The organism is Terrimonas sp., assembly GCF_003075435.1.
In the GTDB taxonomy this organism is placed as follows: domain Bacteria; phylum Bacteroidota; class Bacteroidia; order Chitinophagales; family Chitinophagaceae; genus Agriterribacter.
The window spans coordinates 57672-115342 of record NZ_QCZJ01000016.1; the positions used below are offsets into that span (position 1 = coordinate 57672).

Annotated in this window: 57 protein-coding genes, 1 tRNA gene and 1 pseudogene (2 of these 59 cut by a window edge); 20 read left to right on the forward strand and 39 right to left on the reverse strand. The window is 39.8% G+C overall.

The genetic code is table 11. The features are described from left to right. The 3 genes in view from DC498_RS16745 to DC498_RS16755 are tightly spaced (at most 9 nt apart) and all read left to right on the forward strand, a layout consistent with a single transcriptional unit that may run on beyond the window. A protein-coding gene (locus DC498_RS16745) for a cystathionine gamma-synthase (RefSeq protein ID WP_116875335.1) crosses the window boundary here: on the forward strand, positions 1 to 838 show its 3' portion. It extends 302 nt beyond the left edge of the window; only the last 838 of its 1140 coding nucleotides appear in the window; its start codon lies beyond the left edge, outside the window; the stop codon is at positions 836 to 838. A gap of 9 nt (positions 839 to 847) precedes the next feature. Continuing rightward, positions 848 to 1618 carry a TIGR02757 family protein gene (locus tag DC498_RS16750; protein ID WP_116875406.1) on the forward strand — a complete coding sequence of 257 codons (771 nt, stop codon included), beginning with the start codon at positions 848 to 850 and terminating at the stop codon, positions 1616 to 1618. 5 nt (positions 1619 to 1623) lie between these two features. Next, positions 1624 to 1941 (forward strand): hypothetical protein, encoded by a 318-nt coding sequence (locus DC498_RS16755; protein WP_116875336.1) that lies wholly within the window; start codon positions 1624 to 1626, stop codon positions 1939 to 1941. 71 nt (positions 1942 to 2012) lie between these two features. On the opposite strand, the gene DC498_RS16760 is transcribed toward DC498_RS16755, so the two are convergent. Genes DC498_RS16760 through DC498_RS16770 form a run of 3 tightly spaced genes read right to left on the reverse strand, consistent with a single transcriptional unit; the run spans position 2013 to position 4484 of the window. Further along, positions 2013 to 2309 carry an eCIS core domain-containing protein gene (locus DC498_RS16760; RefSeq protein ID WP_116875337.1) on the reverse strand — a complete coding sequence of 99 codons (297 nt, stop codon included), beginning with the start codon at positions 2307 to 2309 and terminating at the stop codon, positions 2013 to 2015. Between the two features lie 3 nt (positions 2310 to 2312). Then, entirely contained in the window at positions 2313 to 2783 is a 471-nt protein-coding gene (gene bcp / locus DC498_RS16765) for a thioredoxin-dependent thiol peroxidase (RefSeq protein WP_116875338.1), read from the reverse strand. Between the two features lie 3 nt (positions 2784 to 2786). Continuing rightward, entirely contained in the window at positions 2787 to 4484 is a 1698-nt protein-coding gene (locus tag DC498_RS16770) for a M23 family metallopeptidase (RefSeq protein ID WP_165813872.1), read from the reverse strand. 567 nt (positions 4485 to 5051) lie between these two features. On the opposite strand from DC498_RS16770, the gene DC498_RS16775 reads away from it, so the two are divergent. Beyond that, positions 5052 to 5249 carry a hypothetical protein gene (locus DC498_RS16775; RefSeq protein WP_116875340.1) on the forward strand — a complete coding sequence of 66 codons (198 nt, stop codon included), beginning with the start codon at positions 5052 to 5054 and terminating at the stop codon, positions 5247 to 5249. A 96-nt stretch (positions 5250 to 5345) separates the two neighbouring features. Here the strand turns inward: DC498_RS16775 and DC498_RS16780 are convergent, their stop codons facing one another. Both DC498_RS16780 and DC498_RS16785 read right to left on the reverse strand, forming a co-directional pair. After that, positions 5346 to 5780 carry a hypothetical protein gene (locus DC498_RS16780; RefSeq protein ID WP_116875341.1) on the reverse strand — a complete coding sequence of 145 codons (435 nt, stop codon included), beginning with the start codon at positions 5778 to 5780 and terminating at the stop codon, positions 5346 to 5348. Positions 5781 to 5830: 50 nt separating this feature from the next. After that, positions 5831 to 6538, reverse strand: a complete 708-nt coding sequence (locus DC498_RS16785; RefSeq protein WP_116875342.1) for a Crp/Fnr family transcriptional regulator — start codon at positions 6536 to 6538, stop codon at positions 5831 to 5833. Between the two features lie 109 nt (positions 6539 to 6647). Between DC498_RS16785 and DC498_RS16790 the strand changes: the two genes are divergently transcribed. Next, on the forward strand, positions 6648 to 8534 hold the full coding sequence (locus tag DC498_RS16790; RefSeq protein ID WP_116875343.1) for a chloride channel protein: 1887 nt from the start codon (positions 6648 to 6650) through the stop codon (positions 8532 to 8534). Between the two features lie 114 nt (positions 8535 to 8648). Here DC498_RS16790 and DC498_RS26430 read toward each other — a convergent pair whose 3' ends face one another. The 4 genes from DC498_RS26430 to DC498_RS16800 form a co-directional block, all read right to left on the reverse strand. Further along, positions 8649 to 8786: a hypothetical protein gene (locus tag DC498_RS26430; RefSeq protein ID WP_206197657.1), complete on the reverse strand. Its 138-nt coding sequence runs from the start codon at positions 8784 to 8786 to the stop codon at positions 8649 to 8651. Beyond that, positions 8787 to 9128, reverse strand: a complete 342-nt coding sequence (locus DC498_RS26435; protein ID WP_206197664.1) for a hypothetical protein — start codon at positions 9126 to 9128, stop codon at positions 8787 to 8789. Beyond that, a complete protein-coding gene (locus DC498_RS26440) occupies positions 9053 to 9436 on the reverse strand; it encodes an AlbA family DNA-binding domain-containing protein (protein ID WP_206197658.1) in 384 nt (127 codons plus the stop codon). The genes DC498_RS26435 and DC498_RS26440 overlap by 76 nt, the downstream gene beginning before the upstream one ends. A 299-nt stretch (positions 9437 to 9735) precedes the next feature. After that, positions 9736 to 10617 carry a class I SAM-dependent methyltransferase gene (locus DC498_RS16800; protein WP_206197659.1) on the reverse strand — a complete coding sequence of 294 codons (882 nt, stop codon included), beginning with the start codon at positions 10615 to 10617 and terminating at the stop codon, positions 9736 to 9738. Between the two features lie 168 nt (positions 10618 to 10785). On the opposite strand from DC498_RS16800, the gene DC498_RS16805 reads away from it, so the two are divergent. The 5 genes from DC498_RS16805 to DC498_RS16825 all read left to right on the forward strand — a co-directional run bounded on the left by DC498_RS16805 (position 10786) and on the right by DC498_RS16825 (position 13063). Continuing rightward, positions 10786 to 11127: a winged helix-turn-helix transcriptional regulator gene (locus DC498_RS16805; RefSeq protein ID WP_206197660.1), complete on the forward strand. Its 342-nt coding sequence runs from the start codon at positions 10786 to 10788 to the stop codon at positions 11125 to 11127. Positions 11128 to 11244: 117 nt separating this feature from the next. After that, positions 11245 to 11730 carry a YdeI/OmpD-associated family protein gene (locus DC498_RS16810; RefSeq protein ID WP_116875345.1) on the forward strand — a complete coding sequence of 162 codons (486 nt, stop codon included), beginning with the start codon at positions 11245 to 11247 and terminating at the stop codon, positions 11728 to 11730. A gap of 87 nt (positions 11731 to 11817) precedes the next feature. After that, complete coding sequence (locus DC498_RS16815; protein WP_206197661.1) at positions 11818 to 11976, forward strand: hypothetical protein; 159 nt, start codon at positions 11818 to 11820, stop codon at positions 11974 to 11976. A 77-nt stretch (positions 11977 to 12053) separates the two neighbouring features. Next, positions 12054 to 12539 carry a hypothetical protein gene (locus tag DC498_RS16820; RefSeq protein WP_116875346.1) on the forward strand — a complete coding sequence of 162 codons (486 nt, stop codon included), beginning with the start codon at positions 12054 to 12056 and terminating at the stop codon, positions 12537 to 12539. Between the two features lie 68 nt (positions 12540 to 12607). Further along, positions 12608 to 13063 (forward strand): Panacea domain-containing protein, encoded by a 456-nt coding sequence (locus tag DC498_RS16825; RefSeq protein ID WP_165813873.1) that lies wholly within the window; start codon positions 12608 to 12610, stop codon positions 13061 to 13063. Between the two features lie 222 nt (positions 13064 to 13285). Here DC498_RS16825 and DC498_RS16830 read toward each other — a convergent pair whose 3' ends face one another. Beyond that, positions 13286 to 14272 (reverse strand): hypothetical protein, encoded by a 987-nt coding sequence (locus DC498_RS16830; protein ID WP_116875348.1) that lies wholly within the window; start codon positions 14270 to 14272, stop codon positions 13286 to 13288. Between the two features lie 397 nt (positions 14273 to 14669). On the opposite strand from DC498_RS16830, the gene DC498_RS16835 reads away from it, so the two are divergent. Beyond that, positions 14670 to 17714 carry an HsdM family class I SAM-dependent methyltransferase gene (locus tag DC498_RS16835; RefSeq protein ID WP_240628038.1) on the forward strand — a complete coding sequence of 1015 codons (3045 nt, stop codon included), beginning with the start codon at positions 14670 to 14672 and terminating at the stop codon, positions 17712 to 17714. Positions 17715 to 17716: 2 nt separating this feature from the next. Further along, on the forward strand, positions 17717 to 18322 hold the full coding sequence (locus DC498_RS16840) for a hypothetical protein (protein ID WP_116875350.1): 606 nt from the start codon (positions 17717 to 17719) through the stop codon (positions 18320 to 18322). A 53-nt stretch (positions 18323 to 18375) separates the two neighbouring features. Here DC498_RS16840 and DC498_RS16845 read toward each other — a convergent pair whose 3' ends face one another. From DC498_RS16845 to DC498_RS16890, 10 genes are all read right to left on the reverse strand, one after another. Next, complete coding sequence (locus DC498_RS16845) at positions 18376 to 19683, reverse strand: IS110 family transposase (RefSeq protein ID WP_116875351.1); 1308 nt, start codon at positions 19681 to 19683, stop codon at positions 18376 to 18378. 466 nt (positions 19684 to 20149) lie between these two features. Beyond that, positions 20150 to 20848, reverse strand: a complete 699-nt coding sequence (locus DC498_RS16850; protein WP_116875352.1) for a hypothetical protein — start codon at positions 20846 to 20848, stop codon at positions 20150 to 20152. Between the two features lie 213 nt (positions 20849 to 21061). Next, the gene (locus tag DC498_RS16855; protein ID WP_133176879.1) at positions 21062 to 22255 is read right to left on the reverse strand and encodes a hypothetical protein; all 1194 of its coding nucleotides are present in this window, start codon (positions 22253 to 22255) and stop codon (positions 21062 to 21064) included. 156 nt (positions 22256 to 22411) lie between these two features. After that, a complete protein-coding gene (locus tag DC498_RS16860) occupies positions 22412 to 25564 on the reverse strand; it encodes a type I restriction endonuclease subunit R (RefSeq protein WP_116875354.1) in 3153 nt (1050 codons plus the stop codon). A gap of 9 nt (positions 25565 to 25573) precedes the next feature. After that, complete coding sequence (gene darG, locus DC498_RS16865) at positions 25574 to 26605, reverse strand: type II toxin-antitoxin system antitoxin DNA ADP-ribosyl glycohydrolase DarG (protein ID WP_116875355.1); 1032 nt, start codon at positions 26603 to 26605, stop codon at positions 25574 to 25576. Positions 26606 to 26608: 3 nt separating this feature from the next. Continuing rightward, the gene (darT, locus tag DC498_RS16870; protein WP_116875356.1) at positions 26609 to 27235 is read right to left on the reverse strand and encodes a type II toxin-antitoxin system toxin DNA ADP-ribosyl transferase DarT; all 627 of its coding nucleotides are present in this window, start codon (positions 27233 to 27235) and stop codon (positions 26609 to 26611) included. After that, entirely contained in the window at positions 27235 to 28398 is a 1164-nt protein-coding gene (locus tag DC498_RS16875) for a restriction endonuclease subunit S (protein WP_116875357.1), read from the reverse strand. Before DC498_RS16875 ends, darT begins: the two co-directional genes overlap by 1 nt. Further along, a complete protein-coding gene (locus DC498_RS16880) occupies positions 28395 to 30065 on the reverse strand; it encodes a PDDEXK nuclease domain-containing protein (protein WP_116875358.1) in 1671 nt (556 codons plus the stop codon). Before DC498_RS16880 ends, DC498_RS16875 begins: the two co-directional genes overlap by 4 nt. Beyond that, positions 30055 to 31584 carry a type I restriction-modification system subunit M gene (locus DC498_RS16885; RefSeq protein WP_116875359.1) on the reverse strand — a complete coding sequence of 510 codons (1530 nt, stop codon included), beginning with the start codon at positions 31582 to 31584 and terminating at the stop codon, positions 30055 to 30057. Before DC498_RS16885 ends, DC498_RS16880 begins: the two co-directional genes overlap by 11 nt. Positions 31585 to 31622: 38 nt before the next feature. After that, positions 31623 to 31832: a helix-turn-helix domain-containing protein gene (locus DC498_RS16890; RefSeq protein WP_116875360.1), complete on the reverse strand. Its 210-nt coding sequence runs from the start codon at positions 31830 to 31832 to the stop codon at positions 31623 to 31625. A gap of 415 nt (positions 31833 to 32247) precedes the next feature. Here DC498_RS16890 and DC498_RS16895 point away from each other — a divergent pair, with 415 nt between their 5' ends. Further along, positions 32248 to 32706, forward strand: coding sequence for a hypothetical protein (locus DC498_RS16895; protein ID WP_116875361.1), 459 nt, complete (start codon positions 32248 to 32250; stop codon positions 32704 to 32706). Between the two features lie 122 nt (positions 32707 to 32828). Here the strand turns inward: DC498_RS16895 and DC498_RS26810 are convergent. The 7 genes and pseudogenes from DC498_RS26810 to DC498_RS16930 form a co-directional block, all read right to left on the reverse strand. Next, a pseudogene (locus tag DC498_RS26810) lies at positions 32829 to 33104 on the reverse strand (GIY-YIG nuclease family protein); the annotation flags it as partial. 16 nt (positions 33105 to 33120) lie between these two features. After that, positions 33121 to 33192: transfer RNA gene (locus tag DC498_RS16905), tRNA-Arg, on the reverse strand. Between the two features lie 97 nt (positions 33193 to 33289). Beyond that, positions 33290 to 33865, reverse strand: coding sequence for a MarC family protein (locus DC498_RS16910; protein WP_116875362.1), 576 nt, complete (start codon positions 33863 to 33865; stop codon positions 33290 to 33292). 220 nt (positions 33866 to 34085) lie between these two features. Beyond that, entirely contained in the window at positions 34086 to 34484 is a 399-nt protein-coding gene (locus tag DC498_RS16915) for a DoxX family protein (protein WP_133176880.1), read from the reverse strand. A 100-nt stretch (positions 34485 to 34584) separates the two neighbouring features. After that, the gene (locus DC498_RS16920) at positions 34585 to 35358 is read right to left on the reverse strand and encodes a ThuA domain-containing protein (RefSeq protein ID WP_116875364.1); all 774 of its coding nucleotides are present in this window, start codon (positions 35356 to 35358) and stop codon (positions 34585 to 34587) included. A gap of 12 nt (positions 35359 to 35370) precedes the next feature. Beyond that, positions 35371 to 36969, reverse strand: a complete 1599-nt coding sequence (locus tag DC498_RS16925) for an ATP-dependent DNA ligase (RefSeq protein ID WP_116875365.1) — start codon at positions 36967 to 36969, stop codon at positions 35371 to 35373. Positions 36970 to 36974: 5 nt separating this feature from the next. After that, on the reverse strand, positions 36975 to 38024 hold the full coding sequence (locus tag DC498_RS16930) for a ligase-associated DNA damage response exonuclease (RefSeq protein WP_116875366.1): 1050 nt from the start codon (positions 38022 to 38024) through the stop codon (positions 36975 to 36977). Between the two features lie 118 nt (positions 38025 to 38142). Between DC498_RS16930 and DC498_RS16935 the strand changes: the two genes are divergently transcribed. Further along, entirely contained in the window at positions 38143 to 38568 is a 426-nt protein-coding gene (locus tag DC498_RS16935; protein ID WP_116875367.1) for a VOC family protein, read from the forward strand. 4 nt (positions 38569 to 38572) lie between these two features. Here the strand turns inward: DC498_RS16935 and DC498_RS16940 are convergent, their stop codons facing one another. Further along, on the reverse strand, positions 38573 to 38821 hold the full coding sequence (locus DC498_RS16940) for a hypothetical protein (protein ID WP_133176881.1): 249 nt from the start codon (positions 38819 to 38821) through the stop codon (positions 38573 to 38575). A gap of 295 nt (positions 38822 to 39116) precedes the next feature. Between DC498_RS16940 and DC498_RS16945 the strand changes: the two genes are divergently transcribed. Continuing rightward, the gene (locus tag DC498_RS16945) at positions 39117 to 40226 is read left to right on the forward strand and encodes a glycosyltransferase (RefSeq protein WP_116875369.1); all 1110 of its coding nucleotides are present in this window, start codon (positions 39117 to 39119) and stop codon (positions 40224 to 40226) included. 138 nt (positions 40227 to 40364) lie between these two features. Here the strand turns inward: DC498_RS16945 and kdsB are convergent, their stop codons facing one another. From kdsB to dnaN, 4 genes are all read right to left on the reverse strand, one after another. Further along, positions 40365 to 41081 carry a 3-deoxy-manno-octulosonate cytidylyltransferase gene (gene kdsB / locus DC498_RS16950; RefSeq protein ID WP_116875370.1) on the reverse strand — a complete coding sequence of 239 codons (717 nt, stop codon included), beginning with the start codon at positions 41079 to 41081 and terminating at the stop codon, positions 40365 to 40367. Positions 41082 to 41109: 28 nt separating this feature from the next. Then, positions 41110 to 41928 carry a sterol desaturase family protein gene (locus tag DC498_RS16955; protein WP_116875371.1) on the reverse strand — a complete coding sequence of 273 codons (819 nt, stop codon included), beginning with the start codon at positions 41926 to 41928 and terminating at the stop codon, positions 41110 to 41112. Between the two features lie 372 nt (positions 41929 to 42300). Continuing rightward, on the reverse strand, positions 42301 to 42522 hold the full coding sequence (locus tag DC498_RS16960) for a putative signal transducing protein (RefSeq protein WP_116875372.1): 222 nt from the start codon (positions 42520 to 42522) through the stop codon (positions 42301 to 42303). Between the two features lie 7 nt (positions 42523 to 42529). Then, positions 42530 to 43645: a DNA polymerase III subunit beta gene (gene dnaN / locus DC498_RS16965; protein ID WP_116875373.1), complete on the reverse strand. Its 1116-nt coding sequence runs from the start codon at positions 43643 to 43645 to the stop codon at positions 42530 to 42532. 151 nt (positions 43646 to 43796) lie between these two features. On the opposite strand from dnaN, the gene DC498_RS16970 reads away from it, so the two are divergent. The 3 genes from DC498_RS16970 to DC498_RS16980 all read left to right on the forward strand — a co-directional run bounded on the left by DC498_RS16970 (position 43797) and on the right by DC498_RS16980 (position 46206). Continuing rightward, complete coding sequence (locus DC498_RS16970) at positions 43797 to 44276, forward strand: regulatory protein RecX (protein WP_116875374.1); 480 nt, start codon at positions 43797 to 43799, stop codon at positions 44274 to 44276. A 165-nt stretch (positions 44277 to 44441) separates the two neighbouring features. Continuing rightward, positions 44442 to 44957 carry a hypothetical protein gene (locus DC498_RS16975; protein WP_116875375.1) on the forward strand — a complete coding sequence of 172 codons (516 nt, stop codon included), beginning with the start codon at positions 44442 to 44444 and terminating at the stop codon, positions 44955 to 44957. Positions 44958 to 44967: 10 nt separating this feature from the next. After that, positions 44968 to 46206 (forward strand): hypothetical protein, encoded by a 1239-nt coding sequence (locus DC498_RS16980; RefSeq protein ID WP_116875376.1) that lies wholly within the window; start codon positions 44968 to 44970, stop codon positions 46204 to 46206. Positions 46207 to 46263: 57 nt separating this feature from the next. Here DC498_RS16980 and DC498_RS16985 read toward each other — a convergent pair whose 3' ends face one another. From DC498_RS16985 to DC498_RS17000, 4 genes are all read right to left on the reverse strand, one after another. Continuing rightward, the gene (locus DC498_RS16985; RefSeq protein ID WP_116875377.1) at positions 46264 to 46725 is read right to left on the reverse strand and encodes a hypothetical protein; all 462 of its coding nucleotides are present in this window, start codon (positions 46723 to 46725) and stop codon (positions 46264 to 46266) included. 28 nt (positions 46726 to 46753) lie between these two features. After that, positions 46754 to 47194, reverse strand: coding sequence for a hypothetical protein (locus DC498_RS16990; RefSeq protein WP_116875378.1), 441 nt, complete (start codon positions 47192 to 47194; stop codon positions 46754 to 46756). 149 nt (positions 47195 to 47343) lie between these two features. Beyond that, entirely contained in the window at positions 47344 to 48654 is a 1311-nt protein-coding gene (locus tag DC498_RS16995; RefSeq protein WP_116875379.1) for a hypothetical protein, read from the reverse strand. A gap of 159 nt (positions 48655 to 48813) precedes the next feature. Continuing rightward, on the reverse strand, positions 48814 to 49068 hold the full coding sequence (locus DC498_RS17000; RefSeq protein WP_116875380.1) for a hypothetical protein: 255 nt from the start codon (positions 49066 to 49068) through the stop codon (positions 48814 to 48816). A gap of 157 nt (positions 49069 to 49225) precedes the next feature. Between DC498_RS17000 and DC498_RS17005 the strand changes: the two genes are divergently transcribed. Beyond that, positions 49226 to 50473 (forward strand): PQQ-dependent sugar dehydrogenase, encoded by a 1248-nt coding sequence (locus DC498_RS17005; RefSeq protein WP_116875381.1) that lies wholly within the window; start codon positions 49226 to 49228, stop codon positions 50471 to 50473. A gap of 199 nt (positions 50474 to 50672) precedes the next feature. Beyond that, positions 50673 to 53783 (forward strand): DUF5107 domain-containing protein, encoded by a 3111-nt coding sequence (locus DC498_RS17015; protein ID WP_116875383.1) that lies wholly within the window; start codon positions 50673 to 50675, stop codon positions 53781 to 53783. A gap of 56 nt (positions 53784 to 53839) precedes the next feature. On the opposite strand, the gene DC498_RS17020 is transcribed toward DC498_RS17015, so the two are convergent. The 3 genes from DC498_RS17020 to rsfS form a co-directional block, all read right to left on the reverse strand. Beyond that, positions 53840 to 55363, reverse strand: a complete 1524-nt coding sequence (locus DC498_RS17020; protein ID WP_116875384.1) for a M61 family metallopeptidase — start codon at positions 55361 to 55363, stop codon at positions 53840 to 53842. A gap of 119 nt (positions 55364 to 55482) precedes the next feature. Beyond that, positions 55483 to 57555 carry an ATP-dependent zinc metalloprotease FtsH gene (gene ftsH / locus DC498_RS17025; RefSeq protein ID WP_116875385.1) on the reverse strand — a complete coding sequence of 691 codons (2073 nt, stop codon included), beginning with the start codon at positions 57553 to 57555 and terminating at the stop codon, positions 55483 to 55485. Between the two features lie 80 nt (positions 57556 to 57635). Beyond that, on the reverse strand, positions 57636 to 57671 hold the end of the coding sequence (rsfS, locus tag DC498_RS17030) for a ribosome silencing factor (protein WP_116875386.1). The gene runs 366 nt beyond the window's last position; only the last 36 of its 402 coding nucleotides appear in the window; its start codon lies off the right edge, out of view — the gene reads right to left on this strand; its stop codon occupies positions 57636 to 57638.

The window sequence follows — 57671 nt, forward strand, 5'->3', positions numbered from 1 at the left end:
GTATCGTTTAATGAAACGCATTTGGGAAGGGTATGGACTGAAATTTACGTTCATTGATATGAGTAATGCTGAAAATATAGCTGCTCACATTACGCCTGCCACAAAAATGATCTGGGTTGAAACGCCCACCAATCCTTTAATAAGAATTATAGATATAAAAGCCTGTGCGGCTATAGCTAAAAAAGCTGGTGCGTTGCTTGTTGTTGACAATACTTTTGCGTCTCCCTATTTACAGAATCCACTTGACCTTGGCGCTGATATTGTGATGCATTCTGCAACAAAATATATTGGCGGGCACAGCGATGTGGTTCATGGCTGCCTTATCACCAGTAATAAGGAAATTGCTGACCAGTTATATTTTCTGCAAAATGCCTGTGGTGCGGTTCCCGGCCCACAGGATTGTTTTTTATTACTGCGTGGATTGAAAACCCTGCATGTACGTATGCAAAGGCATTGCGAAAATGGCGAAAAGATCGCGAACTTTTTACGGCAGCATCCAAAGGTGGCTAAAGTGCATTGGTGCGGATTTGCTGATCATCCTAACCACCAGGTAGCTAACGCACAAATGCGGGGCTTTGGCGGCATGATCAGTTTTGAGCTGAAAGACAATACTGTTGCCGCGGCTGAAAAAGTATTATCCTCAACAAAAATCTTCGCCTGTGCGGAATCCTTAGGCGGTGTGGAATCATTGATCGGTCACCCGGCAAGCATGACGCATGCTTCTATTCCAAGGGAAGAAAGAATTGCTAACGGGCTGGTTGATTCATTGATCAGGCTGAGTGTTGGCATTGAAGATGCTGATGATCTGATGGAGGATCTTAACCAGGCCATTGGTTAATATATGAAGATGAATGATGAGCTAAAGGCATTTCTCGACCGCAAAGCACAGGAATACAATACGCCTGCCTTTATAAAGGATGATCCCATAAGCATACCGCATAAGTTTACAAAAAAGCAGGATATAGAAATTGCAGCATTCTTTGCCGCTATACTGGCCTGGGGAAACCGTACGATCATCATTAATAAAAGTAGTGAGCTGATGCGGCTAATGGGCAACGCGCCGCATGAATTCTGCCTGAATTACTCCGATAATGATTTGAAAAGATTGCTTGACTTTAAACACCGCACGTTTAACGCTACCGATATTTTATATTTTATTGATTTTTTTCATCATCATTATTCACAATCCAGCTCATTGGAAACGGCGTTTACGCAAGGATTAAAAGGAAAAGACCTTACCGTGGAAAATGCATTGCGGCAATTTTATACGTACTTTTTTTCACTGGAAGATGCGCCGCAGAGAACAAGAAAACATATTGCCACGCCCGACAGAAAATCTACCTGCAAACGCCTGAATATGTTTTTGAGATGGATGGTTCGTAAGGATAACGCCGGCGTGGATTTTGGCTTATGGAAAAAAATAACTCCTGCCCAACTGATCTGCCCTGTTGACGTGCATGTTGCCCGTGTGGCAAAAAGACTGAACCTGGTAACCCGTACGCAAACAGATTGGCTGACAGCGCTTGAATTAACAAACAACCTGAAACTATTGGATCCGGGCGACCCTGTTAAATATGATTTCGCATTATTTGGTTTGGGAGTGATGGAAAAATTTTAACGATTATGGAGAAAGAGCTGATACAATCTTTGCAGCAGGTGCTGTCATTACAGCTGGCAGATACTTTAACTAAAGAAAAGCTGAAGCATATTATTGCCGAAAGGGTGAATGATTTGATCCAGCATGATTTTGCGCAACTTACCCAACTATTATACCGCATAGACATTAATGAAGCCCGCCTGAAAAAATTATTGAATGAAGCAGGAGAAAAAGATGCTGCCGGGATCATTGCTGAATTAATTATTGAAAGACAGGTGGAGAAATTGGAGAGCAGGGAGCAATTTAAACAGGATAATGATATTAGTGAGGAGGACAAGTGGTAGTTTACTTATATGCTCTCGGAATAAATGTCTTAAAAAATAATAATCCCCGGACTGCTTTATTCACTTTGTTCTTATCTCCGCTCTGCCTGCCTTGCCTCCACCTCATACTTGTTGTTATAGTATCCTTTGCGCAGTGTTTCAATAAAATATTTAAAAACAAAAGGCAGGAAACCATGCCTGCGGAATTGTTCTACATGTTCCAGCTCATGTTTCACCCATCTTTCATCACACAGAAACTCAAGCTTTGAGGCATTATGCAGGTAAATGGTTTTACCCAGCGTAAAAGCAACATTATCCACACCAAGCACCCAGGCGGCAATGCGGGCCTTCAGCGATCTCTCTTTTATTCGGATATCTTTTACGTCCATCGGCTATTTCAGTTCATTCCATGCTTTAATGATCTCTTCAGCATGTTGCTTATTTTTAGGGCGGAGAAAAATTTTACGGATCACGCCTTTTTCGTCAATTACAAACGTAGTTCTGTGCAGTCCCATATATTTTCTGCCATATAATTGTTTTTCGCCCCACACGCCGTATTTGTCAATTATCTTATGCAAAGGGTCTGCTATAAGTGTAAACGGCAGACTATACTTTGTTTCGAACTTTTTATGCTTTGCTGCTTCATCAGGGCTTACGCCTATTATTACAAACCCGTTTTGCTTTAATAACGCATAGTTATCTCTCAGGTTACAGGCCTGTATAGTACAGGTCGGCGTATCATCTTCAGGATAAAAATACAGAACTGCTTTCCGTCCTTTATAATCCGATAATGATACTTTTTTATCATCCTGGTCTTTACCGGTAAATGCCGGCGCCTTATCTCCTTCCTTTAATGTTATCATAATCTATCTCGTAAAATTAAATATCCTCGTGGTTATATTCCCGGCTTCATCTGCCACGCTGATTTTTATATTATGTGTGCCGGGCGTACAATATTCATCAAAAACATAAATAAAATTCCGGTTTTTGTCGTTGGTAAACCGCAACCATTTACCATCCAGTTCAGCTCTGAAATTTTTAAACTCATCCAGGTTGTCTTTAACGGTAAATACCATTTTGGTAGCTTTCGAGAGGTTTGCGCTGTCTTTAAAACCAACAGGCATTATTTCAGGCGGGGTTTCATCCAGCACCAGCTGAAAACTGCCAAAGTCGCGAAACCTTGCCATTGCCCAGTCGCCCTGCCATTCCACTTTTCTTATATCCTTTTTTGTGCCTGCAAAACGCTGCATAACGAGCCGGCTTTTCTGATCGGGTGTTAATACCGTTGTTGGCTTTATCCGCACAACTAACGCTTCCTGCAAAGGTATATAGGTAGCGCCGATAGTATGAATAGCGGATACCACAACCGGGTTGACAGCCGGCGAGCGTTTATACTGTATATGCACTGAATCGTATAATCCTTTTTCACCAATATAAAAATCTCCGTCTTCACTCCCTTCGCCTACATTCAGCATTAAAGGATAAAACATTTGCCCGCTCATGGTTGTTGCCATGGTTTTTACTGGTGTATATTTTACCGCAAAACTTACTGAAGCGCTGTTGCCATCTGCATCTTTGGTTACAATGCGTATATTATGCGTTTGTCCGTCAGTCAGGTTTATAATACCGCTGCCTTTGCCATGTGTGTAAATACTGTTGGTATAACCCATCAGCTCACTCAGGTGCTGCAGGTACGGTCCGTTATTAGCTTTTGTCTTATAATCAATATGCGCATTCAGATAGCGTGTATAATCATAGCTGATATTGCTCATGGTAAACCGCATGCTTTCCACTTCATTATCATACAAAATACCCTCGTATATGCCATTGAGGTTAGGAGAACCTGTTTGTGTATCATAGCTTGTAACCGCAAAGCTGATCTTATCTGATTTTACATTGATTACTGCCGGTTGTGTTATATAGCCGTTAGCCGCTTTCTTAACCGGTATAATGATCGGGCTTTGCTCGTAAGTGCTTTTATTACGATCATATATGGCAATGCGCTGTATAGTGGGCGGAACATTATCAGGTATTTTTAATCCAAACAGCATTGGATTAAGATTGGTTTCTGAAAGCGTATTGCGGATTTCGAAGTGAAGATGTGGGCCCATTGAGCCGCCGGTATTTCCGCTATAGGCTATAAACTGTCCCTTTTTTACAGGAAACAATCCTGTAGGAATATCTAAAAACACCTGCCATGACTCAAGCTTATATTGCTGGTCTTTTATATACTTTTCCAATTCAGGATAAAAATCATTCAGGTGAGCATATAAGGTAGTATAACCGTTAATGTGATTGATATAGATAGCGCGACCATAACCCCAGGGCTCAATCTTTACTTTAGCTATATAACCATCTGCCGCCGCATGTACAGGAAGATTTTCTACACGATTGGTTTTAAAATCCAAACCCATATGATAATGGTTAGGCCGCAGCTCACCAAAGTTACCTGCAAGGCTTGCCGGAATGTTCAACGGATTCTGAAAATATGATTTTGGATATACAGAAGTTGTTTGTGCCGATATATTAACCACGAATAACAACAAAGGAAAAACTAATCTCATCAAATTAAGGGTTCTATGATTATTACAGGTAACAAAACTACCCATGATTGATTTAAGAATGAAATGTTTTTGGATACGCTATCTGCTATCAGCCTTCAGGTATCAGCACAGCAGCGAAAGATTTAAGCCGTAGATAAATAATATTAAGTTTGCTGTTAATGCCAAAGGCTCAAAGCTGATGACTGATAGCTGATTGCTAACAGCTCCATTATTATTTCATTAAAAAGTTGGTAAATAACGCTTATTCCCAAAGTCTGGCACTCTGTTTGAGAAATAGCAGTTGTCTGTCAGGAAGTTCTCACGGTTTATTTGCCCGCTGAATATTACTTGATTTTTTGTTTCGACTATCCTCCAGGATTTTTTCCGATAATCATTGAGAAGCCAAAACATTAAAACCTACCCGGAAAGTGGTATTGTTTTCCGGATACAGGGTTAACGTTTGATAATAATCTTTGAAAGGCAATAAATAACAGGCAAAAGCTCACAATTTTTTAAACTATTGTACAGCGTTTTTCGTCTATATATTGTCTACTTATATATTGTTGAACCCCTCTAAATTGAAAAGTTATGAAAGGAATGAAAAGAAAAATTGCACTGGCTGCAACGATCATGGCAGGAACTTTAATCGGCGCATTTCGTGGTGAAGTAGCAAAACAGAGGTATATTGCAAAAGTGAAGAGTCGCTATGAAAATCATAAGCAGGTTCAACAACAGGAGGAAATATTACTTGATGAGTTTGAACTGTCTGCTTTCCACAGCAGTTAGATAAGTAGCATAATGATATGATTAAGGCCATCAGTTATGATGGCCTTTTTTTATTGATCACATAGAGGCATTCGCTGCAGCTATTTTGAATAATATCTATAATATATTCTCTTCAAATTTTTTGTTGTGAAACAAAACAGGCACTGCTATAGAGGCGCTGACACCCATGATCAGTATAATGCCCAGCAGTAAACCGCGGAACGCTATGGTAACATCATGATTGGAACTACGTACCACACTTTCTGCTTTCCAGCTTAAAAACGCGGTAAGCAGTGCCAGTGCGACTATATATATCACTTCCCCTGCCCCCTTCCATAAGCGCATTATATAAAATAGTATTCCCAATAACAGGAAAATGATATTTACACCAAAAATTATTGATCCTACATTTATAATATCCGTAGGTTCAAGCCCGGTTTCATCGCGGTAAACACCATTGTATATGAGGCATATTACCGAAGTAATAATACCGGCAAATAATGCTGTCATAAAAGCCCTTGTAAAAGGGGTTTGCATACTTTCGTTTTCCATACTTTTATATTTAAGTTAATAATCTGTTCCGGATGTTTTAATATTCCCTGTTATTGTACCTGTGTGAGCTCAGCCAGCTTTTTCTCCTTCAACACAAATATTTTTTTTCCTGAGATCTTTATGAGCTTATCCTGGATAAACTCCTGCATTGTTCTGAAAAGCGTTTCATAGGTAGTGCCTGTAAAGGCTGCTATATCCTGCCTGCTTAACGCTATATCTATATTTCCTTCTTTACTTTTTCCAAACTGGCTTTGCAATGCAAGCAATGTATCTGCCACCCTTGCCTTAACATTCATATGCACCAGGTTGCTCATCTTTTTTTCCGCGTTCTGCAATTCATTCGCATAACATTGCATAAGCTGATAGGTAAGCGAATGATTGATCTGCAGCAGCGATTCAAAAAAGGCAAGCTCAACATAACAAATAACAACAGGCTCTATTGCCGTGGCGCTCACAGTGTATTTTTTTTCATCGCCCAATCCCCTGTAGCCAAGCATATCTCCCGCCTTACCAAAACGAATGATCAATTCTTTTTGATTTCCCCATCTCCTGTGAACCTTTACAATTCCACTGTATATAAAATACATTCCGTTTGCCTCTTCCCCCTCATTAAAAATGGTTGCGCCTTTTTTATACCGGAGATTTTTGCGGTTAGCGCCGATCAAAGATTGCCATCCCGGCAAACTATTGCTGCATAAGAAGCAATGGCTTAAATCACAGTTGGTTTTGGATGATGTATTGTTCTTCAATAAGCGCATAAAATATTATATAAACAACAAAAATAGAAAAATAATCTCATTTTAATCGTCAAAAACATGATATAAATCATACTTTTGCTGGCTTTTTTGCAAAACCCAATTTAATTGTATGTTGAAGACGAGCCTGAAAAGTGGTATTCCTGTATCTGTTTCATTAGCCGAAAGTTTGCAGCCGGAATCTGCCAACCCGATAGTTCCTGATGGAAAAAAAAGAGTTTTCCGGATTGCGTGTTATGCCGTTGCAATAGCCGCGTGTGTAAGCGTTATTGCAAAGCTTTTAATAATACTTATTGATTTTGTTACACAGTTATTCTTTTACGGAAGATTTTCCATAGCTGCTGTAAGCCCTGCCGATAATATGCTTGGGCTATGGGTTATACTAATTCCTGCTGTTGGCGGTATTTTGGTTGGATTAATGGCCTATTATGGTTCAGGGGCAATCAGGGGTCATGGCATTCCGGAGGCAATGGAGCAAATACTCACCAATCAAAGTAAGATAAAGCCTGCGATCACTTATTTAAAACCATTATCATCAGCCATTACCATCGGCACAGGAGGACCTTTTGGCGCTGAGGGACCTATTATAGCAACAGGCGGCGCGCTGGGCTCTACGCTGGGGCAGATCCTGAACATCACCCATAATGAACGTAAGATATTATTAAGTTGTGGTGCAACGGCAGGTATGTCCGCTATTTTTGGTAGTCCTGTTGCAGCCATTTTCCTCGCTATTGAGTTACTGCTATTTGAATTTTCCCCACGTTCTATTATACCGGTTGCCCTGGCCTGCATTACAGGAGCTGCGGGGCATCATTTACTGTTTGGATCTTCGCCTGTTTTTGCAATACACGGTAACATAAACCCTCCGGGCAATACAGCTTTGCTTTGTTATAGTTTGATTGGGCTTATTGTAGGCGTTTTGTCTGCCGGCGTTACCAGGGCTGTTTATTATATAGAAGATCTGTTCAGCAAACTATCCGTACACTGGATGTGGTGGCCTGCCATTGGCGGGCTGGCTGTTGGCGTTACCGGTTATTTTTTCCCGGATACGCTTGGCGTGGGATATAACAATATTATCAACGTGCTGAACAGTGCGCTTACATTGCGTGCTGTTGCTTTACTGTTTGTATTCAAATTCATTTCCTGGTCGGTAGCCCTGGGAAGCGGCACTTCCGGCGGTACGCTGGCGCCATTGCTTACCATTGGCGGCGCAGCCGGTTTTTTGCTGGGCAGCTGGGTAGCATCTGCTTTTCCCTCTGCAGAAATATCCGTATCGCTCGCAGCGCTTGCCGGTATGTCTGCCATGTTTGCCGGCGCCTCAAGAGCGCTTCTTACGTCTATTATTTTTGCGCTCGAAACAACAGGAACTTCGGCTGCTTTACCTGCTTTGCTGGCAGCATGTACGGCTGCTTACCTGGTTTCTTTTTTCCTGATGGAAAATACAATTATGACCGAAAAAATCGCACGCCGGGGCATTAAAACACCAGATTCATTTGAGCCCGACCTGCTCCAGGAACTTACCGTAAATGATGTAGCGGGAGAGCAGGGGTTTGTAATCAACCAGGATGTTTCTGTAAAGGAGGCAAGGGAATGGATAAAGCAGCATCCTGAAGATAAGAGCAACCATTTTATTATTACCGATGGAGATAATGCCTTTGCCGGGATCATCAGTTCTTCTAACCTTTTTGGAATGCAGCATGATGAAGCTGTGCCGATAAGCTCCCTGATACGGAGATCACCGGTTGCCGTACACATGTCGGGCACGTTAAAAACCGCGCTTGAGCTGATGATACGGGAAAATGTAGATGTGCTTCCTGTTATTTCAGAAAATGGTGATATCGCCGGCATATTATCGCACCAGCATATTGTTGATGCTTATAAAACTGATTTAACACGGTCGCAGCAGCAAAAGCAGGTAATATCAGTAAGGCGAAGAGCGCTTAGAATGCTGGTAAGGGGCCAGCAATTGATCACGACAATTAAAAAGCAGAAAGATTAGTATTCTTCTTACACCGATAGAAGCAGTAAATACCCGTTTAAAGGATGTAAGAGAACTGGGTGGTACGAAGGCTTATACGCTGATCACCCTGCAGGTAAAATTTATCCGCAGGTGTCAGCTCACAAAATCCATCAATAATTCATACGCTTCAATAAGGTTGGTTTGAATATATAACCGGTCATCATAACGATCTGTATTGTTTATTCTTACCAGTGCATCAATTTTATAGTGGGGTATAATCTGTTGAATCACTTAATCCTTCAGTAGTAAAGCAGCAGCGAGCGTAAAACCCTCCTGTTCACTCAGGTAATCTTTTTTCCAAAGTCCGGAAATTTCCATCATCTGTTCGTCGTTTAAAGCAAGCCAGGGGTGAGCCGGGTTATTGCTGCGGATAAGGTTGCGGACTTTAGGAAAAAGCGCCTGCTTAAAATCCTCCATTCGCAAAGCAGGATAAATAATGCCTTCCGTATAATGATTGCGCTTACGGTTGGCCATTTCTGCAATCCGGTGCGCCTGCTCTACTTTAAAGTCACCATCATTACTGCGATCGTAAATGATCTTCCTGGTTTTATGTACCTGTGAGCTGGCCGGCACCTGGATATGAATAACCTTTTTGCCGGTAATATCATATACCTGTGGAAAAAGAATAAATGGCGGATCCAGTTTTGCGGGTTATTGGAAAGGTTTACCAGATCGGTTACCATCTTTGATACTGCATTATCATCAATTCCTCGAACATTTCCATTATCCTCCACACCCAAAAGAATATCACCACCATCCCGGTTGAGCATGGCACAGATGGTTTCAAAAAGATTACCGGGTAAAGCAGTGCCCGCCTCCTTGAACTCAAGGTGAATGTTTTCTTTTTGTTTTAACAGGCGTTTTATTCGTTCTGGATTCATCACTCAATAGTTTTCATAAATCACACCAACCTAAATGTCTTTTTCGCACCATACGCTAATTTGAAAATATTATAGCAATATCCGTCAAATTACCAATACTTGCACCAGTTAGAAGTTTTTTAGCCGGAATGAATATAAAAAGTCGGAAGTAGAACCGCAGGAAGTTTTGTTAATATAAATAGCACAAGCCAGACGCTTGCACATGGAGGGAGAATATTGGTACCTATTACAAAATACTAAGAATAGCATAGTAGTGGCGCACGATGTATCGAATATCAATTGTATAGTGAACTACCTGGCTAATCCTTCCTGCATTCCACAAAGAAAAAGGTAAATGCTGGTACATGGGATGATGCGCTCCCTGGTTCTGCTATTTCAACATACGATCTCAGCCCGTAAGCTTCAAATTCTCCCTCTACAGCCGCTGCATCATAGAAAAATAATTGCCCGCCTTTTCCGATCTCAAAAGTATCCTTTGCCACCTCTCTGCCCTTGCCATAGTTGTGTGATTTTTTAGCAATCACAGAAAAAATCATCGTTCCACCTGGCTTTAACTGATTGTAACAATCAGCAACCATCTTTTTCCTTTGTTCGCCGTTTAACAGGTACAGCAGCCCATAGCAAAAGATGCCTTCATAAAGATTTTCGTCAAAGGGCATATCAGTAACAGATCCGTGAATGATGCGCACTTCAGCGTTAAAATGTTGTTCAGCAATTTTTATGGCTGTTTCTGAAATTTCAATGCCTGTTATGCGCATGCCGCTATTCAAAAAAACGGAGGCATTTCTTCCATAACCAAAACCAGGTATTAAAACATCCCTCACTCCACCCTGCAGAAATATATGGTTGGCTCGCTTTGCCGAATTCGTCGGGGCTGCCCCCCACATCATTTGATTATTCACGAAACCTGACTCCCAGAAATCATGCATATGCTGAACTGATTCCTCCAAAGCATCGCATACCCTGTCTGGAATCAGTTTGCAAAAAAAACCGGCGCCTTCCAGTAATGCAGTGATCTTTTCCGTTGGAACGTTTAAATTTTCAATTCGAAGGATTTTTTCCCGATCCGTCAAATCAAAATTTATCCTGGAGCCCGCCAGGTTGATCAGCAATAAATTTGTCACAAGGTCTGCCTCCTGTTGATCCCGCACATTCGTTTTAAAGATTTCCACTCGTTCCATGTATAGTCTTTTGAAGTATGTAAGATTGATTCAATAAACATCTAAGCGCTGCAAAACTAGTTATCTTTATATCCGTGAATGCCACACTTACCTAACGGAAAGTGATGTAAGTTTTGTTAAGCGTAAACAACAAATATGGTCAAGGAAGAAAGAGACTGTTCAAAAGCAATGCGATGTATCAAAGACGCACTGGAAGCTGTCGAAGGCAAATGGAAGCTGTTGATTATTTACGCACTCTGTGGCGGCGCCAAAAGGTTTAAAGAATTATCCCGGGATGTCGTGGGAATTTCTGACAAAATACTTACAAGCGAGTTAAAGCATTTGCAGGAAAATAAACTCATCAAAAGAACCAGGACCGATGAATCCACCATAACCATACAATACGAATTAACAGCGCATGGTCGCTCATTAAATAAAGTACTGTTCGAACTTTGGAACTGGGGTAGTGCGCATCGCGGGGAAGTGATCGGTAAATCAATCGGGATAAACCAAGCAACCGATGTGGAATGACTACAAATATTATCTCATCCCGAAAAATCCTTCACAATAAGAAAGCTGCCGATGTTGTTTTGCAAGGTTTTTTAAACCGCTGATATTTTTCCGTGTAAGGGCTTTTAAAAAAGATTCATGAAATTGCTTGTTGACAAAGATTTGAAAATTGAAAAACAAATGCACAAAGGCGGTTGGCATTATGTGATCATTCCGGGTATCCCGCGTGAATACAGAGGACATCAGGGTTTGATCCGCGTGAAAGGATCGATTGACAACTATAAAATTCAGCAATTCAATTTACTGCCAGTCAAAACAGGCGAGATGATGTTGGTGCTGAATGCTACCGCACGAAAGGCGATCAATAAAAAGTCAGGGGATCTTGTTCGTGTGAAATTGTCTGTTGACAAATCAAAAGTTGATATACCGGAGGAAATCCTGGATTCTTTATTACAATCTGAGCCGGCGTATACTTTTTTTCAATCCCTCACCGAGAGTAACAAAAAGTATTATATAGACTGGGTACTTTCTGCCAGGGGTGTTGAAACAAAAGTAACCAGGATCGTGAAGATGATGCAAATGCTGGAACGCAGGCAGAAATTCTGGGATTGGCCATCGACCTGAGTGACTGTTTATTCAGGAGGCAATTTATTGAGTCCTAAAGCCCCTCAAATCACCTTCATCATTATAATTCCGATGACAATAAAGGCAATGGGCAAACTTTATGGAGGCGCTGATATGTGGGTGTTTGGGAAGCAGGTAAAAGGAAAAGAGATTTATATTAAAATAACGATGGGAATAGCAGGGGCTCAGGTAATATGTATTTCATTTCATATTGCAGAGCATCCTATAAATTATCCCTGCAAGTAGAAAGGCAATGATTTCGGACTTGATGCTTAACTGGGCTAGTTAAGTATTTTTTGAATCATCCCTTAAATTGTAAAACAATGAAAAGTCCATTTACAGGGGGCGAAGCAACGCTCCAAAAAGAAATGCGAACAATGGATTTCCGCAAGGAAACATTCCAAGTTATGTTCCAGTATTATTTGTGCAAAGACACTGGTGAGCAGTTTACAGATGATGAACTGGATGAAGTAAATACCAACCAGGTTTATAATCAATATCGTGCAAAATATGGCATTCCATTTCCTGACGAAATGATAGCAATAAGGGAACAATATGGACTACCTGCAAATAAAATGGCAGAAATATTAGGACTTGGAGTAAATATATATCGTAATTATGAAGCTGGCGAAGTTCCCAGTGTTTCTAATGGAAGACTCATTCAAATGGTGAAAGACCCAAAAGAATTCAGGCAATTAATTGATTACAGTAAAAATGAATTTAGTACTGAAGAACTGGAGAAGATAAGCAAGAAAATTAATCATGCTTTGCACGGATGGGATGATCTGAGCATTTGTATGAAACCTTAATGCTTGGAGAGAAAAGACCAAGCCTTTTAAATGGTTACAAAGTTCCGAGTATTGAAAAGGTAAATAATATGGTTTTATACTTTGCCGAAAAAGTAAAGCCTTTTAAAACCAAATTGAATAAGCTTTTATTTTATGCAGATTTTCTGCATTTCAGGAAAACCTGTTTTTCAATAAGCGGGTTAACTTACCAGGCAATACAAAAGGGACCTGTGCCAAAGAATTATGATTGGCTATTTGATAACACCATGGAAAAGAAATTAGTTAAAATATTGCTGCATGATTATGGCAATTATATGGGAGAGCAATTTGTACCGGCTGAAGGAAGTGTATTTGATGAAGAATTATTTACAGCATCCGAGCTGAAGGCTATGCAAATAGTTGCAAATGCTTTTAATAATGATACAGTAAACGGGATAGTGAATAAAAGTCATGAAGAAGATGCATGGGCTGATAATATTGATTGCTTCAATACAATCAGCTATGATTATGGATTTGGATTAAAATATCCGGCAAACGGGAATTGAAATCAAAGAAAAGATGCATAATATAGAGCTGCCCAAGTAAATCTAACAGCATAGAACTTGTTTTATTGTCTCTATCAGTCGGTGTTTCCCACCCACAGAATAAACAATCAGGTGGACGTTACAGTACTCTCATTTACATTTTATTTACCACGGAAAATTGTGCTGGTATGTTAAGACACATACCAGTAGGGGAAAAAGTTGGGAGCTATATATAAGTCAGTTTTATATCTTACCAAACAATCCAACCATTTCTCCATTGGTCAATTTTTTTTCATCTCCGGTTTGGCTGTTATACAGTGTACATTCAAATTGCATCTTCACTTCAATATAATACCTGCCTATAACGTCATATGAATCTGTTACGCTAATTATCTTGAAAGTGCTTCCCGTTTGATCTCCTGTACCAGAATTTGTAGTCCAGAATTGGCCATCAGGATCTGTCCAGCCAATAACAATACCATTTTGCAGTCCGAGTCCTTTGGGTGCATAAGTCAGGTCACCAATGGGAAAGAATGCTTTAAATTGTGCATCTGAAGCAGACAGATAATTAGACATTATACCTTTCTCTATATAAAACCCTGTTGTTCCTGCAGGGGCCGGATCTCCATCATAATCAATGGAAGCACTGAAATTCACCTCATCAGTTCCTCCCAACCCGGAGCCTGGAATAAACCCGTTATCATAAGTAGCATACTGCGCATAAGAAATCCCTCCAATAACAGCTTTATAATAATAATCACCGGTTGTTGTACTACTACCATCGGTAACTGTTACAGAAACACTACAGGTTGCACTCCCTGCTTTTAGTGGTATCTGGCTAACTCCAACTGTGGTGGGTGTGCCTGAACCTATTAGAGTGATCACTTGTATACCAGTAGTGGAAAACGCTCCCGCACCAGCAAAGGAAATACCATTGGTTGCGGTCGTGCTCATAATCCATTTACCTTTTTTGGTTACATTAACCGATAGAGTAATCTTCGCAGCGCTTAGTGGTACATCTTTTTGTAAAATACCCTGTGTAGTTGCGTCTGAACAATTATTACCTGAAGGCACAAACGAAAATGTAGCAAGTGAGTCAGGTGGAATAATATTGTCAGGGTCAGTAGGTGTTTCAAAAGAAAGTTCTTTCTGGCAGGATGCCAATAATATTATAGCGGCAAACACGACAATCCTGTATAAAGGAATCCTCAGTTCAAATAGGGAAATCATTCTATCAACAATTTGATTATAGACTTTACTAAAGGCATAAAGATATTACTTATTCACTTACCCTGGAGCTATGCCACAAAGCAAAGGCGTTAACTCTTTTACCAATGGCTGGGGGTTATCCCCGCAAACGCAACATGGTTTTTTGAGGATGATAACACCCACTCTACTATTTGGAAAGTCCCGGCATTTCATTCCAGGGTTTGTTTAACAAAGCTCTTCCTATTTTCTTGCCACCTCGCCATAGCAATGCTTGCAGTCGGCAATCCATCAAAGAAAATTTTATATTCCCAAAATACTAATTATTTTAGCAGTACAAATTTTCTTTCAAATCAATTAGTTTTGTTTAACAGGTATTTTTAAGTATCAAAAATATATAATACATAATATTTTGGTAGAAGTGAGTTTAATAGATTCATTAAGATTTGACAGGGCGATCTCTGTAAAATCTAAAAGCAAGGAGCTTTTGGAGAGCGAATCTATCATTATAACCGAAATAAATAAGAAGGGATTTAATATTGATTCGGTTTACTTCAACACAGATGAAGCTGGCAACAGTTTTCCCGCCGTATTTTTGAAAAAGGTAAAATATTTTGACGAAGAAACATTACAGGCAATTGCTGACATTCATCGAAAAATCTGGAATTACAAAAAAGTTCTCTTTTTATATGTTTATTCCGAAACGGAAATCCGCATTTACAATTGCTCTGAAAAGCCGCTCGTTAAAGCCAAAGAGAATTTTGATTATGCCAAAGAACTTCAAAGTGTTGAAATAAAAACTTACCAGCTTTCAGATAAAAAAGAGCTTGAAGAACTTAATACCCTCTTTTCAAGAATTGCAATCGATTCGGGAGTGGTGTGGACGTTGAAAGAAGCCCAGTTTATCAGGGATAAAATTAACTTGCAACGCAGGGTTGATAAATATCTTGTGGCAAGTTTGGTAAATACGGCCAATCAACTTGAACAGCAAGGGCTAAAAATTGACTTCATTCATAAAATCATCCTCCGTTCATTATTCCTGCTGTACCTTGAAGACAGGGGTGCTACGGACAAAAAATTATATTCCAAATTCAAAAAAGGGGCAACTTCTTATTTTGATATTTTAGATGACGTAAACGCCACATATCAATTATACGAACAACTTGAAGAAGATTTTAATGGGAATGTTTTTACTATAGAAAAAAATGAAAAAATATCTGCCGGGCAACTTCAGCTTATAAAGAAATGTTTTACCAGTGGCTATGACAATATATCACAGGTAAGCCTGTTTGAAAATTGGCGTTTGTTTGATTTCAGTATTATTCAGATTGAACTGCTGAGTGAGATTTACGAAAACTTTTTATTCAAAACCGACCCTGATTCAAAGAAGAAAACAGGAACATATTATACGCCACCCGCATTGGTAGAGTTTATCCTGAATGAAAAACTGCCAACTAATAAGGCTGAAAAAAACTATAGCGTCAGGATTTTAGACCCAAGTTGTGGTTCAGGTATTTTCCTGGTGGAAAGTTTTAAGCGATTGGTAAAACGTTACGAAAACCACCACCAAAAAAAGCTCACCGATTTTAGTAAACTAAAAAAATTATTAACCGACAACATTTTCGGAATAGAATTACACCCGCAAGCTATAAAAGTAGCTGCGTTTAGCTTGTATTTGGCGCTGGTGGATAATTTGGACCCCAAAACCTTATGGCAAAAGAAGAAATTGCCGAACCTCATCAATAACCCGAATGACTTATTATTAAAAGAGCAAGGGAAAAATCTTTTTTGCCGGGATACGATAGCTCAAAACAAAGAAATTGAAGATATTGAGTTTGATTTAGTGGTCGGCAATCCGCCCTTCGGTACTAATGATTTATCAACATCGGTTCGTAACTATTGCGATAAGCATGGCTTTGCCAAAGAAATGGTTTTACCCTTTTTGCACAAAGCCACAACATTTGCCCCCAATGGTGAAATAGCGTTAATATTTAACACCAAGGTTTTAACTAATACTGAAGATGTTTATCAGAATTTCAGAAAATGGTTGTTTACTAAATGCTATGTAGAAAAAGTTTTTAACTTCTCCATTCTTCGAAAAACAAAGAAAAATTTCGGAGGGCAGCTATTTGATGATGCAACCGGACCAATAAGCATTGTATTTTATCAGAAAGATCTTCCCCAAAAACCAGGCGATACAATTGCCTACTATGCGCCGAAAACTTATATCAAATCCAATGTAATTGAGGGATTGAGTATTGACTTCACTGACTTAAAATATTTACCAAGAGAAGAATGCCAGAAACCAGATACCAAAATTTGGAAAATTGCTATGTGGGGGAATCATTCTGATTATGATCTGTACAAGCATATAAGCCAAAAGTTTAATACCCTATCGGAAGTTTTTGAAAAAAATCCCCAGAAATGGGTTAAAGGTACAGGCTTATTAAAGGCAAGTACTAAGAATCTTGAAAATAACAACACCCAAAGAACGAATGCTAAAATCATAGACACGAAAAAAATTGTTCGTTATTATACCAATGTTTCAGCCTTATACACTACAGATAAATTGTTTAATCCAAAAGAGTTTAAAAAGTTTACCCCGCCTTTTTTATTGGTAAAAGAAGGGCAACAAGATTGGATGTACTGCGCTACAATAATTGAATATAAGGCTCAGTTTTTGAAGTCCGCATTTGGAATTAAAAGCCTTGAAAATGACTCCTATAACAAAATAATCTGTGCATTAATCAATTCAAATTTTGCTAAGTATTATTTATCCCTGATTTCTTCATCTTGGGGTATTGAGAGGGAAAGAATTCAACCTAATGAAATTCTCATGCTCCCTTACATTATTAATAATGCAGATTTAAAATTATTAACTCAAATTGCAAATTTTGTCGACAATATAATACATGCGGAAAAGGAAGGAGTGCTTAACGAAATACCACAAATAGAAAAAGCGATTGATGATATAATTTTTAACGTTTTAAAAATCGAAAACAGAGAAAGAAGACAAATACTAGATACGATTACCTTTAGCCTGGATTTATTAGAAAATAAAGAAAAATCTACAGCCCTCTATCCCGTCCTGAAAAACCAACCGACAGAATACGGAACAATTATATGCAAAGAACTCAACAAGTTCCTTGAACGGCAAAATTTATTTGTAAACGCCACTGTCTATAACATTACCCCGTTTACACCACTGATGATGATTAAACTTTCACACGATTCGGCTAAGAAAGATATTTCAGTTTCTAATGAATTAATAGATGCCGAATTGAAAAAAATAGATCAATCTCTTTGGGAAAAGAAATCTCAAAATATATACTTCCGCAAAAAACTAAATTATATAACCGGCAACGACATCTATATCATTCGCCCTAATCAACGCAGGTTTTGGTCAAAATCAATGGCAATAGAAGACGCTTCTGGGCTGATCCTTGAAATTTTAAACGGGAATTAACGATGGCATTAACAGATATTTACAGAAAAGCCTTTGAAGACGATTGTATTGAATTAATTACCAGTGCTTATCTAATTGCCTTGTCCGAAAAAAAATATCAACTAATCTGGCTTGAAAATGACTTTTCTGAATTGTTGGGCCGCTATGTAAATAATAACCCGTTATCTGTAGCTAAAGGGATTACTTGTGAAACGGAAAAGAAACTGTTATCCGAAACTGTTATAATGGCGAAGGGTTTTGCAGACAAGTTGCCAAGAATAGATTTTGTATATTCCAAAATATGGAAAAAAGAAAGGGTTCATTGTTATATGGAAGCCAAACGCCTGAAAGAATCCGATTCCCAATTAAAAAGGGCTTATATAGATGAAGGAATGGACAGGTTCATATCTGGAAAATACCCAATGGGCTGTATGCTGGGCTACCTCCTTGAAGGAAAAACAAACGCAACCATCAATGGAATTAATTCCTTATTAACTAAAGACAAAAGAAATACTGAAACCTTACAGCCTAAGCAGACCAAACTATTCAAATCCTATTACGAATCCATCCACTCAACCACCGGGATTCTAAAGCACCTGGTATTTGATTTTGCGAATACTGCTAATTGATGGTTACCATACAATTTCATGGCATCTTCGTACTAATGAACTCTCCTCTTGCCTTAGCAGGGAGTTAGTGTTAGGTTTAGATCTTTAGCTTTTTTCTCCAGCCATCTTAGTGTATCCTTCTTTTGTTGCTCTTCATATTGTTTGATGCCATTTTCTACAAACTCTAATCCTTTGTTTACTATTCGGTAAATCCAGCAGGCTAATTTTCTTGCCATAGCCTTTATAGCTATGCTTGGACCCCTTCGGCTGGCGATGCTTTTTCCAAAAATCCCCAATGCCACATGCTTGCTTCTTAGTAATGGTTGCACATATTCCTTTAATATTTGCCCCGCCTCCGTATTCATTTTTATTCTTCTGTATTTTTTCATTTTGCCACTTTGGTACTGATTAGGAGCCAGACCTAACCAAGCGGTAAAATGATTTTCTGTTTCCCAATTCTTTAAATCATTACCCGTTACTGAAAAAAACTTTAGCAAACTGTAAGATGTTATCCCGGGCAATACCGTAAGGTCTTTGCCATCATAAAGCTGTTGCACCATTTTATGCAGGTTTTTTACATCAGGCTTATTGTGATAAATCTTTTTTGGGGATCCCTTTAACACAGGCTCCGGCTTATTTACTGTAAGCTTTTGTAAAAGTGCTTCAATACAAATATCGCAGCCTGCTATTTGTTTTTCACTGAACTCATACTGCTCCCAGCTTTGTTTTAATGCAAAGAGTTGCTCGGGTTTATAAAACCCTTTAAGGCATTCCTGCATCTTTTCTTTTTTCTGTTTTAATATTCTGGTGTCGCATAAGTTTAATAGTACTTCCGCATTGCGTTCCCCATCCAGTATTGCCTGTATAATACGCAGACTGGATTGACCCTGCATATCACTTACAACGCTTGACAGCCTGATATTCATCATTACCAGCGCTTTATCCATTCTTTGTACTGCTTTTACTTTTTGCTCAATATGATTTTCCCTTAGCCGCATGTAATGCCGCATTTCCTTCACCTGCACATCAGGAATAAAACTCTTTTTCAATAAACCATAACTGTGTAACTCACTAATCCACATACAGTCTTTCACATCGGTTTTTCTGCCCGGCACATGCTTTACATGTCTGCCGTTTACAACATCCACTTTAATACCCACGGACACCAGCATATCATGCAAAGTAATCCAGTAAACACCTGTTGCTTCCATGGCTACAGACGTAATGCAGTGCTGCTGCAGATATTCCACTACCTGGTGGCAACCACTGGTAAAGGTGTCAAAACTCTTCACCTCCTGGTTTTCAATGCCAACAAAGAATTGTCGGCTACCAACATCTATACCTGCACCCTGTGCATGTATTTTTTGTAATTTGCTTCCCATTATATGTTTCTTTTAAAGTTTACAAAGGATGTCTTTGGGCATGGCAAATAACGCACAACTGATAGTTGATTGACAACGCTACTAAACGAGAATACTATTTACAGCGGGAACCGTAAAAGCATCATCTTATTGGTTTGCTTCTTTTGCCACGGCTAATCTTGCGTGCAGGTATTAAAAACACTATACGGGAAACAGCCACTTAGCCTGAAGACATCTTTTTTATCACTCTAAATTTATCAAAGAACTTTTTGAAATACTCATCGGATTGCCAGTTCATTTTCATTGGTTTAAAGGCACACCGTTAGGTTATCTTGCGTCGCAATTACTTCATCTGCATATTTTCATGGCAGCAAAGGGAACTGCAATAGCAGAGCGTTGGAAGTTTTGTTAGTTTAAAAAGCACAAGAGACACCAGGGTGAGGATATAAGCAAAATACTTGCGCCTAGATTATAATGAAAGAACTCATCAATTTATCGTTTCAGTTAGTAGTATTTTTTCTCCCTCCTTAATTTCAGTAAACCCTACCCACCGAGAACCATTAAATTCTAGATGAATTTCCTGTATTATCTTTCTTCCCGATATAGAAAAAAACATTCGATAATCAATATTTTTGTCTAATGGATTTATTTGTAGGCGATTTCTATCAGCAACTTGTTCGCCTTTATATAAGTCTGGTACTGCTTGAAAACCTGTCAAATAATCATCTAAACTCCTTATTGGCGTATTTATGTTTTTAATTCCGACAGTTGCTCCTCGAATCGGATTGCTTCCTTTATGTTTCCATACGATCTTTGGCTCGAAAATTTTATCAAATAGTAATACCATCTGACAAAAACTCTCTGCTCCTGTATTATAATCAAAACTTGCTTTTGCGTTTTTTATTAACTCATTGCTTAATTTTATATTTTCATCAGATAATTCCTTTTGCTTTTTAGCATAATCCAAATTTTGCCCTGTTAACGAAAGATTAATTTCTGTAAGAGACTTGTTTTCATTTGTAAGTTGCAAGTTACGGTTACTAATATCAACATGAGCAGCGGCTTTGGATGCTATTAAGGAAGCATCCTTATCATTTTTCTGAGAAGCTAACCATGTTCCAATAATCGTAATAATACCGCCGACAATAATAATCAATTGCGATTTATCAATTAACCAATCAAACATAAAATGATTTTAATGTATTAATATATAATGAATATTGTACCGTTGGGAATTCTCCCTATCAGTGTGTGTCTTCCACCTACCGAAAAAAACAATCAAGGGACGTTGCCGCACTCTTATCTATACTTTATCTACCACGGAAAATTATGCTGGTATGTGAAGACACATACCAGTAGGGAAATTAAAATACTTTAAGCAAATCAGTCAATTATAACTTCAAAATTTAATAATATAATCTCGGTCAATAATATCTGTTCTGATTACTGAAAAGCCTTTCGCTTTAAGGTTTATAACATTATTGGCATGTGGATGAGGAGGGTTATATGGGTTCTTTCCAACGGATATGACTGCTTCTTTTAAAATATTATTGCTGTACGTTTTATATTCAAATTTCCCTGCTTTCCCTCCGTGGTGAGGTACTATCAGGTAATGATTACAGGCATAAGCCAGATCGGGTAATATAAAATCAGAGATTTGAGAATAATCAAAATCGCCGGGCAGTATCACACAGTAATTCTTTTTTCGTATGCATAGACCAATACCAGATTTATTACGTGATGGATTCTTTGAAGCATTATATAATATGATGTTTTTATTAATTGTAAGATTTATCCCTATAAGCTTTGAACTACTTTTTTTTGGAGAAGGGTCTATGCATGCTAATGGGCATAATGCATCTTTATTCAACTTTCTGAATCTTCCAAGAACTTTTCTTGCAGTGAGATTTGGAATTGATGCCCGATAAATGAATGTACAAAATGATTTTATCGTTTCATCATCAAAAGCTGTTAGAAAATGATAGTGATCAACATCCCAATGAGATAAAATCAATACCGGCTTATCTTTTTGGTATTCGATATTTCTACTTCCCGCTATAGTTTTTACAATATCTGCTTTCGTGCTATAAATAGTACCCGAATCATAAATTAGTACGAACTTTTTATCAGAGGCAAGCTCATTCCAATTTCCCTGTCCAATATTCCTGACAATTACTTTATCAATATTTGGCAAATAGTCCCTTTGAGTATCGTCCATATTCAGCCAAAAACGTTCTTCAGCACTAAATGATTTAGGCTTGCCAAATAATTCAGGGCCATTTGGCAACAGATCAATCCTAAACCCAATTATCAGGGAATCTTCTACAATTTGGATTTGGGGAATTAAAGTAGTTATGGTTTCAAAGGAAACCCTGTAGACTGTACCTTCCCGAACTTGTTTTTGAGAATAGTTTAGAATCTCCAGCATTGATGGATTATTTTCATAATCGTAATTCATGTTAGTCACCTGATTGAAAAATCCAAATTCATTGGAATCAACAAAATCGGCCAACACATAGTTTCCTAATTTGTTGAATTTTTCAATGTATATGAAAATTTCATTTCTGTTGATATAATGACTTCCCCAAAACATCTGCAATTAATTATTTAAAACAATCACCTCTCAATACTGGTAACTTATAAAACATCGCAGTAGAATTGGTAATGTACGAAATATCGCTTTCGCGCCTGAGACAGTACAATTCTTGTATAGGGACAACTTTTATTTTTTTGAATTTAGATATTTCAGTCAATTAACCTGATCAGGCGGTAACTTATCCTTGGTTAAATCAGTTGCCAATAACTTAGCTTGCTTAATCACTGTTTCTACAGCTTTTTCCTGTAAGTCCGGAGGATACCCAAACTTTCTCAGAATACGCCTGATATTTCTTCTCAAATCTGCCTGAACAGTTTCTTTAATCGTCCAGTCAATAGTGGCACTGCTACGAACTGATTTTAAAAGCTCCATGGCTATATGTTTAAGGGTTTCGTCTCCTAAAACAGCGACAGCACTGTTATTTACTTCCAGGGCGGTATAAAAAGCATATTCGCGGTAATCAAGTCCAAGTTGTTCCCCTCTTCGATCTGCGGCTTTTATTTGTTCCGCAAATGGAATAAGTACCTTCTCCAGAAACTCTACAGTGTCAATCATACCATTGTGATAGCGTTTGATGGCATCTTCCAGCATTTCAGAAAACTTTTTGCTTTCTACCAAATTGATTTTTGTCCGCTTCCTGATCTCATCTTTAAGCAGTTTTTTTAACAACTCAACTGCTAAATTCTTTTGCGGCAATTGTTTTAATTCCTGTAAAAAATGCTCATCCAAAATTTCTATACTCGGTTTTTTTATTCCTGCCGCATCAAACACATCAATCACTTTTTCGGCTGTAATAGCTTCGGAGATGATTTGTTTGATAGCAGTATCCATTTCTTCTTCAGTTTTACCACCCTCATTTTTATCGGCTATTTTTACCAGCCTTGTTTTGATAGCCTGAAATAAAGCTATATCGTCCCGAATAGTCATCACCTTTTCGTGAGGCACAGAAATAGCAAAAGCTTTCAGTAGGTTTTTAGTATTCTCAACAAAACTTTGTTCCCCGTTTTCCTGGCTAAAGATATAGTCTACAATCACCGGGATATATTTTAGTTTTTCTTCCGGCGTCAGCGTAAAAAATTTTTTCCAGTTAAAATGCCTTAGCTGGTATTCGATAGCCTCGTACAACTCTAACGTTTTGGCAACGGCTAATTCCTGGTCGAGTGTTGGTTTACCTTCTCCCCCACTGGCTGTATACTCCGCCAGTGCCTGTTTCAGTTCCTGTGCAATGCCCAGATAATCCACCACCAAACCACCTTCTTTACCTTCGGAAAATACACGGTTAACTCTTGCAATGGCTTGCATTAAGCTATGTCCCCGCATAGGCTTATCCACATACAAAGTATGGAGGCATGGTGCATCAAAGCCTGTGAGCCACATATCACGAACAATAACCAATTTCAAACTATCTGTTGGATTTTTCAAACGTTCCCCGATGGCTTTTCTTCTTGGCTTGTTACGGATATGGGGTTGCATTTTCAATACATCGCTGCTTGATCCCGTCATGATCACTTTAATGGTTCCTTTGTCATCTTCATCGGAATGCCAGTTGGGACGAAGCTGGATAATGGCATCGTACATTTCTACACAAATTCTCCGGCTCATGCATACGATCATGGCTTTGCCATCTAAAACAGCATTACGCTGTTCAAAGTGATTGACTAAGTCTTCCGCAATTTTTTTGATGCGGTTCGGGTTGCCGACAATAGCTTCTAATCTTGTCCATTTAGCTCTTAATTGTTGCCGGTTAGTAAGCTCTTCACCTTCTGTCAGTTCTTCAAATTGTTCATCCAGCTTTGCTTTTTCCTCTTCTTCAAAATGCACTTTTGCCAAACGGCTTTCATAAAAAATAGGAACGGTAGCCCTGTCATTTACGGCTTGCTGTATATCGTAGATATCAACATAGTTTCCAAATACGGCTTGTGTATTGCGATCCTGGCTTTCAATAGGTGTTCCTGTAAAACCGATAAAGGAAGCATTAGGCAAAGCATCCCGCAAATGTTTGGCAAAGCCATCAATAAAATCGTATTGGCTGCGGTGTGCTTCATCAGCAATCACTACAATGTTTCGGCGTTCACTTAGTGCTTTAATATCTGCACCAATGTATTCTACCAAAGGTTCCTGCAATGTATTTTCAGGAAGAATGAGATCGCTTTCTACAGGCATGAATTTCTGAATGGTAGTAAATACAATACCGCCGGAAGCTACTTTCAGCAAGGTTCTTAAATGCCTGCGGTCTTCCGCCTGCTGCGGTTCCTGCCGTAAAAGCTGTTGACAATTGCTGAATGTTTCAAAAAGCTGATCATCCAGATCATTGCGGTCGGTAAGCACCACCAATGTCGGGTTTTCCATTTTCGGCTCTGTGATCAGTTTGCCCGAATAGAAAACCATACTCAGGCTTTTTCCACTTCCTTGTGTATGCCAAACGACACCACCACGCTTGTCTCCATCTGTACGGCTTGCCGTTACAGTACTTTGCACTGCTTTGTTTACCGCATAATATTGGTGGTAAGCGGCAACTTTTTTTAGTGTTTTGTCTTTGCTTTTCTCAAATACAATAAAATGCTGAATTAAATCCAGCAGGGTGTGTTTGTTCAACATGCCGATGAACATTACCTCCATTTGCGGTTGCAAGGTGTCGGCTGTGGTTTGCCCATCTTTAGTTTTCCAGCTCATAAACCTGCCAAAGTCGCTGGTAACCGTACCACATATAGCATCCCATCCATCACTCACAATCATTAGTTCATTATAGGTGAAAAGTGAGGGAATGGCTTGTTTGTACGTTTGAAGCTGATTAAAAGCTGTTTTGATAGTAGCGTTTTCATCTACTGCATTTTTCAGTTCTATCACTACCAGTGGCAAACCATTGATGAATACAATAATATCCGGGCGTTTGTTTTGATTACCTTCAATAATAGTGAATTGATTTACCGCCAGGAACTCGTTATTCTCCGGTTTGCTAAAATCAACGATATTCACTTTCTGACCACGAATACCGTCTGTTGTTCTTTCTTCAACATCCACACCTTCAGTCAGGTATTTATGAAAGGTTTCGTTGTTGATGATGGCATTAGGGCTTTCGGTACGTAAAATTTTTTTCAGCGCATCGTCTTTGGCGTCTTGTGGAAGTGCTGGATTAAGCTTGTCAATAGCATCACGCAAACGGGTAACCAGCACTATTTCATTATATTGCCTTTCGGGATGTGCCCCATCCGGAGACAGTACAAGTCCATTCAGGTATTGATATCCTAAACGTTGTAAATAATCTAAGGCTATTGCCTCTATTTCGTTTTCGGAAATGCTGGCCATGCAAAAGGGTTAATTCATAAACTGGTTGATCCTGCTTACCGCTACTTCAATAAACCTGCGATTATTGAACAGTGTTTTTTTTCTGTCGCTCCATAAATAGCGTTGTATCTCTTCAAAGGTTTGCACTTTATTTTCAGACAGGATATAATCGATGGTAGAAAGTAATTCCAATCCGAAGGGCGAATAAAAGCCGGTTAAAAATTGTTTTGTTTTTTGAGCTATTGCCTTGTATTCATCATTATCAGGAATATCAAGATATGTCTTGATATCAGCTTCTGCATTTGCTACTATTCCCAGTTCTTCAAAAGGTTTTTTATCTTTTGAACTGTAGCCTGTAATATAACTGCCATTTAAATAATACAGCACATGCTTTACCTTGCCTGAATAGGGACCATAAAAATTGGGAGTGAACCTGAGTTTGAATATTTTTTCGGCGCCGAAACGTTGTAAAAAATACGCCACTTTTTCTGCTGCAAATTCCGACACAAATTCTCCGTTCTTTACCAGGTCATACAATACATCAAGCAGCATAGCACGGGCGGGTGTAAGTTTTGCCCTCTCCTTTTTCAGCGCTTCTTCTATAGCTCTGGTGGGTTCGTACACATATATGTCTACACCGGTAAGCGGTGTAAGATATTTATCAATCAGCTTTTTTACCTCTACCCAGTTTAACCCGCCATTGCCGGCCCCAAGCGGGGGCAGCGCTATAGATTTAATATTTTTTTTACCGATAATTTGCACCATATCCTGTAACCCTTCTTCAATATAACTGTATTCAGAAGGTTTACGCCAGTCTGTTTTGGTGGGGAAATTGATGATGATTTTTTCTCCGCCGTGCAGGGATACATCTTTTGTAACCAGCAGGGTACCGATAGCAATGCTGCCCTCTTTAACAGCTTTTGTATAAAGCCTCGTATTTTCGGGAAACTGCTGCCGGAACTGAAGAGCAACACCTTTTCCCATTACCCCCACGGTATTTACCGTATTTACGAGGGCTTCTGCTTTGCTGTCTAATAAATTGCCGGTTATATAATGAATCACGGGTTAAAAATAATAATTTGGTTTCACAATAATTTTTTGAGTAGTCAGCCCTGGCATAATTTGAACCGATAGCGCTGTTTCCTGATTATACACAACAAACCCGATGATGGCATCCGGTGTAATGTCGCCCGCCGCCAAAAACTCCGCCTCTTTTCTTCTCTTCAGGTCAAGGTCGGTATCTGTTTTCCAGTATTGCGCCTGAACTGCTTTAAAATCTACAATGCTATCCATATTATTAGCTTCAGCGGGAGTGTAAAAGCTGGTGAAGCCGTCTATGGCATGCCCGTCTGTAAAAACAAAATCGATGCCTGCATGTACTATACCGGCTACTGAACATACACAATATACAATATCTTTTGCCGCTACAGGGGTTACCCCGTTAAAGCCTTTCTGAATTACATACAACATTGGCATTCTCACCCCAAAATAAAAGGGGATATACCTGCCCAGGCTGTTTCCATTGGGTAATTGAAATGCCTCCCTACTTTTAATTAAGCTGCCATCGCCAATGGGCAGGTAATTTTTATTGCTGTTGGCCGAATGAATATGCGTAATACCGTGTTGCAGCATATGAGGTATATTCTGCACATGCGTTATACGGTAAACATATATTTTATTCAAATCAGCCATTATGCTTTTATTTCTATTTTACCAGTTATGAGTTTGGGTAATAGAGTGTCACGGATTTGGGATAATAGTTTGCTTTCTTCTGAATTAGCTTTTATTTTTTTAAATGCAGAACTTACTATTGTATGAAAGTCATTCATCTTAGTAAGATCAATTTTAGGGAGTTCAAATGAATTAAGTAAATCTGTTTGTACCCTTTGCCTGCCAGATGTTCCAACCATACTTTTAATTGCAAACTCCCGAAAATTATGTTGACGAGAAAGAATATATACGTAGTAAGGGCTGATTGTTTTCTTAGCCCTCATAATAATAAACTCTGTTGAACCAAAAGCGACTTCATCGTCACTTAAAAAATCAACTAAGGCTGTTTTCCCATTTTCAAGACAGGGTGTGATTCTTGCCAACAAGACATCCAGGTTTTGGAACTTAGAACCGGAAGTAAATGGTCTTTCAATAAATGACTTAATTGACGACCCGAGTTCCGGCAAATTTGCCATCTCTACATATTTAATTAGTGTTTCTTTCTTTACTGAGAGTTTCGGGTTTAGTTCCACATATTCCGAAAGACTAACCATATCCGAACTATCAAACCACTCTTTAAAAATGGCTTGTGCCATAGCTTCTAAAGTTCGGTTCATTTGCAGGTTGAGTTCTATTTTGTCATCAAGAGAGGAGAGGATGGAGGCGATTTGGGCTTGGGTAATTTCATCAGGTAAGGTCACTTCAATTTCATTCATTATTGAAGTGTTTAAAGATGGCATTGTTGCACCAACGGCAACGCCTCTTATTTTCTTTTTAAATTCTTCTAACCCAAAAAAGTAAGAAAGATACTTGCCGATAACATGTTTCGTTGGCCTTACTCGCAAGCAACGACCAGAGAATAACCAGCCATCTTCATCATTTTTAACGTAAGCCCTTCTGTCAACACTTCCAACACGACTGAATACAATATCACCTTCTTTAAGCCAGTATTTATTTAGCCTCTGTTTGTCTTTATCAGAAACTTTAGGTAAGTTGTTATGCAGTATTCTATTTTCACCAAGATGTTCTACCGTTATTATTGGCGTTCCAAGTTCCACATAGTCCGACTGGTGCAACTGGCTTCCAAATGGTCCGGTTTGGACTGATGCGATTTCTTCCAATTTATATGTTTTCCATTCACTCATTTACTTTCCGCTTTTATGTTTTCCAGAAACCGTTCAATATCGTCCATAATCACATTCATAAGTAAATCCGTAATCATCTTCCTGTCGTTTGCCTGCAATGGCTGATGGTACAGCTTTTTCATAAAGGGTTGCTGATTGTTATAATTCACCAGCGTGAAACTGTAGTGAAAGGTATCTATCCTGAATTTTAATTCATGCGACACATTGCAATACTCAGTGCCGGCTTTTTTAAAGCCATCAAGACGTGCCCGAAAATTAAATTCAGATATTTTTTTCAGGTATTCCTCTATTGTCCAAAATTGATCTACATCTTCAAGTTTGTTAAAGCTCTTATCTGTGCAATACCAAAGAAAGTTTGTGCTATAGAACTCTTTGTCAAATATTTTTACGTTATCTATAATATCTGTATATAATGCACGAAGCCCGTTTTTATATAAATCACTTAACAGTTCAAACGTTGCTGGTGTTTTTATCTCTTCTGTTTTAATATTCTTTATTTTTTCCTTTAATAAATACAAGCGAGTGTCTGTTGGGTTTTGTTTTTGTTTTATTTCTTCATCCAGCCTGGTCTCTATTTCTTCAATGCTGGGCAGTTCGCCCTTAATATCATCAGGCAGTTTTTCCGCAATTTTATATTCAGCAATGCCAATGGGTTTGCTGGTATCTCTTAATGCATATTCCGCTACAATTTTATTATTGGTTTTACAGAGTATCAGCCCGATAGAAGGGTTGTCAAACTCCCCTTTTATGGTATCATCAACAATACCCAGGTACACATTCATTTTGCTTACGAACTCCGGTTCAAAGTCCCCGATTTTCAGCTCAACAATAATGTGTCGTCTCAATTTGGTATTGTAAAACAGCAGGTCAACAAAAAATTCTTTCCCGCCTGCCTCAAAACGTTTTTGCCTGCCCATAAAAGCAAAACCATCACCCAGTTCCAGCAGCAGTTTTGTAATATGCTCTGTTAAAGCATTTTCCAAATCTCTTTCCCTGGCTTCCTGGCCCAGCATTACAAAATCTAACTGGTAAGGGTCTTTAAACAACTGCATGGCTAATTCAGAATCGTAGGCAGGCAGGGTCAATTTAAAATTATTGGTCAGTCTTCCCTGTCTTTCATGCAGACGGCTCTCAATCTGGTGTACCATTACATTCCTGGTCCAACCATTGCTTACTGTTTGCTGTATATAAAAGATGCGGGTTGTACTGTCTTTTACTTTATCCAGCAGTGTTATATGATGGTACCAGCTTAGCTGTGCAAGATCCGCTTGCACAATTGATGGACTGCCAGGGTCTTCCGTTTGTGCAAGGGGGGCTTGCACAATTGCAGGCGATTGATTTTCAACGCCTTCTATTTGTGGCGCCGATGGCTGCAAGAATGGAAACGAAGGCCAGGCTTCTGCAAAAGCCCTCATATATTTTATATTCCGGGGGGATAGCCCTTTCATATCCGCAAACTCAAGTTTCAAATCTGCAATCAGCCTGTCTATAACTTTTGTGCCCCAACCTTCTTTTTTCTGCTGTTGCAAAATGGTATTGCCTATTTCCCAATATACTTCCAGCAGCGCTTTGTTTACAGTTAAAGCAGCATGTAACCTTGCCTGCCTGATTTTTTCCTTTAGGCTGGCAAGTATCACAGTATATTCAGCATTTATTTCAAAAGCCATAACCTATTTTGTTCAAATTACTTTTAATGGCTTTATCCAGCTCTCCGGCCTTTTGCATTTGCTCTTTCAGCGTAGCGGTTAATTGCTGCATCTTTTCGTCAAAAGCCTGTCCGTCTTCTTCCTGTGCTGCAAAATCAATATACCTGCCGGGTGTAAGTATATAATTATTTTTTCTTACTTCCTGTATGTTTGCCGATTTACATAAGCCAGGTACGTCTTTGTACTCCTCCTTAAATGCTTTACTTCTCCAGGCGTGATATGTGTCAGCAATTTTTGCAATGTCTTTATCTGTCAACTCCCTTTGTTTGCGACTGATCATAGCTCCCAGCTCGCGGGCATCAATAAATAATATCTCATTGCTGCGGTTGCGGAATTTGCCGTTGGTTTTATTGCGGGCCAAAAACCACAGGCAGGCGGGTATCTGTGTATTATAAAAAAGCTGCGAAGGCAATGCCACCATACAATCTACCAGGTCATTTTCAATAAGCTGTTTGCGTATCTCGCCTTCGGTTGCTATTTCACTGCTCATACTACCATTGGCTAATACAACTCCGGCCGTACCGTAAGGCGCTAACTTGCTGATGAAATGTTGCAGCCAGGCATAGTTGGCATTCCCTGATGGCGGAATACCATATTTCCATTTGTGCGTTTCAGCTTTATTAATGCTATAATCGCTTACGTTGAACGGTGGATTAGCAATTACATAATCCACCTTCAGCTCGGGGAATTTATCGTTAAGTAAGGTATCGCCCAACTCAATCTTCGCATCAATTCCCCGGATCGCCAGGTTCATTTTCGCCAGCTTATAGGTAGTAGGGTTACTCTCCTGTCCGAAAATGGAAATTTTTCCTTTACGGTGCTCATGCATTTCGATAAAGCTTTCGCTTTGCACAAACATGCCACCGCTTCCGCAAGCACCGTCATATACGCGGCTTTCTGCTATGGGAGATAACATTTCCACCAACAACTTAACAATACTTTGTGGTGTATAAAACTGTCCGCCCTTTTTACCTTCGGCATCAGCAAACTGCCCGAGAAAATATTCAAATACAAATCCTAAAACATCCTTTCCCTTCCCGCTTCCATTGCTGCTAAGGGTTATTGAACCAATTAAATCTATCAGTTCGCCCAGACGCTGCTTATCCAATGCCGGTCTTGCATAATCTTTAGGTAAAACGCCTTTTAAAGACGGGTTGTCTTTCTCTATTGCATCCATAGCATCATCAATATCCTTTCCGATGGTTGGAAGCTTGGCTCTTCCCTGTAGCCATTTCCAGCGTGCAGAAGGTGGAACATAAAACACCCTTTCAGCAGTATATTCGTCTTTGTCTTCAGGGTCTGCCCCTGTTTCCTTTTTTTCAGCTTCCAGTTTTTGATACAATTCATCAAAAGCATCAGAGATGTATTTCAGGAAAATTAGTCCAAGCACCACATGTTTATATTCGGCAGCGTCCATATTATTGCGAAGCTTATCGGCTGCTGCCCAAAGGGTTTTTTCCAGGGCTAAGGTATCAGTCATTTATACTTATTTCTGTTTTGTATTTAGTAAAAGTTTTTTTACTTCTTCACCAGCAACTCACACACATCCACCTCCAGCACCTCTGCAATTTTAAATAGTGTTTCAACCATTGGTTGGTTATCATTGGTGCACCATTTTGATACAGCCGCCTTACTAACACCTATTTTTTCCGCAAGCCATATATTAGTTTTTTCCTTTTCTATGAGGACAATCTTTATTCTGTTAAATCTCTTTTTTTGAGTTGCCATATATACGTAAGCAGTAAGCTTGCTGTTTGTATAAGCAACTAACAGAAAAAAGATGAATGATGAGCAAAATGAAATTTTTTGTATACTTAAAGTTATTTAATTAACTTTAAGTATATTTTTATATAATTTTAGTCTTCAAAATAAATCTGAAATGATTCGATTGAATAGTTCATAACCTGATACTTTACATTTGCGAACACATAATTATTCAAGCGTGTTTGCTTTATTCTCGATCTCCGAAACTGCGACCTTCCAAGATCACGAGAAAATAAGGTAAATCGCTCATGCTATGGCGTGGGCGTTCTTATTCGTGATCAGGGTGTCGCAGCCCTCGGAGAACATAAGGACTAACCCACGTCTCTTTTTTTGCCGCCGGTTGGTCTTTTCAACACTCTCATCTTTTAAATTATTCCGAATGAAAAAGACTTCAACCAAAAAGGGCGTGCAACGAAAACCACAGCCAGTATTAAAATGGCAAACCGGAGATTATGAACGCCACGCCGAATTCAAATTCGTTCTTCCTTATCAATTCCTGCTCTTATGCAGGTTAGTAGATAAAACACCCGAGGACATCATCCTGGATTTTGCTGATAATTTATCCTGCGATACCTGGGACCGGGAAGGGAGAGACGAGGCAAAGGAACACCTCATTAACTACTTTATCGCTCACGGTTACGGTCAGCATCATTACAGTGAGCAGGACATCCGTGAAATGTTTAAAGAAATGGATGCATTGGGCTTACTGTTTCCCAAACACGGTAAAACGAAGCTGGTAGACCTGTACACCAACTGGCGGGATAAACACCTAACTCACTTTTTTAAGAAATGGTTCAAAAAGCCCGGGCGTAAACTATCAAAAAAGGAACTTGCATGAACCTTTATACCGGGGTGAAGTAGCCTCGACAGGAATCGAACCCCCGCCCGAACGTGCCGCTCGGTACGGGCGGGTGTATCTGGAGCTTCGGAAACTCTTATACTATCCCCGTCCGACTGGCGTCAGCCCCGCCTGAATGACTCAGTCGGGCAGGCGGGCAGGCATTGTACTACGAGGGTAATACTTTTCTTAAAAATCTCCTTCCGGCAGCCGATTTGAAATATTTTTTCTCTTTCGATTGATGCCTGCTCCGTTTCAAACGCTTCAAAATAGATTAAGGTGAAAGGAATATAAGGCTGGATTGATGCCGTCATTCCTGAATTGTGCTGGCGTAACCTTCTTTCAAGATCCCGGCAATGACCTTTGTAATAATAGTTGTGTTTGATGCTTTTTAAAACATAGAAAAAACAGTAGTAGCCTCGACAGGAATCGAACCTGTATCTGGAGCTTCGGAAACTCTTATACTATCCATTGTACTACGAGGCCAAAATCAAATTTGAAAATTGATAAATTTGAAGATTTGAAAATGTTCCCTCATTTATTAAGTGTATAGGTATTTTCAAATTACCTCATCTTCAAATTCTCAAATTAACCCTGGTACATTGCTGGCAAAGATCTTTACCGCAATGGCGAGCAATATTACGCCAAAAAATTTACGTACGGCAAGCAAGCCTGCATTTCCCAGTAATCTTGCTATAAGTCCCAGCGATTTTAACACGATAAATATGATAATAAGATTAATTAGAATGGCAGCCAGTAAAGTTGTTTGCCCATAGTTGGCTTTCAGCGAAATTATAGTGGTTAATGTGCCGGACCCTGCTATCAGCGGAAATGCAACCGGAACCAGTGTTGCGGCCTTTACATCTTTTTCACTTTTGAAAAACTCCATACCCAGCACCATTTCCAAGCCAAGCACAAAGATCACAATGGAGCCGGCAACCGCAAATGAACGTACATCAAGCCCTAAAACATGCAGGAAGGGCTCGCCTGCATACAAAAAAACAATCATCAATGCGCCGGATATAATGGTTGCCCTTGCTTCATTTATCGGACCCGATTTTTCACGGATGGAAATCAGGACAGGCACCGAACCCACAATATCTATTACTGCAAAAAGCGTGAACACTACCGTAAGCAATTCATTAAAATCAATGGGCATATATAATGATTTGCGCAAAGGTATATAAAGAGAAGTTAAGGCTATGTTGCATACATTCGTGAGAAGTGAAACGTAAGAGGTGAGATGCTGATAATTTATTAACGTTTACTGTTTAGTGAAAATAATTTTCGCTTCCGCCCGGGCACAAACAACCTTATATCCCCATGTAACCCTGGGCATACTATATGCAGTAAGTTCTGGAGTTTTTACACATACATCATCAGCTCAGTTCATACAGGCGTTGATTCTTTGCATTGCTGGCAATAAACAATGCAAAGCCCGCAATAGCGAGGTCTTTCAGAATATTCACCAAAGCACCTTGCCGCATAGCAGGATCACCTGAATCGCGCCAGTTAGGCAGGTGGATCAGTAAAACAAATAACAGCAGCAATACGGCAAGTATAAACCCGGCTACTGCAACATAACGGTTTAGGATAAAAGCAAGTCCGACGAGGATAAAAGCTACACCAACTACGTACACCCAAATTATTCCTCCCGGAATATAAAGCGGAACATAAACGAGCATTGCATCGGGGTTTTTGAAGTGCATAACCCCAAATACAATCATTACAATCGCTAAAAGCCAAACGGCTATTCGTGAGAGCATATGGCGTGTCATAAAAAAAGAACTTTAGTTGCTATTAAGTTAGGCCATTTATTTAATAACACCTACTATTCTTTTTAAAGAAAAAACATTACAGTAGATGTATACGCATTGCTTATTTGTGAGACGCCCACATTATGGCATTCTCAAAAAGCATTACAAAATTTTTATCGAGGAATAATTGCGGCGAGTGCCCCATAAAAATGTAAACGTTTTTAGCCTTCACGTTCCTGTTGGTCCATATTACCGGGTGGTCGCCCATTTTTACAGGAACGTCAGGAGCATAGGTGCTTTCATCAACGGTTGCCAGTACATTTACTTTCAGCCGTGGAGAGGCATCGTATATATACCATTCTTCTTTTTCTATTGTAAATGAGCGGGGCAAGCCTTTCATTACCGGGTGGGATGCTTCTTCAATATGTACCGTTGCTGTTGCAAAACCCGGTATATAATCTTTAAACCGTATGCCGCCCATAAAATCATAATACCATGGCCACATTTTACACCCGTCAAAATCTCCAACCAGGCTTGCATGGTGCAGACCTATCCATCCTCCCCATCCTTCTTCTATATACTTAATAAAAGCATGCTGTGCTTTTTCACTCCAGCCATAAGGCACATAGTCAAGCTGTATCAACAGCTGGTATTTTTTGAGGAAGTGTTCATCAATAGCATCAGTAGTCGTAATATAATCTAGCGCTATATGCTTCTCCTTTGCAAACCTGTTCAGCCATATACGGGCTGTATCTGTAAATGGTACATGATGGCCTTTATTCTCGAATAATACCAATGCACGAAAGTTTGTTACGTCTTTCGAAGATTGTTGCTGTTGCGCAAAGCAACAATGAATAAGCAATAAAAGAAAAGCAGTGACGCATGATCTGAACATACCATGAAAGTATCATGTTTTCCCGTAGGTGTCCAGCATTTTTTTAAGATCGCTGAGGGTATTTATTTCATCAGGCTTTTTATCCTGCCGCCAGCGGTTTATCCGTGGAAAGCGTAAGGCCACGCCTGATTTATGCCGGCTGCTTGCAGCTATGCCTTCAAATGCAATTTCAAAAACCAGTTCCGGTTTTACGGTGCGCACAGGTCCGAATTTCTCCAGCGAATTTCTTTTTACAAAAGCATCTACCTGCGCAAACTCTTTATCTGTAAGCCCGGAATATGCCTTGGTAAATGTTACCAGCTTATCGCCATCTTTTACGGCAAAGGTATAATCGGTATACAGGTTGCTTCTTCTCCCATGCCCTTTCTGAGCATATACCATTACCGCGTCAATCACTAACGGGTCTATTTTCCATTTCCACCAGTCGCCCACTTTTCTGCCTACCTGGTAGGTTGAAGACCTTCTTTTCAGCATTATGCCTTCTGCTCCCATATCTCTTGAGCCATCCCGTATATGCGACAGTTGCTCCCAGGTAGAAAAATGAATGACAGGAGAAGTTAATAATACAGGATGATCAACAGATGCCACAACATCCTCTAATACAATTCTCCTTTGGTCGAGCGGCTGATCGCGGTAATCAACACCATTGTATTCCAGCACATCATATGCAAAAAAAGCGATCGGCGCTTCCTGTAAATTTTTCCTGGTTACATTTTTCCTGCCGATGCGGGTTTGCAGCAGTGCAAAGGGCAGCGGTTTTTTATCAACGCTCGGTATGATTTCTCCATCCAATACCAATCCTTCCGGCAGTAATGACCGCAAGGCATCGTATTCGGGAAACTTTTCCGTCATTAATTCCTCGCCCCTGCTCCACACAAATATCTCCTCGTTCCGCTTTATCAATTGTCCGCGTATGCCATCCCATTTCCATTCCGCCTGCCAGTCTTCTTCTTTGCCTATATCACTTACATCACCATCTAATGCATAGGCCAGGTAAAAGGGATATGGTTTTGAATAATCAATAGCCGACAACTGGTCGCTCAGTAAATCATTAAAGGAGGTTGTAAAAGGATCCCAATTGCCACTGATGCGGTGTGCAATAATATTCGATTCAAGGTTTACGGTTTTTGCCAGCGCATTTACGATCATTTTTTGCGATACACCAATACGAAAATTTCCGGTCAGCAATTTGTTGAATACGAATCTTTCGTCTTTATCCATTTGCATCCAGGTGCTGACTATGAAATCTTTTTTTGCATTCTCATCCAGTTTTTCAAAAGAAGAAAGCTGGGCTATAATGAAAGAAAGCCCTACGTTACTAAGTTGCCCATTGGGTTCCGGAAGCAAAAGCGCAATTGTTTCCGCAAGATCACCCACGGTATGATAACATTCTTCAAATAACCATGCAGGTATATTTGTTATTTCAAGACACCATAATTGGAGGAAGGAAGAGCTTATTATCCGCTTTGGTCTTCGTCCGCTGAATAATGCAATCACCCAAACCTTATCGGCATCATTTGCGGTCGCAAAATAGTGTGACAAGGCTTCCAGCTTCTCACTGGTTTTTGTGCTGGAGCCAAGCTTTACTATCAGTTCAGAAAATGCTTTCATTGCTTTTATTCTTCTGCGGTATTTATTTCGTTTTCCTGCTCCGTTGTAGTAGAAGGTTTCTCCTGTTCTTCTTCCTCTCCTCCATATGCTGTTTTTACTTCGGCTGATAAAATGCCATTCTCATTCAGGTACCTGCTGAAGGCCGATTGAAAACCATGCGTTACAAAAACCTTCTCCGCACCGGTAGCTTTTACGGCCGACAGCAATCCATCCCAATCCGCATGATCGCTTAATGCAAAGCCTGCATCTGCATTTCTTCTTCTAACGTTGCCGCGTACCTGCATCCAGCCGCTGCACACACCAACGCTGTACGGATTGAATTTTTTCATCCATGGTGTTCCGTCTGCACTTGGCGGGGCTATGATCACCGAGTTTTTAAAGGCCTGCTTCGGCGTTTCAGGTGTTACTCTTTTTATGGCAGGAAGATCCCGGCCTGCTGCAAGCAGCGCCTGCTGTGTGTTCCAGATAGCGCCATGCGCAAATATGTTACCGGTAATAGTTGAAATGCATTGCAGCACCCGCTGGGCTTTGCCAAGGCTGTATGCTATGATAACCGGTGTTTTACCAGATTGATGGCTTTTGGTTATCCATTGCCGTATGCTTTCATAGATCACTTCCTGCTTTTTCCATTTATATATCGGTAAACCAAAAGTTGATTCTGAAATAAAAGTATTGCAGCGAACCGGTTCAAAAGCGCCACTGATGCCATCATCCTCAACCTTATAATCACCGCTTACTACCCAGGTGTCATCCCTGAAGTAAACCCTTATTTGGGAAGACCCGATGATATGGCCTGCAGGATGCAGCGATACTTTTACATTGTTGATCGTTATCTCCTCATTCCATTCCAGAGATTGAACGCTTATGTCATCTCCCAATCTCAGTTTTAGCAATGGCGCTGTAAAATGATGACACAGGTAATGTGTGCTTCCAAACCTTGCATGGTCGCTGTGCGCATGCGTAATAATGGCTTTATCAACAGGCTGCCAGGGATCAATATAAAAATCGCCCTGCCTGCAATACAAACCGCTTTCTGTAAACTCAATCAATTGCATACACTTATATAGAAAATAATATGCCGCAAAGATCCCTGCTTTGATTTACATTTATGCTGCCTGTAAACTGGTGTTTTTGTAGCTTTTATGCCCCAATTTTTTAACTCAACAGAAATATATGAAAGATGAAGTAGTTAACGTGGATATCATTGCTTTACAACATGTAGGTATACCGGTTACCGATATAAAGCGTTCCGAAGCTTTTTATAGAAAGTTAGGATTTAATAACGTAATGCAATCTCCGTTTGGCAACAAGGGAGAAGAAGGGATATGTATAATGATGAAAAGAGGAAGTGTAATTATTGAGCTATATCAATTACCTGAAAAAGATTTAGTGGAAATAGCAGGCAGGAAGAATGGCCATATTGATCATATCGCTTTTGATGTGCCGGATATTGCACAGGCATTTACCACCCTGAAAAACGCAGGGTTTGATATACCGGAAAACAGTCCTGTTTTCCTCCATTTCTGGGAAAAAGGATGCAAATACTTTTACATTCTTGGTCCTGATGGAGAAAGACTGGAGTTTAACCAGCGTCTGTAGCTTCTCAGTTCTTGTTGTTGATGAAAATAAACGGCTTAAGCTCGGGCTGGAACATTAACTGCACAAGGGTTTTCTGATCCTGGTGAACTCTGTAGCGGTTCATGTCTACCACTTCATTCACGGCGCAAAAAATTTCAGCAGATTCAGTATGAAACAGCAGATCATTTAGCTGCTCAACTTCTTGCTCGATGGCCTGGTTGCTCATGGATTCGTCTTTCAACAAGACAAGTAAATCGCGATTGGTTGCTTTCATTTTAGTATAGGATTTGAACTTTCTTTCTATATAGTAATAACTAATCGTTATTTTAGTAACCTACCATTCCTTTTTTACTGGGGCAGCCACATCCCTTCTGACCTCCTTTAAAGATTCCGCAACCTGTGGCTAACGTCACCAATAAAAAAACTGCTACAATAACTTTAAAACTCCTTTTTATCATGTTTCTAAATAGTGGGTTAGTGTAAATTTAAACTAATTTACCGTCTAATTATTGTAGTACAAAATATGTTTTTGAATACATTAACACCACTACTAAAACCGGTTTTTTGAAGTGGAAAAGCGCCCTAAAATATTAGTGGCTCCGCTTGACTGGGGTTTAGGGCACCTAACCCGCTGTATACCTATTGTAAATGAATTGATTATACGGGGCTGGGAGGTTTGGCTCGCAGGCAATGAAAGAGGGTTGGCTGTAATGCGCAAAGAATTTCCTCAACTTTCTACCGTTTATCTGGAAGGATACAACGTGATTTACCATCCCTCAAAAAAAGGATTCTCCCTGAAAATAATTAAGCAACTGCCTAAAATTTTGGGTAGCATAAAAGCTGAGAACCGCTGGTTAAAAAATATTTTAAAAAAGCACAGGTTCGATGCTGTGATCAGCGATAACAGGTTTGGCTTGTATAACAGCGCAGTTTATACTATTTTCATCAGCCACCAGCTACATGTAAAATCAGGTATGGGTAAATGGGCAGACAGTATTGTGCAAAAGATAAATTACAGGTATATCAGCAGGTTTAACGAATGCTGGGTACCTGATTATCCAGGTAAAGAAACCCTTTCTGGTGAGTTGTCGCACGGAGGTCCGCTGCCGGGCAACCTGCAATATATTGGCGCCATTTCAAGGTTTGAAAAAATGAATGCGGCAAAAAAATATGATGTGCTCATCGTATTATCCGGACCGGAACCCGGAAGAACAAACTGGGAAAAAAAGCTGTTGAAAGCGTTGCCGCTGTTTAAAGGAAAAATTTGTTTTGTGCGCGGATTACCAGAGAACAACGTCCCGCCGGTGAACACAGAAAATGCAGCGGTCTTCAACCATCTTTCGGCACGGGAGCTGAATTTTGCAATAGCGCAGTCTGAATGGGTTATCTGCCGGAGCGGTTATACTTCCATAATGGACCTGGTTAGCCTTCAGCACAAAGCTATTCTTGTGCCAACACCAGGACAGCCGGAGCAGGAATATCTTGCTGCCCATCTCTTTCAAAAAAAAATTTTTTATACCACTACCGAAGATGCTTTTATGCTGCAACATGATATAGCGCAGGCGCAGCAATTTCCATTTGATTTCAGTGGTTTAGCTGACAATTCAAGCCATTACAAAAACTTCATTCAACGGCTTACCGAAATAATAACATCACAAAAAAATGAAACAGGCCTATAAACCGGGGCATTATCAACCATTAAGGCATTTAGGAAATTAAGGTATAAAGCTTAACTTTCTTAACTTCTGAATGTTTAAAAAATAAATACACAAAAAATCAAAGTGATTATGACTAATCTATTAATCTTCTTCCCAATGCTACAAAAGCGCTTTCGCTCTTACAAGGTCTTCAGGAGTATCAATGCCTACTCCAATATAATCTACAAGTGCCATGCGCAGGGGAATACCGTGTTCCAAAAAACGAAGACACTCTACTTTTTCCGCGTCTTCAAGCGGAGTTATTGGCCATTTTGTAAACTGTATAAGCATATCTTTTTTAAATGCGTATACACCAATATGCTCGTAATAATCAATAGAAATCCCCTGGTTGCGGGGGTATGGAATTACACTTCGGCTGAAGAATAATGAATTCATGTTTTTATCAAGCACAACCTTAACAATATTTGGATTTGCTACCAGCTCCTCATTAGTTATGCGCTGCGTTAAAGAGGCCACCTGTACTGTTTTATCATTAAAAAGCTCGACAAGCTTTTGCAGAGGGTCTTTCTTTACAAAGGGTGTATCTCCTTGTACATTTACTACCACATCAACCTCCATGTCGGCAACAGCTTCGGCTATGCGGTCGCTACCTGATTCGTGTTGATTTTTACTCATTAACGCCTGTCCGCCGTTTGCTGTTATTTCTTTAAATATCACATCGCTATCTGTTACAACATATACTTCGTCAAAAAGGCCTGTAGCAAGCGTATTATCATGCGTATGCCGGATCACAGTTTTATCACCCAGCATTTTCATCAGTTTGCCGGGAAACCTCGAAGCGGCATATCGCGCCGGTATCATCGCAACGGTTTTCATTATAGTTTTTTTCAAAGATAGTTATGGATTAATAATCCGTCTTTATTGTTTTATCAAAAGGTATCTTGAATTGATACGCCACATCTTCATCGTCTTTTCCTTCCAGGACATCCAATCCATATTTTAAATTCCTCGGGTCATCGTATGCAAAAGTGCCGAATATTCTGTCCCAAAGCGAAAATATATTCGAAAAATTTGTATCGGTATAGGGGCGTTCAAAATGATGATGCACCTTATGCATATTAGGAGAGACAAAAATCCAGCTTATCGGTTTATCCAGCCATAAAGGCACGCGGATATTGGCATGATTGAAATGCGTGAAAAATCCGGCTACACTTCTGTACAAAAAATAATACCCGATGGGTATTCCCAAAACAAGAATACCAACAATGGTTGATGATTCACGGATCAGCCATTCGCCGGGATGATGCCTGGTGCCGGTAGTTACATCCACTTTTGTATCGCTGTGATGGATCATGTGAAATTTCCACATCCATTTTATTCTGTGCATCAGGTAATGCGGGGCATACTGCGCAAAAAAATCCAGCAGGAAAAGCGACAGGATCACTTTAACCCATACCGGCATGCTGAACAGGTATAATAACCCAAACTGGTGCTGCTCCGTCCAGGCACATATTTTAATGGTTGTAAAACCAAAAATAATGTTCAGCACAAGTGTGCACGCCAAAAAAACAAGGTTTACGCCTGCATGTTTATACCGCTTAAAAGAGAACTTAAATAACGGGTAATACCCTTCTATCAGCCAGAAGAATATCATGCCGCCCATTAATATAAGCACACGATGTGAACTTGGTATATGTTCCCAGTATTGCAGAAATGGATCCATGACAAATCAATCTTGTAGAAAAGTTACGAAGATTTTTTATACACCAAAAGAATGCCTTATACGGGGGTGCACTCCAAATTTTCGCACCATTATTCCCCTTGCCACTGCGTGGAGAGGGGATAAAGGGGTGAGGGCAGACTCAATATGAAGCGAAAATTTGGAATGCACCCCTTATGCCGGGACAGGATGAATTCTTATGCCGTTTCCTTAAAACAGGTGATCAGGTCTTCATCAAACTCCGCCATCATGTAAAAAATTGATCTTTTCAATATCTTCTGTGCAGCTGACAACAAGGAAGAAAATAATAAGAATTTATCTACTTCCTGATACATTGAGGAAGTAAGCATTTACATTTCGTAATGCTCCTGTTTTTTAAGGAAGCTTTTGCTCTCCATCAAATTGTTGCAGTAATTCCTTTGCTCTTTCCGCCTGGTTTTCAGGAACAACCAGTTTAATATTTCCAATAGCATTGCTTAGAATAGTAGCTGTATATTCATCTTTAAGAAAACATACAATTCCTTCTTCCTGTAACCTGCCAAGAATAATATTAGCATCAATATAGCTATCGAAACTTCGTATGGTAACAAGATCCATTGGCTAACTATTGGTTCAGCATCAGCGGCATTGCCAGCATCAGTTGATCTTCGTTTTCATCTTTATCAACCGGCAGAAGAATGCCAGCTTTAGTAGGGGTGGAAAGCTCCATCACTACTTCAGCACTGTCTGTGGCATTTAATAATTCTATGAGGAATTTAGCATTAAATGCAATCTGGATATCTTCTCCTTCATAACGGCAATTCATACGCTCATTTCCTTCAAAGCTGAAATCCACATCCTGTGCGGCAAGTTGTAACTCAGCCCCGCTTATGGTAAGCGCTACCTGGTTGGTACTTTTATTACTGAATACGCTCACCCTTCTTAATGCGTTTTGAAAATCCGGGCGGCTAACCGTCATTTTATAAGGATTTTCGGTCGGTATAACCACTTTATAGTCGGGGAAACGGGCATCAATCAGCCTGCAGACCAGCTCCGTGGTTCCATGATCAACAAAAAGGTGATTGCTGTTGTAAGATATCTTTAATTCATCATCGTTGTCAGGCAGAGCTGATTTTAAAAGGTTCAGCGGCTTTTTGGGAACAATGAATGAATCTTTCTGTGGGCAGCTTACATCTGTTTTGCGATAGCGGACAAGGCGATGCGCATCAGTGGCTACAAAAGTGATCGATTTTTTGTCCAGTTCAAAAAATACGCCTGTCATGGCAGGACGCAGATCATCATTACTAACCGCGAAAAGTGTTTTATTGATGGCGGTAACCAGCGCAGAGGATGTCATGGTAAATGAAGTAGTATCCTTGGCGGCAGGTTCCTTAGGGAAATTATCAGGATTTTCGCCCATTACTTTATATTTACCATTATCGCTGGTAATTTCTACAGCAAAGTTTTTATCTATAGTGAAAGTAAGCGGCTGATCGGGCAGGTTTTTCAAAGTATCCATCAATATTTTTGCCGGGATACATATTTTACCGCTGTCGCGGGCTTCAATATCAATATGAATTTTCATTACGGTTTCAAGGTCAGTAGCTACAACCGTAAGCTTGTTTTTTTCAATTTCAAACAAAAAATCTTCCAGTATGGGCAAAACCGTATTTGAACTTATAACACCACTTATATGCTGCAGTTGCTTTAGTAAGGCTGACGAAGAAACAATAAACTTCATAGTTTCAATTAATATTTGAATTAGGCAAATATAGAATTAAGGGGGTAAATGTAACCTGAATTTTTGAAAGAATATCAACTACTAATCCACTACCTTGCTGTTACACTTCGGGCTTTTACCATAGGTAAAGTCTTCATATATACCGGTTTCTATGATGCAACGCAAACAACTTTCGCCGGAGCAGGCTTATGAAAAAGCAAAATATTACTGCGCCTACCAGGAGCGTAGTCACGGCGAAGCCAAAGAAAAGCTATATAGCTTCGGCATCCGCAAAGAGCAGGTAGAATTATTGCTTTCCCGCCTTATAGAAGAAGACTACCTGAACGAAGAACGTTTTGCCATCCAGTTTGCCGGGGGCAAATTCAGGATGAAGCAATGGGGTAAAAAGAAAATTGAGCAGGGTTTAAAAGAAAAGCAGGTTAGCAGTTATTGTATTAAAAAAGCCCTGGCGCAGATACGTGATACTGATTATAAAGATACCCTTGAAAAACTGGCAAGCCGCAAATGGGAAGAGCTGCGAAAAGAGCGTAATATTTTTATAAAAATGCGCAAACTGCAGGACTATTTGCTGCAAAAGGGCTATGAATACGAGTGGGTAAAGGAATTTATAAAAAAGATAAAAGACAGGTAACAAAATGCATAATTTTAGTTTTGTTTTACCTGCTTACTGATGCTCTGCAAACTATCCGCACTTTATTTAATGCCGGTTAACCAACAAAAAAACAATACCTGCCTTTACTGGAAATTATTGCCCGGAAGCCGAAAAGGGAATCAAGAGTAGGCTAAAACTGTATATATGCCAACGCCAAAAAAGAAAGCTGCAAAAAAGTTGAAAAAAGCAGCAGCGAAAAAAGCAGCAAAAAAAGCAACTCCTAAAAAAAATTCGCCTCCCCAAACAAGGTCAATATCAAGATCTGTTTCCAGGTCGGCAGGCGCCGCAATGGGAGAAAACACTACATTAGATACATTATATATTGTTGATGGATCAGATAATAATGTGTCACTTGCGGTGAAAGTGGGCGATAAAGGACAAACCAGTGATATGACCATCAAGCTGAATGATAAAGTGATCTCAGAAAAACACGCGGGTGATTTTGACACAATAATACTGGGTACGAATAAAATGCTTGACGGAAAGAAGTTAAGCATTGCTGCAACAATAGCCGACACTTCGCGTGAAACAAATCTTACCAGTTTGAAAATTCAGTTAACAGGAGGAATGGATCCGGTTGAATTTCCATTATCGAGAACTGTTGACAAAGAAGGTGCATCCGCAGACTATTTGTGTTTGATCGAATTTTTTAAACCCTAACATTACTGCAATGAAAAATATACTTTTCATCATAGCTATGATGACTTCAGGTTTTGCAATAGCTCAAAGCCAGGTAGACACTACTATAAAAGTTGACCTGCTTAATGCGCCTGCATCGCCGGCCTCTAATTTATTGGGGATAGCGCCAAGCGATATTGATAAGCCAACCGATGTATCTGCTTTTATGCTTTCGCTGCAATCGGCATCAAATTCATTTACAAAGCTGCCTTCAAATTATGCGATTGATATTGCCCCGTACTGGCTGTTCAAAAGCAGCAAAAAAGGCGACATTACCACCGAAGGCTTCAGGCGATCAGGAGGAAAAGACGTGCTGAAGCAAACGCTTGTTTTATCATTTGCCATCCGCAGCCCCGACACCACTCAAACGACAACCCTGAATGCAAAAAGTACATATGGCGGCTTTGGCTTTAAGTTTTCCATTTTACGGGGGGAGTACGACAACAGCACAAAGCAGGCTTTGGATAAAATAAAACAACTACAGGATAAGCGTCTCCGGCATCTTGATGATATGCTTACAGGTTATAAAGCCAATGTTGACCCTGTTGTGATGGAACTGCGGCAAAAAAGAAAAGATATGCTTGCCGGGAAAAGCGCTGATGAAATACGGGCGGTAATGGCCGGGGAAGAATATAACGCCATCAATAATGCGCTTAATAAAAAGCTGGCCGACTATTATGAGGCTGAAAAAGGTGAAAAAATAGCTGAGCTTGACAAAGAGATCCAGCAAATAGCCTCCGGGTTCCAGACATTCAGAGCAGGATTTACCTGGGACGTGGCAGGAGGTGTAAGCACTGAATTCAGGAACCAGAAATTTAACAATTCCAAAATATATAATGCCGGTATATGGACAACGATCGGTTATACCGATACAACATACGGAGCCGGCTTATTCATTCTGCGGCTGCTGCACAACCCCGACCAGGTTTTTGCAAAAGATAATATGGTAAATGACATTGGTAATATCACCACCTTTGATGCAGGCTTACGATACATATATGCAAAACCGCAATCAAAATTCAGCGCCAGTGTTGAGGCTGTTTACAGGAGTGTGCTTTCTTCAAATACTATTGATCCATCCTGGCGTATTGTTTTTAATGCAGACTATAAAATATTAGAGAATCAAAAGCTTACATTCTCCATCGGCAGGAATTTTGACGGTACGCTCACAAAAGATGGTAATCTTATTGCAGCGTTAACCTTTTTGAAAGGGTTTGGAAATAAGCGGTAAAAAAGGTGGAAGGTATAGGGTATATGGTATAGGGCAGGAAAGCGGCTACACAATCGTTCATTCTATTTCTTCAACGGTGTAATGCATTCCATTTATTTCGGTGCTGTCGTTTATTTTAAGTCCGAGTAATTTTTTACCTAAAGGAGATTGTGGAGAAAGCAAGACCACAGGTATATTGTCAACCATTGTTTTACCCAATGCTACGCTTACAAACAAATAACCTTTATTGGTTTTAACAAGGCTGCCACTACCGACAGCTACATGCTTTGATGAAATGTTGAGCGTTTCAATGGAAGCCTTCTGATCTAAAACTGTTTTTAACTGGCGGTTTATATTTTCCTGTTCTATCTGCAGCATTGCCAGCGCGGTTTCATGTTTATCGCCTGCTGTACTTTTTGTTTCATTGGCTGCGCTTTCTGTAAGCTCTTTTAATGCCTGTTGTAATGTTTGAATTTTTTCATTTAATAAATGAATACACAGTGAATAAGCTTGTTGTTTAAGAGATGGTGACGTCAACATGTGTCAGCTAAGCTAATTGAATTATTTTTCAATTAATTTTTTTAAATCTTTGATAGCAGCCCTCTATGCAAGGCAACGCAAACTCTACATACTTATCATATCTATGCAAAACATACCAGGAAAGGCTGTCGGTTCTTCCATTTGTATAAAGCTTTACCAATACTGTTTTATTGGCAGAATTATTTATTATTATGGTATCTGAGGTATAGCTTGAATATTTTTTAAGATAACTATGCCATTCATCTATAGTGTTGCAGTTAAAAATTCCATCTAACGAAAAACTAATATGAACATCGTTGCTATTAACCGGAGTCCAGGGGGTAAGCGTACCGTCTCCTATTCCGGAGCGGGTTTCAACCAATTTCCATTTGCCTACTAAAGAGAGACCAGGGATGGAACTGTCTGAATCTTTGTTTTTTTGGCATGAAAGAAGTACGCTTAAAGCTGCAAAGAGAACGACTTTTTCCATACGCTTTTTACATCATGATATTGCTTGCAAAGCAAATGTTGCATCAAAAAGTTTTATAGCCTCCAGATTATATAAATGTATTTTGTAATGGTTGCGCATACTACAATTGAACCAACCCGTTAATTCACCCAAAACCAGATATACCCATTTCACTCTTTCCAATATCTACCTGATCTTTCTAAAAGTTTTTCAATCTCTGTTAATCCGCCATTGTCTTTCTTATCCCAATATTTAGTATGTGTAGCCATTGGTATAAGACGTGTCCACCTGTTATTTGCCATTAGCTCAACGTCTTTTATGCCTTTACCAAATTCCGGGGATAATGCACCGCCAATCCAATCGTTTTTATAATAAATGTTTGTCCATTGGGTAATACCGAAAAGAGCAGCGTGATGTAATATTTTTACTGTTCTCGGTTTCCCTTTTGAAGATTTATAGTTTTTCTTAAAAACAAAGTGCTTGTCCTTATCATCTGGTTGAGGAGGAGAGGACGGAAATTCTCTTTGCTGTTTTTTCCGGGCAAAATCATCGAGTTTTTTATTCAGCAGCATGGGTGCATGTGTGAGCGGGGAGCCTAATGTAATAAACTGGTGTATCCGCCACTTACAGCCAAGCGACTGGTACTCATTAAAAACTGCGTTCTGGATGTTTTGATAATTATAGCTTGTATGGTCTGGGTTGGAGGAGGCCAACAGTAATTTATCCAGCTCCTCCTGCTTAAAATAACCTGGTATATTTTCAAAAGCTGTATGATACTCTGCAAAAAGACTGTTTAAAATATCATAGGCAACTATACTGCCAAGGCTATGACCTACAACAATAATCTTATGATAGCTTTTTGTTTTGCCATCTTCTTTTTTCGCTTCGTGCAGTTTCTTCAGTAGTTCTATGCCCTTTTTACGAATTTTATCACGCACGGCAATATTACCGGGTGAGGGAATAGTATACTTAACAACATCCCCGATACTTGATTGCACCGAACCAATAATGGAGCCGGATAATAACGACCAGACAAATCTTATTAAAACAGCTACGGAAAACCCATATACCGATACTGCCAGCAACCCTTGTATTTCATCCTTAAACAACCAGAAAACGCCCCCTGCAATTGCAGCTACCAGCAGTATAATACTGAGCAGCAATAAATATACCTTGTAAATATGCTTTTTAAAGCTTGCTGAGCGTTTTTTTACGAAGAGAAGCTTAAGGCTCCAGAGAAGGGTTTCTCCCAGTTTCGGTTCTTCCATTTCATGGGCCCAGTAATACTCGAAGTAATCCATCTTTTCTTCCCGGAAACTAAGGCGTCGCAACTCAAGGTCATCCGTTATGCGGTTAGGACTGCTGTATAAAGTTGCGTTTGGTTTTTGCAGCGCTTCTACAAATCCGCGAAGTGTGTCCATCGGGAACTGGTTGCCCATGCCATGCACTACTACAACGGCAATACGGTCTGATCTTGACATATCTTCTGGTTTAGTGATTAATAGAGATCAGGTATCAAGAAGTGCGGAGGGAACAGGAATAGCAGTCCCTCCGAATATCAACTTCCAGCGGGCTGTACAAATGTTGTTAACCGGACTTGTTTCCTTGCGCCTTCATATATTATACAGCTAAAAAACCATTCATTCAAAAGGCTCCTCCGGCAGTTTATTCAAATTTTCAATAAATCTCTTTTTATTGAACGGCCGCTGGTATTTCATTATATCAAATATTTCAACAGCCTCGCACTGACCAATATAAATACGTGTATCCTCTTCTGTTATACCACTTTTTAATAACCGGTCATATGTTTGCTTCGTTTCTGGCGGATCATTATTCTTTAACTGGTTCTCTACTATTTGAAGAATTTGTTCTTTTGCAACATGATTAGTATCCATAATCAAAAGTTACAACACTAATGCAGATTTTTCAAAAATTGCTTAATGGTTTTACCCGCTAGTTAATGCCCACAGGCATTTATCACAGATTTACATACTTCAAAACAGCCCCTTCCTCAATTTTCCCTACATTTACGCCTCAAAAATCAACAAGCACATGAAAAAATTCTTTTACCTGTCTGCTGTTGCTTTAGCAGTATTCAGCATTGGATGCAACAATAATGCTTCGGGTGGCGGTACCGCAGATACTCCCGCTGCTGCAACTGATACAACCAGCTTGCCTCCGCTGGAAACAAATCCTCCCAATTCAGATTACAAACCTGCTTTTGCCGGACAAACAAGAATCGGTGCTGTGACAACCACCACGCCTTACCAGGTTGATCAACTGGCTAAAGACCTCGGTAAACCCTGGGCTGTAATTCTTCTGCCGGATGACAGGTTTTTAATTACTGAAAAAACCGGCTTCATGCAGGTTCGCAATACAGACGGCAGCCTCGCAAAAAAGATTGAAGGACTTCCTAAAGTAGATAGTGATGGACAGGGCGGTTTGCTTGATGTAGCGCTTGATCCTGATTATGCTACCAACAGTATTATTTACTGGTCATATGCAGAACCATATAAAAAAGGAAATTTAACCGCTGTAGCAAAAGGCAAATTGAATATTGAAGCAGGAAAGATTGAAAACCCAACGGTTATTTTCCGCGCTACTCCGGAATTAGATAACAGCAAGCTGCATTATGGTTCAAGATTAATTTTTGACAAAGACGGTAATCTTTTTGTAAGCGCAGGTGAGCGTTCTGTGCTTAACGGCAGAGCACAAGCGCAATTATTAAATGCCGGCTTAGGCAAGGTTTTTAAAATCACCAAAGATGGTAAACCGGCTCCGGGCAATCCTTTTATTGGCCAAAACGATGCAATGCCTGAAATATTCAGCTACGGCCATCGCAACCCGCAGGGATTAGATATTAATCCAGTTACCGGCGATTTGTGGGAAGCTGAATTTGGACCACGCGGCGGAGATGAGGTTAACATTGTTAAACCTGGTAAAAACTATGGCTGGCCTGTTATTACCTATGGCATTGAATATAATGGAAAAAAAATCGGTGATTCTATTCAGCAGAAAGAAGGCATGGAACAACCGGTTTATTATTTCGATCCTGTAATGTCGCCAAGCGGTATGAGCTTTTATAAAGGCAATACCATTCCTGAGTGGGAAAACAATCTGTTTATCGGTGGATTGAGCAGCATGCATATTACCCGCCTGGTTATTAAAGATAATAAAGTAGTGGGTGAAGAGTGGTTGCTGTCTGACAAGAAAGAGCGTTTCCGCGATATAGCATACAGCAATGGAATGCTGTTTGCTGTAACCGACAACGGAAGTTTGTATAAGATCAGCAAGAAATAAAATATACTTCCCCTTTTTTAAACCTATAAGGCATAGCGGTGAAAACCATAAGCCTTATAGGTTTTTTATTTGCAACGTTTTGCCCGTATAGCTTACCTTCCTCATTATCTCTTTTCACACAATCGTTTGCAGCAAAAACATCCAATGTTTTCTGATATATTTGAGTATATCCCTTCAATACAAAATAAATATACTGTTGATGCGCTGCTTAAATCTGATAATAGCAATTACATTTTCTGCTTCTGTTCTCGGCCAGTCAAATGCAACATTCAGCGAATACAAAAAAACATTTATTACCTACCCGTTTGCTGATCCCAATCCGATAGCGTTGTCAAACAATGTATATCCTTATTTCAGGTTTGATGGTTTTACAGACAGGCCGGTAGATAAAGAATGGAAAGTGGTGGAACTGCAGAATGATTATATCTCTTTAATAATTTTACCGGAAGTTGGCGGCAAAATATGGGCTGCTACCGTTAAGAAAACAGGTAAGCCTTTCATATATTATAATCATGTGGTGAAGTTCAGGGATATTGGTATGCGTGGTCCCTGGACAAGCGGCGGACTTGAAGCCAACTATGGCATTATTGGCCATACGCCCAATTGTTCTACACCGGTTGATTATATTGTCCGTCAAAACGAAGATGAAAGCGTAAGCTGTATTATCGGCGTGCTTGACCTGCTTACCCGCAGCAACTGGCGCATTGAAATAAATCTTCCAAAAGATAAAGCCTACTTTACTACACAATCCTTCTGGTATAACAACAGTTCTTTTACCCAACCGTATTATCACTGGATGAATTTGGGGATGCCTGCAAAAGGCAATCTCGAGTTTGTTTTCCCCGGTACACATTATATTGGTCATGGTGGTGAATACAGTGATTGGCCGGTAAACAAAAGCAACGGCAAAAAGATCAATTTTTATGAAGAGAATGATTTCGGCGGACCAAAATCATATCATGTTTTTGGAAAGCTTACCAATTTCTTCGGCGCATATTATCACCAAACCAATGATGGTATGGTGCGCTATGGAAACTATGATGATAAAGCCGGAAAAAAAATATGGATATGGGGCTTATCGCGACAGGGAATGATATGGGAAAAAATGCTGACAGATACAGATGGGCAATATGTTGAAATACAATCAGGCCGTTTGTTCAATCAAAACGCGTCTCAAAGTTCTTTTACTCCTTTTAAGCATATTGGTTTTGAGCCTTATGCTTCTGATAACTGGAAAGAGTATTGGTATCCCATACAAAATACCAATGGCATAGCAGAAGCCAATCCTTATGGTGCATTCAATATGAAATATGAAAACGGCTGGATCAGATTATATTTCTCTGCCGTACAAACTATTAACGACACCCTTGTAGTTAAACACAACGGAACAAATATTTACAGCAGGAAAATAAGCTTGTCTCCTTTACAAACTTTTTCAGACTCTATTAAGGCTGATGTAAATGCAGACGCATTAATAGCAACGCTCGGAAAAAATAAGCTCGTATACAACAGCGATCCGCAGCATAATGTAATCAGCAGGCCCCTGGTCTCAAATGATGCCTTCGATTGGAACACTGCTTATGGTTTATATGTGCAGGGCAAAGAATTGTTTGATCAGAAACTATACGCCGAAGCTGAAGAAAAACTAAAGGCAAGTCTTGAAAAGGATGCGTTGTTTACTCCTTCGCTATTGCAGTTATCCATCCTGCAATACAGGAACCTGCAGTATGACCAGGCTTTGCAAAACATTAAACAATGTTTAGCATTTGATACGCATAATGGAGAATCCAATTACTATTATGGGCTGATCAACCTGGCGCTTGGCAATGAAACAGATGCTCTTGAAGGATTCAGTATTGCTGCTTTATCTTCCGCATTTAAAAGCCCGGCATTTACGGAGTTAGCCAAATTATATTGTAAAAAAGCAATGTATAAAGAGGCGATAGCTTATGCTGATAAAGCTGTGCTTCAAAATGCAACTAATGTAAATGCTTACCTGGTCAAAGCTGTTGCAAACAGAAAATACGGAAATACGGCAGAGGCGGAAACTACACTTCAAACTGTTTTAAAGATTGATCCCATCAATCATTTTGTTCGTTATGAACAATATCTTTTACATCCCGATAGCAGCTCCGACAAAAACTTCTATTCGTTAATAAGAAATGAGCTTCCGGGAGAAACCTATACAGAGATGGCGATATGGTATTATAATACAGGCGGTACAGAAGAGGCAAAAGATCTTTTTAAAAGAATGGAACCTAATCCTGAATCAACTGCCTGGTTAGCCTTCTTAGATAATCAGCCTGCTAATCTTACAAATGTTTCTGCTATTCTCGCTTTTCCTTTTCGCGCAGAAACAGCAACGGTGTTTGAGCATCTTTTACAAAAGCAAACAGACTGGATGCTGAAATATCAACTGGCGCTCATTTACCGGGATCGTAACCGGGTGACGGAGTGCAAAGAGGTATTAATGTCCTGTAAAAACGATCCGCCATTTGCGCCCTTTTATGTGGTTAGGGCACAAGTAATGCAGGATGATACAACGCAGGTGCTTGCCGACTTAATAAAAGCTGCACAAACAGATGCCGCGGGATGGCGCTACCAGAAATTACTCGCGGAATATTATATGGGTCATGATCAACCGCAAAAAGCGCTTGCAATAGCAACCGCTTTTCATAAACAGCATCCTGATAATCTTATTATGGGAATGTTGTATGCCAAAACACTGTTGCTGAACAAGCAATACGCCGAAACAGATAAGTTGCTCACTCACCTGCAAATCATTCCTTTTGAAGGCGCTACCGAAGGAAAGATGCTATACCGTGAAGCAAAACTGATGCAGGCCGTAGCCGCACTGCAACAAAAGAAATTTTCGGTTGCAAAAAAATTTATTGAACAGGGAAAGCGATGGCCGGAAAATCTTGGTGTAGGCAAACCTTATGATGACAATATTGATACCAGGCTCGAAGACTGGATGCTCTATTTAACGGAAAAAAATAAAACAGGAAATAACGCGAAAGCATTACTCGATAAGATAATCAGCTTTAAGCCGGCAACAGAAAACACCATCAGCAATTTCCTTCCATCCAATGCATTAATAACGGCCCTGGCTATATCAAAGGCTAACGGTAAAGATCAGGCGATGCAGTGGTTGGAGCAGCAGGCAACAGCTTTTGCGGCACATAAAGAAGTTTTTGAATGGAGCAGGAATGTGCTGAACGGCGATAACAAATCAAGTATTACAGAAAACATAAAAGATAGCAACCAGAATATATTAACCGCCATGCTGAGATCCGGTGTATTATTGTAATATAAAGACCCATATTCTACTAATGCCACAGACATACCACAAAAGAGCAAAGCCGGTTAATTACCGGCCCAGCTATTATAGATATCTTGTTGTAATTTACCGGCATCCGGAATTTTTACAAACTTCAGCTGTCGTTTATTGTTCATATGCTGCTCTTCAACTTTTAGTCCTGCATAAGCAAGATATTTATTATAATCCAGGTCCTCTGCCGTATATATGTATCTGAAAAAATCTTCCAGCGATTTGCCAGCAATTGTTTCGCATACATACCTGAACTCTGCATCGGTAAATCCACGTTGCTTTTCTTTGTAATAAACATTATAGAGCCTGCGCATCACATCATCCAGGGAGTGTTTATTGCTTGTTGCATTACGAATTTCAAAATCGAGCAGTAAACCAACCAGCGGACCTTTCTCATAATACGAAATGGATCGGTCTTCAGCTCCCGGCTTTTTGCCAAAAGGCCCTTCTTCCCAGGTTTGATAGCTGGATTCTATCAGCGACTGGTATTCCCTTCCCGGATCATTTTCAAAACTATTGATGTTTCCTTCAAAGTAATTCAGCAACTGATTATCATCTGCAAGCCCGGCTCTTTTTACAATAAGATATTCATAATAAACGGTCAGCCCTTCACTTATCCAAAGCTGCGTAGTGCGGTTGCCGTTTGCATAATCAAAGGGGCCAAGTTCAACAGGGCGAATCCGTTTTACATTATAGTGGTGAAAATATTCGTGTGCAAGAAATGCATACATGCGGAGTTGCCCATCCCTGGTGCTGAGCGATGCGCCATCAAAACCAAAGGTTGTATTGTTGAGATGCTCTATTCCGCCGGGACCAGGGCCAACAGGAATAAAAGTATATTCTTCATATGGTATTTCACCAATAATATCTGAAGCCACCATCACAATCTTCTGCAGGTTTTCAGCAAAAAGAGCCTCGTCGAAGTTTCCTGTTTTATACCCGATAAACCGGTGGTTTATGCCACGCACTTTAAAATCACGAATACCTTCGAGATTGCCCATCAAAATTGGGCAATCGTATAATATATCAAAATCATCAGCCTTAAACACACCATTCTTTATTTTCTTAAGCCCGGTTGCTACCTGCCAGTTATGGGGAATATTTATTTTAACAACAGGAGCAACAGCTGGTTTGCCTTCTATATACATAAAACTATTACCGGGAATAAGGTATGCCCGCTCTTCATCTACATAACTGTTGGCGACAAATTCCCTGCTTGTTACTATATCATATTCAGCAATAATTGTTTTAGCGCCTGTTGTATTTATTTTCCAGGAAAGTTTATCATTCTTTGTAACACGGAGATTTTTATTGTTCGTTGTTCCCGCTACAAAGTTTTTTACATTACCGGCATAATTCATCAATTGATAATAACCCGGCATCCAGTTGGGTAACACTAATACCAGGCTGTCTGTTTTTAGTCCCGACACTTCCATACTAACCCGGTAGGTATGCTCTTTTAAGGCGGGAAAAGAAAGAGTATAGTTTACCGAAAGCTGGGCGGTAGTATTAAACCATATTAAGAGGAGAAATATTATTACAAAAAGATTTCTCTTCATGCTTTTCGAATTTTTGATGAAGATAATGCATTAACCAGGGCGTTTCTTTACCAGGCATATACAAAAGAAAAAGCCCCGGAAATTTCCGGGGTTTTATTATTTCTGTTCTTACTTCATTTTTATGGAGTTGGTATTATTTCCGCAGGCGGAACTCCAGCACTGATGCCTCCGTCATGATGATCTTCACCTGGCTTATTATGTACTACATCCGCGGGCTTCTTTTCTTCAAATGGTCTTTTACCAATCAAATGCTCAAGATCACTCTGGAATAAAACTTCTTTTTTCAGCAACTCTTTTGCCAGTATTTCAACCTGCTGCTTTTTCTCTGTCAAAAGGTTTTTCGTTCTCACATATGCCTCATCAATAAGTTTTCTAACTTCTTCATCAATTAGCTTTCCTGTTTCTTCACTATATGGCTTGGTAAAATAATTATCCTGCTGCGGATCGTAGTAGCTGATATTACCTATCTTATCATTCATGCCATACACTGTTATCATTGAATAGGCAATTTTAGTGATCTGCTGCAGGTCATTGCTTGCACCTGTAGAAATCTTTCCGAAGAAAATTTCTTCACTGGCCCTTCCGCCGAGTGTCATACATATCTGATCCTTTAACTGATCAGTATTATATAAGTATTGCTCTTTCGGTGTATACTGTGCATATCCTAATGCTGCTGTGCCGCGCGGCACAATCGTTACTTTCAATAAGGGATATGCATGTTCCAAAAACCATCCGCATATTGCGTGGCCGGCTTCGTGATACGCGATGATCTCTTTTTCATCCGGGGAAATGATTTTATTCTTCTTTTCCAAACCACCAATCACGCGGTCAATCGCATCCTGGAAGTCATCCATCTCTACTTCTGTTTTGCCTTTACGCGCTGCAATCAATGCCGCTTCATTACAAACATTGGCGATATCCGCTCCGGCGAAACCAGGCGTTTGTTCTGCCAGTTTATATACATCAAGCTTAGCGGATGTTTTTATCGGTTTAAGATGCACATTGAATATTTCTTCTCTTCCTTTCACATCAGGTTTGTCAATAGTGATCTGGCGGTCAAAACGACCTGGACGCAACAGCGCACTATCCAAAACATCCGGGCGGTTGGTTGCGGCAAGAATAATAATACCGCTATCTGTTCCAAATCCATCCATTTCTACCAGCAACTGGTTAAGTGTATTCTCTCTTTCATCATTGCTCATCATCACATTCTTGCCCCTTGCCCTGCCGATCGCGTCAATTTCATCTATAAATATTATACAAGGCGCTTTTTCTCTTGCCTGCTTAAACAGGTCTCTTACACGACTGGCACCCACACCCACAAATAATTCAACAAAGTCGGAACCACTCATGCTGAAGAACGGTACCTGCGCTTCACCTGCCATAGCTTTAGCAAGCAGGGTTTTACCTGTGCCGGGAGAACCTACCAGCAGCGCGCCTTTCGGAATTTTACCTCCCAGCGCAGTATATTTTTTGGGGTTCTTTAAAAAGTCAACGATCTCCATCACCTCCTGCTTTGCTTCCTCTAATCCTGCTACATCTGCAAACGTAATGTTCACTTTGGTTCCTTTTTCAAAAAGGGTTGCCTTTGATTTTCCAATACTGAAAATCCCGCCGGGACCACCACCACCACCTGGACCTCCAACTTTGCGTATCATTAATACAAACAATAGCGCAAACATTAATAAAGGAAATATATAGTTCAGCAGAGAGCCAAACCATTCAGGGTCGCTGACGATATTTACAGGAACTTCCTTTACACCGGGATGTTCTTTGTAAAACTCTGCAAGCGTTGTTCCCTGGTAGGTTTTAGCATCAGGCACTTCAAACTGAAAATGAGGCCCGTCTGTTTTTGCTACAATTGCCCACCTGTCGCCAAGCGCTTCCTGGTAAATTTTTTTATTTAAGCTGTCTTTGTTTACAAAAACCCTAACCACATCCTTATTACGTACCAACTCCAGCTTTTGAATGTCATTGCTTGCAAGCATTTCATTCCTGAACTTTAAATCGGTAATTACTGTTGCTGTAGGAGAAACGCCTTTGTATAACTGAACTATCACCAATGTAAGCGCAACTATTCCATATACCCAGTATATACTGAAACGGGGCCCTTTTTTCTGTGACTTGTCATCACCCCCTTCGCCTCTCTTATTAAACCCGGGTATCTTACTCTGATTATTATCTTGTGCCATAAATATCTTAGCGTATTAAAAAAATTAATAGTTAAAACAGATTCTTCTGATTATTATTTTATGCTGTTAAGTAAAAAACATTAAGACTCATGCTCAACCTGCTCCCCGTCATTCCA

Coding starts and splice junctions, on each gene's coding strand:
- DC498_RS16775 (WP_116875340.1), top strand. CDS start 5,052: ATGAAAGGAATGAAAAGAAAAATTGCACTGGCTGCAACGATCATGGCA.
- kdsB (WP_116875370.1), bottom strand. CDS start 41,081: ATGAAAACCGTTGCGATGATACCGGCGCGATATGCCGCTTCGAGGTTT.
- DC498_RS16935 (WP_116875367.1), top strand. CDS start 38,143: ATGAAAGATGAAGTAGTTAACGTGGATATCATTGCTTTACAACATGTA.
- DC498_RS16980 (WP_116875376.1), top strand. CDS start 44,968: ATGAAAAATATACTTTTCATCATAGCTATGATGACTTCAGGTTTTGCA.
- bcp (WP_116875338.1), bottom strand. CDS start 2,783: ATGATAACATTAAAGGAAGGAGATAAGGCGCCGGCATTTACCGGTAAA.
- DC498_RS16785 (WP_116875342.1), bottom strand. CDS start 6,538: ATGCGCTTATTGAAGAACAATACATCATCCAAAACCAACTGTGATTTA.
- DC498_RS16880 (WP_116875358.1), bottom strand. CDS start 30,065: ATGGCTTTTGAAATAAATGCTGAATATACTGTGATACTTGCCAGCCTA.
- DC498_RS16990 (WP_116875378.1), bottom strand. CDS start 47,194: ATGGAAAAAGTCGTTCTCTTTGCAGCTTTAAGCGTACTTCTTTCATGC.
- DC498_RS16770 (WP_165813872.1), bottom strand. CDS start 4,484: ATGAGATTAGTTTTTCCTTTGTTGTTATTCGTGGTTAATATATCGGCA.
- DC498_RS16940 (WP_133176881.1), bottom strand. CDS start 38,821: ATGAAAGCAACCAATCGCGATTTACTTGTCTTGTTGAAAGACGAATCC.
- DC498_RS16960 (WP_116875372.1), bottom strand. CDS start 42,522: ATGGATCTTGTTACCATACGAAGTTTCGATAGCTATATTGATGCTAAT.
- DC498_RS26440 (WP_206197658.1), bottom strand. CDS start 9,436: ATGAATCCAGAACGAATAAAACGCCTGTTAAAACAAAAAGAAAACATT.
- DC498_RS16805 (WP_206197660.1), top strand. CDS start 10,786: ATGCGATGTATCAAAGACGCACTGGAAGCTGTCGAAGGCAAATGGAAG.
- DC498_RS16875 (WP_116875357.1), bottom strand. CDS start 28,398: ATGAGTGAATGGAAAACATATAAATTGGAAGAAATCGCATCAGTCCAA.
- DC498_RS16840 (WP_116875350.1), top strand. CDS start 17,717: ATGGCATTAACAGATATTTACAGAAAAGCCTTTGAAGACGATTGTATT.
- darT (WP_116875356.1), bottom strand. CDS start 27,235: ATGGCTGATTTGAATAAAATATATGTTTACCGTATAACGCATGTGCAG.
- DC498_RS16910 (WP_116875362.1), bottom strand. CDS start 33,865: ATGCCCATTGATTTTAATGAATTGCTTACGGTAGTGTTCACGCTTTTT.
- DC498_RS16820 (WP_116875346.1), top strand. CDS start 12,054: ATGAAAAGTCCATTTACAGGGGGCGAAGCAACGCTCCAAAAAGAAATG.
- DC498_RS16750 (WP_116875406.1), top strand. CDS start 848: ATGAATGATGAGCTAAAGGCATTTCTCGACCGCAAAGCACAGGAATAC.
- DC498_RS16890 (WP_116875360.1), bottom strand. CDS start 31,832: ATGGCAACTCAAAAAAAGAGATTTAACAGAATAAAGATTGTCCTCATA.
- DC498_RS16975 (WP_116875375.1), top strand. CDS start 44,442: ATGCCAACGCCAAAAAAGAAAGCTGCAAAAAAGTTGAAAAAAGCAGCA.
- DC498_RS16800 (WP_206197659.1), bottom strand. CDS start 10,617: ATGGAACGAGTGGAAATCTTTAAAACGAATGTGCGGGATCAACAGGAG.
- DC498_RS16930 (WP_116875366.1), bottom strand. CDS start 38,024: ATGCAATTGATTGAGTTTACAGAAAGCGGTTTGTATTGCAGGCAGGGC.
- DC498_RS16995 (WP_116875379.1), bottom strand. CDS start 48,654: ATGTCAAGATCAGACCGTATTGCCGTTGTAGTAGTGCATGGCATGGGC.
- DC498_RS16860 (WP_116875354.1), bottom strand. CDS start 25,564: ATGGCCAGCATTTCCGAAAACGAAATAGAGGCAATAGCCTTAGATTAT.
- DC498_RS16855 (WP_133176879.1), bottom strand. CDS start 22,255: ATGTTTTGGGGAAGTCATTATATCAACAGAAATGAAATTTTCATATAC.
- DC498_RS16985 (WP_116875377.1), bottom strand. CDS start 46,725: ATGTTGACGTCACCATCTCTTAAACAACAAGCTTATTCACTGTGTATT.
- DC498_RS16780 (WP_116875341.1), bottom strand. CDS start 5,780: ATGGAAAACGAAAGTATGCAAACCCCTTTTACAAGGGCTTTTATGACA.
- DC498_RS16760 (WP_116875337.1), bottom strand. CDS start 2,309: ATGGACGTAAAAGATATCCGAATAAAAGAGAGATCGCTGAAGGCCCGC.
- DC498_RS17020 (WP_116875384.1), bottom strand. CDS start 55,363: ATGAAGAGAAATCTTTTTGTAATAATATTTCTCCTCTTAATATGGTTT.
- DC498_RS16970 (WP_116875374.1), top strand. CDS start 43,797: ATGATGCAACGCAAACAACTTTCGCCGGAGCAGGCTTATGAAAAAGCA.
- ftsH (WP_116875385.1), bottom strand. CDS start 57,555: ATGGCACAAGATAATAATCAGAGTAAGATACCCGGGTTTAATAAGAGA.
- DC498_RS16895 (WP_116875361.1), top strand. CDS start 32,248: ATGAAAAAGACTTCAACCAAAAAGGGCGTGCAACGAAAACCACAGCCA.
- DC498_RS17015 (WP_116875383.1), top strand. CDS start 50,673: ATGCGCTGCTTAAATCTGATAATAGCAATTACATTTTCTGCTTCTGTT.
- DC498_RS16955 (WP_116875371.1), bottom strand. CDS start 41,928: ATGGATCCATTTCTGCAATACTGGGAACATATACCAAGTTCACATCGT.
- DC498_RS16755 (WP_116875336.1), top strand. CDS start 1,624: ATGGAGAAAGAGCTGATACAATCTTTGCAGCAGGTGCTGTCATTACAG.
- DC498_RS16920 (WP_116875364.1), bottom strand. CDS start 35,358: ATGTTCAGATCATGCGTCACTGCTTTTCTTTTATTGCTTATTCATTGT.
- DC498_RS16830 (WP_116875348.1), bottom strand. CDS start 14,272: ATGATTTCCCTATTTGAACTGAGGATTCCTTTATACAGGATTGTCGTG.
- DC498_RS16845 (WP_116875351.1), bottom strand. CDS start 19,683: ATGGGAAGCAAATTACAAAAAATACATGCACAGGGTGCAGGTATAGAT.
- DC498_RS16815 (WP_206197661.1), top strand. CDS start 11,818: ATGGGCAAACTTTATGGAGGCGCTGATATGTGGGTGTTTGGGAAGCAG.
- DC498_RS16810 (WP_116875345.1), top strand. CDS start 11,245: ATGAAATTGCTTGTTGACAAAGATTTGAAAATTGAAAAACAAATGCAC.
- dnaN (WP_116875373.1), bottom strand. CDS start 43,645: ATGAAGTTTATTGTTTCTTCGTCAGCCTTACTAAAGCAACTGCAGCAT.
- DC498_RS16790 (WP_116875343.1), top strand. CDS start 6,648: ATGTTGAAGACGAGCCTGAAAAGTGGTATTCCTGTATCTGTTTCATTA.
- DC498_RS17000 (WP_116875380.1), bottom strand. CDS start 49,068: ATGGATACTAATCATGTTGCAAAAGAACAAATTCTTCAAATAGTAGAG.
- DC498_RS16915 (WP_133176880.1), bottom strand. CDS start 34,484: ATGACACGCCATATGCTCTCACGAATAGCCGTTTGGCTTTTAGCGATT.
- DC498_RS16885 (WP_116875359.1), bottom strand. CDS start 31,584: ATGACTGATACCTTAGCCCTGGAAAAAACCCTTTGGGCAGCAGCCGAT.
- DC498_RS16825 (WP_165813873.1), top strand. CDS start 12,608: ATGGTTTTATACTTTGCCGAAAAAGTAAAGCCTTTTAAAACCAAATTG.
- DC498_RS16850 (WP_116875352.1), bottom strand. CDS start 20,848: ATGTTTGATTGGTTAATTGATAAATCGCAATTGATTATTATTGTCGGC.
- DC498_RS17005 (WP_116875381.1), top strand. CDS start 49,226: ATGAAAAAATTCTTTTACCTGTCTGCTGTTGCTTTAGCAGTATTCAGC.
- DC498_RS16925 (WP_116875365.1), bottom strand. CDS start 36,969: ATGAAAGCATTTTCTGAACTGATAGTAAAGCTTGGCTCCAGCACAAAA.